Here is a 56,787-nt window from a genome sequence, read left to right on the forward strand (position 1 = left end):
AGCCTTACGAAACGCTTTTCAGACTCAACCCAAAAGCGCTTGCTTTGCAGGTTAGGCAGAAAGCGACGACGGGTGTGGTTCATCGCGTGAGAAACATTGTTACCGGAAACCGGACGCTTACCGGTTACCTGACAAACTCTGGACATACTTGCCTCCGACCTGAGCAATGGTCTTAATAAATACGAATTCGATTTTAATGCGTCTCTGGTTGCCGAGGAACGGTTACGTTCCTGTTTGCGCCCCTGAACTGAACGCTGCTCGCCAGACGCCGCCAGAAAGGGACGCTTTTATACCAGAACCAGCCCCCCAACGCAAAAAATTGTTGGGAATTTGGCCGGTTTTCCTGCATTCGCCTGCGACGGCTCACATCAACCCACGTTCTGCGAGAGATATTACCTCACCGTGGCCAACTACCATATGGTCAAGAACCCTGATATCCACCAGTCCGAGCGCTTCTTTCAGGCGTTTGGTCAGGGAGATGTCTGCTTGGCTGGGTTCGGCGACTCCGGAGGGGTGATTGTGGGCAAAAATAACGGCCGCCGCGTTATCTTCCAGTGCCTGCCGCACAACCTCCCGTGGATACACGGCGGCGCCGTCAATTGTCCCCCTAAACAGCTCCCGGTACTGAATAACCCGGTGTCGGTTGTCCAGAAACAGGCCGGCAAAGACTTCATGAGGGTAGGTGCCCAGCCGGCTGGTGAGAAAACGCCGGGTATCCTCCGGTGATCGCAGTGGATCACCCTGGCGCAGGGGTTCATCCATTACACGCCGTGCCATTTCCATGGCAGCCTGAACTTGTGAGTACTTTGCGGTACCCAGCCCTTTTATGCCACAGAACTGTCTGCGTGAGGCTGTAAGGAGCCCACGCAAGCCGGAAAACTCCTGCAGAAGAAAGCGTGAGAGTTCCATAACCGGCATGCCGGTGGTGCCAGTGCGTAAAAAAATAGCCAGTAGCTCGGCGTCAGACAGGCTTTCGGGGCCATGGGCGAGCAGCCGCTCACGAGGGCGTTCATCCACGGGCCAGGCTGTATCGGTCATTTCGGCTTCCTTGCATATCGTTTGGGGGGGCTTAGCGCTTCCTATGCGCTTTTGAGTTACAAAGGTTACTTCAAAAAGTAACAAATGGTAAACGTACCGAGAGTCTTGCAGGCTGTCGGTATTGTCAGGGCATGCTATCTTATAAGCCTTTCATTTTAAGCGGATACGGAGCCTTCATGGCCGTCAGAAAAATTCTGCTGGGTATAACCGGCGGCATTGCAGCCTATAAAAGTGCTGAGCTTGTGCGCTTGCTGAAAAAGGCCGGCTACGAGGTAAGGGTTGTCATGACTCGTGGCGCAGAAGCCTTTGTGACGCCCCTTACCTTTCAGGCCCTCAGCGGCGAGCCAGTGCGCACCTCTTTGCTTGATCCGGAAGCCGAAGCTGGCATGGGGCATATAGAGCTGGCCAAGTGGGCCGATCAGGTCGTCATTGCACCGGCTTCTGCGGATTTTGTCGCACGGCTTGCCCAGGGCATGGCCGATGACCTGCTGACCACCGTCTGTTGCGCAACCGAGGCTCCCATTGCCGTGGCGCCTGCGATGAATCAGGCAATGTGGAGTAACGGTCGCACCCAGCGCAATATCCACCTGCTGGAGGGCGATCCGCAAATTACGCTCTGGGGTCCGGCCCAGGGTGAGCAGGCCTGTGGCGACAATGGACCCGGGCGTATGCTTGAGGCCGCAGTGATCGCCGGGCTGATCATGAACAAACAGGCCGGCGCTGGCGAGCTTGCGGGCAAGCGTGTCGTAATCACCGCCGGCCCAACCCGTGAGCCGCTAGACCCGGTGCGGTATATCAGCAACCACAGTTCGGGCAAGATGGGCTACGCGTTGGCCACCGCCGCACGGGATGCAGGTGCCAATGTTGTTCTGGTCAGTGGGCCAGTCAATTTGCCGGCACCGGCGGGCATTGAAGTCCGTGACGTTGTGACCGCTGAGGATATGCTGCGGACCTCCACGGGTGCAGTCGATGAAGGCTGCGACCTGTTTATTGCAACGGCCGCGGTTGCGGATTACCGGCCCGAGAACTTTGCCAGCGACAAGATAAAGAAATCCAGTGAGTCCATGACGCTGCCATTGATACGCAACCCGGACACGCTGGCAACGATTGCCGGGCGCCCGGATGCGCCGTTCACCGTTGGCTTTGCCGCTGAAACCTCAGATGTTGCCCGCTATGCCAAAGGCAAAATGCAACGCAAAAAATTACGCATGGTTGTTGCCAATGATGTATCTGCCCCGGGGCTGGGGTTTAACAGTGACAATAATGCCGTGACAGTGTTCTGGCCGAACGGGCAGGAGACGATAGGGCCCGATACTAAAAAAGCTATTGCATCACGTCTTTTGGCGCTGATTGGCGAACACCTGAAGCAGGGATAATATGAGTAAAAAAAATTTACAGGTACGCATTCTTGACGGCCGGATAGGCAACCAGATCGCTTTTCCGGAATACGCCACCGAGGGTTCTGCCGGCCTGGACTTGCGGGCGTGTCTTGATGAGCCACTAACGTTGGCACCGGGCGATACAGCGTTAATCCGGACAGGGCTTTCCATCCACATTGCCGATCCGTCGCTGGCAGCCATGATTTTGCCCAGAAGCGGGCTTGGTCATAAACACGGTATCGTGCTGGGTAATTTGGTGGGGCTGATCGATTCCGACTATCAGGGCGAGTTGATGGTTTCCTGCTGGAACCGGGGCAATGCGGCCTTTACGGTTGATGTCGGTGAGCGGATAGCTCAGCTGGTTCTGGTCCCTGTGGTTCAGGCTGATTTTGAGGTGGTTTCCGAGTTTGATGCCAGTAGTCGGGGCGAGGGCGGGTTTGGCTCTACCGGTACCCGATAACCATTAAACCTTAGCGCAGAAACCTGTTGCCGTGTCTATACTTTGCCGTTAAGTGCTTGTCCAGGGCAAAAAAAATAATTGCAGGATGAACTATGAAACTGGGTAGGAAAAAAGCTCCCGAAGCGTCTGTTGATGAACATCCGGCTGACCAAACAGAACCAAAAACAAAAACAAAGACCCAGGCACACGCAGGGTCAAAGCTGAAACATCTTGGATCGACTGCCATTAGCCAGGCATTGGTGGTTTTACTGGCTGGTGTGGCGGTGATTGCTCTGATGCATTTTCTGGTGCTGCAGCCTGCCACGGAAAAACGCTTCAATGCCTGGAAAACCGCTGAAGCCGATGCAGCTTCCCAGCGTATAAACCAGTACCTTGAGCTGATGCAGCAGAGCGTGAACGGTCTGGCGACCCAGCCTCACGTGGTGGATACGTTGATGAAACGTGCCGATGCCGGGGCGGTTGAGCAGAGGTTGATGACGGCATTGCCAGGCGTCAAGGCGGCTTTTCTTTTTCCTTATCGCCAGATTCCGAGGACCGGAGGCGCAAACGTTTTGCTGGGCTTTGCCGGGCTTGAATTGGCTCGCCGGGCAGAAAATGGTCAGCCCCTCTATCCGGACGCCTTTCCCCGGGAAAACCAGTGGTACATGCAGATGGCTGCTCCTGTGCGGAACCCGGTCAGCAAAGCCGTTGTAGGCAGTCTTCTGGTGGTCTTCGATGCCTCTATGCTCCAGCCGCTGCTTTCCGTTGTAAATACCCGGCTCGGCGGGGAGCTTGCGCTGGTTCAGACGGTTTCCGGAGTCTCTCGCACCTTCGTTAGCAAGGGAGGTGGCGCGAGTGCCGGCACGAGCACCACGGAAGTCCGGGCGCTCGCCAACCCGGACTGGACTGTGAGCTATAAGCCAGGCGTCTTGCCGGAGGCTCCCGTTAATATACTGATGGTAGCTGTATTGGTGGGAGTGCCGGCGTTGCTGGCAGCGATACTGGTCTGGTGGTTGCTGATACGTGCTCAGAAAGGACTGCGTCACGAAGTGACCAACCTGATTCAATGGGCGCATAAAGTATTTGGTGGTGAACGTCAGAAGCTGCCGAGCTTCCAGTGGGATATGGTTTCCTCCGCTGGCGAGGTTCTGTATCGATTATCGCAAGTGGTGGACAAGCGCATGACCAAGGCGGCAGAGAATGCCCGGCCAAAGTCTGTGAAGGTCACAAAGACGGCTGAAGCGATGGACGCCGAGCCCCTGTTTCAGGACAAGGAGTTGCCGGATATAGATATGCTCGATGGTGATGAAGATGTTCTGGGCTTTGGCAGCGGCAATAATGACAGCTCGTTCTTTTCCGGCGGAGAGATGCCGGAAGTTGAAGAGACGGATGAGCCGGCAGTAGAGATGTCACCGGTTATTTTCCGGGCCTACGATATCCGCGGCATTGTCGGTGAGACCCTGTCGTCGTCCATTGTTGAACGGATTGGCATGGCTATAGGCTCGGAAGCGATCAGTCGCGGGCTGGCATCGCTTTGCATCGGTTACGATGGTCGTCATTCAAGCCCCGGGTTGGCGGATGCTCTGGCCCGTGGCGTTATGGCTGCGGGTTGTAACGTCATCCACGTGGGCGCTGTGCCCACGCCGGTACTCTATTTTGCCACCCATCACCTTGAAAATGGGTCGGGTGTTATGGTGACTGGCAGCCACAATCCGGCCAACTACAATGGCCTAAAAATCATGCTGGGCGGCGAAACGCTCTCTGGTGAGGCCATTCAGGCGCTCTACCGTCGGGTTCAGAGCGGTGATCTTGCTGCCGGACGCGGCACTCAGTCTACAGAAGATGTTCGCAGAGCTTATCTTGAGCGTATTCTGGGCGATATCGCCGTCGCAGCGCCGCTCAAGGTAGTGGTGGATGCTGGCAACGGTATTGCAGGCGAGCTTGGCCCCATGCTGATCGAAGAGCTTGGTTGCGAAGTGATCCCACTGTACTGCGAGGTTGATGGCGACTTCCCGAACCACCATCCGGATCCCGGTAAGCCTGCCAACCTTGCAGACCTGATCGATAGAGTTAAAGCTGAAGGTGCAGATCTTGGCATTGCATTCGACGGTGACGGCGACCGGATGGGCCTGGTGACCAATTCAGGCAAGATTATCTGGCCGGATCGTCTGTTGATGCTATTCGCTCGGGATGTGGTCTCACGGAACCCCGGCGCCGATGTGCTTTACGATGTGAAATGCACCCGACGGCTGGCGGGAGTGATTTCCGAAGCCGGCGGGCGCCCTATCATGTGGAAAACCGGTCACTCCCTGATGAAGGCAAAAATGAAGGAAACCGGCGCTTTGCTGGCAGGCGAGATGAGTGGCCATATTTTCTTCGCAGAACGCTGGTACGGTTTTGATGACGGGCTTTATGCCGCTGCCAGACTTCTTGAAATACTGGGCATCGAAGACCGCCACAGCGACGACGTGTTCGAAGACTTCCCTGAAGATATCAGCACGCCGGAGCTTAACGTCGAAGTAACCGAAAGCAGCAAGTTCAGGATTATCGAACAGTTGGGCAACGTGGGTGACTTTGGTGACGGTAATATCAGCACGATCGACGGCATCCGTGTGGATTACGCTGATGGCTGGGGTTTGTGCCGCGCGTCCAATACCACACCGGTTCTGGTGTTGCGCTTTGAAGCGGAAACCAAAGAGGCTCTGGAGCGTATAAAAGATATTTTCCGGGCCCAGCTTCGGAAAGCAGCGCCGGATCTGGTGGCGGACTTCTGAAGCCCGTCATGCAGGCGGCTCAGGCTCCCGATTTACATTTCTGATTTATTAAGGCAACAAGATGACGCTGGATCGTGAAACAGCAATGCAGGTGGCAACAGTTCTGAGCCGGGGTTTACCGTACATTCAGAGGTTTACCGGGAAAACGGTCGTTATCAAATATGGCGGTAACGCCATGGAAAACGAGGACCTCAAGAGCAGTTTCGCCCGTGACGTAGTGCTTATGAAGCTGGTTGGCATCAACCCGATTGTTGTCCATGGTGGCGGCCCCCAGATTGGTGAGTTGCTGCAGCGTCTCAATATCCAGTCCCGCTTTGTGAACGGCATGCGTGTTACCGATGCCGCCACCATGGATGTGGTGGAAATGGTGTTGGGTGGCCAGGTAAACAAGGAAATTGTGTCCCTGATCAACGCCCAGGGAGGCACCGCTATCGGCCTCACCGGGAAGGATGCCAACCTTATTCGTGCCCGGAAACTCGAAGTGGTGGACCGTTCGCCGGAGCTGGAACGCCCTGAGATTATTGATATCGGGCGCGTTGGCGAGGTGGCCAGTATCAATGTGGATGTGATCGACATGCTTACCCGCAGTAACGTGATCCCGGTGATTGCGCCAATTGGGGTAGGGCCTGATGGCGTATCCTACAATATCAACGCAGACCTGGTTGCCGGCAAGGTTGCAGAGGCCATGAAGGCTGAAAAACTGATGCTGTTGACCAACGTATCCGGGCTCAAGAGCAAGGAAGACAAGGTGCTCACCGGGCTGACCGCGCAGCAAGTAAATGATCTGATAGAAGACGGCACCATTCATGGCGGCATGCTGCCGAAGATCCGCTGCGCACTGAGCGCGGTAGAGAATGGTGTGCGAACGTCCCATATCATTGATGGCCGGGTAGCTCACGCGTGCCTGCTGGAAATCTTTACGGATGAGGGTGTCGGCACACTTATTTCCCGTAACTGACGGCATTTCTTGAGGATTTTCCGGATGAAACGTCTGTTCACAACTCTGATTCTGGCTGCATTGCTCGGCTTTGCCGCGTTTAAGGCAGGCGTTTGGTGGCTGGCGGATCAACGCATGTCAGAAGCGCGTCAGGCGCTTGGCGAAAGCGGGGTTCTGGAGCGTGGCAGGATCGGTTCCGGAGTCGAGGGCCGCTTGGTGCTGTCTGGCGCATCCTGGCAGGATTTTGAACTGACTCAGCCGCTGATTATCGGTCGGGCAGAGTTTGATGCTGGTTCGCCCCTTGCCTTGTTAGCGGCGCTAGCTAGTCCTTCAGATATGCCGTCCAGCTGGACTTTGCGGGCAGAAGCGCTGACATTGGTTCTTGAGGCAACCATGTTCCGGAACTGGGTAACTGCAGACGGAGCCAGCGGGCGCCAGAAGGCATCATTATTCGCGCTTCCCTGCGCACCCGATCCGCGTCAGCAGCTTGGCAGCGGTGATCTGTTACGCATGGGAATAACCCGTTTGTCCGGCGAGCTTATCCTGAATCAGACGCCTGATCGCGTTTACCTTGAGTTGAACTCTGCAAGCACCGCCAGCCTGGAGCTTAACTGGCCGGGTGCGCGCATTGATCTCGCATCGCGAGAAGCGACACTGACAAGCTCGTCCGAGCCCCTTGAAGTTACGTTGCGAGACGGCGGGCTTATGCGCCGGGTAGCAGCCTATTGCGCACGCGAAGCCGGCCTGGATCCGGTGCAGTGGGCCGGGCGCGCGCTGGGTGCTTTCGAGACCGGGTTGGAGGCGCGTGGCTGGCGAGCCAGCGATCAGTTGCTGGCGCTTTACCGGCAGTGGCTGCTTGAAGGTGGGGAAATAACGGCGTCGGTGCGGCCGGGTTCGGAAACACTGGGTATACCGGTGCGCCCGGAGGGTGAAAACGGCACCGTGGCTTGGGCACCGAAATACAATGGCGCCATGGTGCCAGATGTATTCCTTCGCAAAGCCGAGTCGGTTGCTCCCGAGGTACCGAAAGCCGCCTTTGAGCCGATAGTGCCCCGGGAGAATCCGGATATTACCCGCTGGTATACCGAAGATCTTGAACAGGCGGCCACGTGGGTCAATCGCAAAGTCCGGGTGTCACTCTCGAACGGTAATATAGTGGATGGCCGTCTTGCGAGTGTTACCGAGCGGCAGTTGGAAGTTGCCCGCGAGGTTGCAGGAGGTGAAGTAGCCTATCCTATAGCTGTCCGAGCTATTACAGCGTTTGAGGTCTGGCGGCGAGGCCAGGCGCAATAGCGCTCAAGCCGGACAAGGAGACACAATGCAGCAGTTCAGCGACGATACTGACAGCCGTAAAAATACCAGCAGGGCAGAAACCGTGCCGGGCGTGCGTGAGATGCTGACGCAGCTGATTTCGCTGCCGTCTATCAGCAGCGCCTCTGCAGAATGGGATCACAGCAACGAGCCTGTGGTGCGAACGCTTGGGGAGTGGCTGGAGGCCCTGGGTTTCTCTGTTGAGGTGCTGGCCGTGCCCGGGATGCCCGGCAAGTACAACCTGATTGGCACTCTGGGCAGCGGTTCTGGCGGCCTTGTGTTATCCGGCCACACGGACACGGTGCCTTTTGATGACAAGCGCTGGCAAAGCGACCCTTTTACCCTGACTGAACGTGACAACCGCTGGTACGGACTGGGCACCTGCGACATGAAAGGCTTTTTCCCTCTGGCAATCGAAGCTGCCAAAGCGTTTACAGCTGCCGAGCTGAAGCAGCCTCTGATCATTCTCGCGACTGCGGATGAGGAAACCTCCATGAACGGGGCCAGAGCGCTTGCAGAAGCAGGCAAGCCGAAAGCCCGTTATGCAGTCATTGGTGAGCCCACCAGCCTCCGGCCCGTGCGTATGCACAAAGGCATCATGATGGAGCGGTTAACGTTTGAGGGGCAGTCTGGTCACTCCTCTGATCCGGGGCTGGGACGCAATGCCCTGGAGGGTATGCACGAGGCCCTTGGTGAACTTCTGGCGCTGCGCGCAGACTGGCAGGCTCAGCATAGCAACCCGAATTTTGATGTGCAGGTGCCAACGCTCAACCTTGGTTGTATCCATGGCGGCGATAACCCGAACCGCATTTGCGCCCGGTGCGAACTGCACTTTGACCTGCGCCCGTTACCCGGGATGAGTATGGAAAATCTGCGTCAGGATATTCTGCACAAAATTCAGCCGGTGGCCGAGCGGCGCGAATTGATTATGGAATTCGAGCCGTTGTTTGATGGTGTGCCACCGTTTGAAACGCCGGCAGACGCCGCGCTGGTTAAAGCTTGCGAACAGCTTACCGGCCATACGGCGCAAGCAGTCGCCTTTGCGACCGAAGCCCCCTGGCTGCAGAAGCTTGGCATGGAGACCCTGATTCTGGGGCCAGGTTCTATCGATCAGGCCCACCAGCCAGACGAGTTCATAGAACTGTCGCAGCTTGAGCCTACGGTGAAGATTCTCAGGGGTCTTATCCGGCAGTTTTGTCTTTAAGTATCCTTGCGTGCCAGATTCCGGGCTGAGCGCTGCCGGGCGCCCACTCCAAAACACGCCCGTGAATACGTCCCTGTAGGGCTCGGTCGCGCCATCCCTGGCGCTCCACGGTTTTGGAGTGGGCGCCCGGCAGCGCTCTTGGAGTAAACTGGTATGCGCATCAAAAAATACGGACTGGGGAACAAAACTTGAAATCGAACGGCTGGCTGCATTCATTCCGTCATTCATCGCCTTATATCAATGCGCACCGTGGCCGTACGGTTGTGTTGACCATTCCGGGCGATGCGGTCGAGCATGAAAATTTCATCAACATCATTCACGACATCGCGCTACTGAGCAGTCTGGGCGTGCGCCTGGTTGTCGCCTTCGGGGCGCGGCCGCAAATTCAGCGCCGCCTGGATGGGGCCGGTTTGGAATCGACGTTTTCCCGCAGTCTGCGGATAACCCCCGAAGACCATTTGCCGCTGGTCATGGAAGCAACCGGTGGCTTGCGCGCATACCTCGAAAGCCAGTTGTCCATGGGGCTGGTGAATTCGCCCATGCACAATGCGCGCATTCGGGTGAGCAGCGGCAACTATGTGACTGCGAAACCTGTTGGCGTACTGGACGGCATCGATTTCGGTTATACCGGCAAGGTGCGGCGGGTTGACGTGGCCGGTATCGAGAAACTGCTGGAACAGGGGCATATCGTTTTACTTCCACCTATGGGTTATTCGCCCACCGGAGACACCTTCAATCTGTCGTACGAAGACGTAGGCAGCCAGGTAGCAGCGGCTCTTCAGGCGGAAAAGTTCATCGTATTTATTGATGATCAGGGCTTGCTCGAACAGGACGGTTCTCTGATTCGTGAGCTTTCAGCTCGGCAGGCGCCCGAGCGGCTGGCGGATGGAACGGTAACGGGGCATGACGCAGACCTGCTGCGGGCCGCCTGCGACGCCTGTGTGAAGGGTGTCAGGCGCGCACACTTTATCAGTTATGTGGACGACGGCGCCTTGCTGGAAGAGCTGTTCACCCGGGACGGAACAGGCACGCTGGTCAGTGGTGATCACTACGAACAGATCCGGCAAGCCCGGGCCGAGGATATCGGTGGAATTTTGGGGCTGATTGAGCCGCTGGAAGAGCAGGGCATTCTGGTGCGGCGGTCGCGGGAAATGCTGGAAACTGATATTGAACACTTTGTTGTCGCAGAGCGTGACGGCACCATTGTTGGCTGCGCCGCTTTGCATAACTACCCCGATGAGGGCGCCGGTGAACTATCCTGTTTTGCTGTGGATACGGCCTATCGCCGTGCCGGGCGGGGCGATGAGATTCTGCTAATGATCGAAAAGCACGCCCGCAGCCTGGGTATCCAGAAGCTGTTCGTGCTCACCACGCAAACAGAGCACTGGTTTCGTGAGCGGGGTTTCCAGCCCAGCACGGTTCAGGCTTTGCCCGGACCGAAGCTTGCCGCATACAACACTCAACGCAATTCAAAAGTCTTCTTCAAACCGCTGTGACAGATCTTGCAACACCTTCCAGCGCCGCTCATCAGGTTGCCGGGAAAGAGACTCCACAGCATGGTAAAACGCAAGGAAATCGTAGTCGGACTGTTTGTGTAGCTGTCGAAAGGCCGGCACATACTGATTGTATTGCGTAAACAGAGCGATACGAGCGTTGTTGAAGGCGACAGGAGGGGTTCCGAAGGGCCCTTTTATTTTTTCCCTGTGGCCTCCTGTTTCTGTTCTTTGGCTCTCGTCGGCAAGTAGCTCATCGTAAGCTGCATTGAGTTCCTCAAAAACGAGCCGTTTACGCTCGCGAAGACTGCTTTCGGAAAGCACGCCTTGTTGCCGATACAGATTTTTCAGATCAGCGCTGGCGGACTCTACCAGTGCATAGGTTTTGTTGCGTAACTCAAAACGCACAAGTGCCTGTTCGAATACTGATGGCTCCCCTTGGTGTGCCAACCAGAGCTTCAGCCCTTCCAGCTCCACAGCGGTGGCAAAGCTCTCGTTGAAGGCAGTGTCTTCTTTGATGTAGACAACCCGGTGGGCCAGCTCATGGAACATCAATGCCACCATGCGGTCATCAGACAGGCTGGTAAAGCCGGAATGCAGCGGGTCGTCAAACCACCCCAGTGTCGAGTACGCCGTTACACCGCCGATGAAGGTGTCGTAGCCTTTGGCCTTGAAGCGTTGCTCCTCACGTCGGGCATCTACAAGGTGAAAATACCCCCGGTATGCCTGGCAGCCAAGAGCCGGATAGCACCATTGGTGTGGTTGCAAGGAGAATTCAGGCACGGCCACCAGATTAACCACCACCCAGGAGTGTTCAAGAGCCACATAGTCTTTGAATGCATCGCCAGTTGGTAGTCCGAGACGCTCAGTTGCAAAACGGCGGGCCTGGCGGGACAGTATCAGCTTGTTACGGAGCTCGTCGGGGGTTTCTTTGTTGGCGATATAGCGGTCTACCGGTTCGCCCGCCATCGTCAGCGCCAGGTGGCCACGAATGGCCTGGGTGTAGTAACTGATGGTGGTGCAACCACTCAGGCATGTTATCAGTAGCAAAACCGTATAGATCTGACTAAGCTGCTTCATAGGTTACGACGTTAAGGCGGTGCGGTTTGAGTGCCCCCGGATAGCCGCTATAGTACACTCATATTAACGTTTAGAAGCACGGTCACGTTTTTCATAACAGAAAGTGGCAGCGACCACTATTTTTCAGGGACGTTAGTCGTTAGTGGGCAGAGTACCCGCCCCTTTCCGGCTTTGTGCAATATCAGGTAGTTCATGGATCCGAGAGAACGGCGCAACAGCCCCCGCAAACCTATCAAACTTGCTGCACAGATTGATCTGGGTACGGGTGAGTCGTGGCCATGCCAGATTGCGGATTTCTGCCCCGAGGGTCTGTTTGTACGCTATTCTGGCGAAACATCACGCAAGCTTGACCGGGTCTTTGCTTCCGCCACCCCATCTGAGCCGATAGTGCGCTTTCGCGGTCCGGATGGGAAAAAGCGCCATGAACTCCATGTCAGCATTGTCAGGCGTATCGACGGTGCCATGGGTGTTAATTTTACCCGTACGAATCCGGAAGCAGTTGCGGCTATGCTGCAGCAGTGCGGCGGCTCCCACGGCCAGGATCGCGCTTCATTGCGCGCCCCGAGCGAACGTGTCCAGTTTGTTCTGCACCAGTCTGCCCGAGCGGTTGTTCAGCACATAGAGCCACTCATGGATGTCTGCTTTGTGGAAATGGCCGTGGCCCTGAAAGAGGCGGCACAGAAAGCCACGAATGACCAGCAGGCTAACGAGTTGATGGATTTTTCGGGTCAGGTTCAGACCCGGCAGAGAGTTATATGGCACCAGATAGCTCGCAACCTTGAATCTCCGCTTAAACCGGCCCCCAAAGGCTTTCCCGGTTCCGAACTTTCGGTGGTGGACAAGGGCGAGTTTGAAGACTGGCTGACAATCCGGGTTATGGTTACCAAGGCCGACACCCAGTACCGCAAGGACCTGCTTCAACTCAAGCTACGCCTGGACAAACTGGGCATTGCCAATGCAACCGGGCACCATAACCCGCTTGGCCCGTCACTTGTGTGCGAGTCGTTTCACGCGGGGCTGAGCCAGCTCAAGGCCTCCAGAGAGGTTGAGAAAATCTGCCTTAAAGTGTTTGAACAGTCCGTTCTTTCCCACTTGGGGCCTCTCTATATAGAACTGAACAATATTTTGATTCGCCATGGCGTGTTGCCGGAGTTGGACCTCAGTAAGTATCTGAGTGAGCAGGCCGCTACTAATCCCCAGAGCACGCCGGTAGCAGAGCAGAATCCACCCGTTCAAAGCCATAGTGAACCAGCTCGGACCACCTCACAGCCAGTGGCCACGGGGCCAGATCAAAGCGATCGAACGGGCTCCGATGCCGGGGTGGCCACGCCAAAGAATCGCGATACCGAGCAGGGGAAGGGACGCTCAGGCAGCGAGTTCCGGAGTTATGCTCAGGCTGCACAAACAGCTTTTGCGACTGTACGTAATTTGCTTGGAACGCTCGCGGCCAGTCGCGCAACGAGGGGTGAAACTGAGCCCGCTCCCTTCCCGGTTAACGCCAAACCCATGTCTTCGGGCGAGTTGCAGCGCGAGCTTCAACAACTTCAGGCACAACCGGTTGAGGGTGCCAGCAACGTTACCCCGCTGCGGGAACGGGTGGTCGAAAAAGTCCGCGAGAGTGGCGCAAAAAAGCTGGATGACGAGCAGCAAAGTACACTGGATGTCGTAGATCGTTTCTTCCAGTCTGTTACTGAGAGCCTGAAACTTAGCGAATACGCCCAGGAGCGGATACGTCAGCTTGAAGTGCCGGTTCTGAAAGTTGTGATGCGCGACCCCGAATTTTTTGATGACAAGAACAGCCCCGTCAGAGGGGTGATGAACCGGTTGGCACAGCTTGGCGTTAAGGGTGGCCGACTCAATCCGGTGGTTCAACGCCGGGTTGATGAGCTTGTCCAGCGTATTACCACAGATTTTGAGCAGGATACCGGGGTTTTTGAGCAGACGGTTCAGGAGCTTGACGGGCTGATTGATCGCCAGAATCTGGTATACCGCCGTAACGTGGAACGGGTAACAGCTGCGGCGGAGGGCGCCCAGAAAGTTGCCGAGTCCAAGTCTGCAGTAGCCGATGTGCTGAACCGGAAACTGGCGGGACGCAAAGTACCAAAGGCCATACTCAGCCTGCTTGACGGTGGCTGGCGGGACTTGTTGTCGCTGACCTGGATACGCCAGGGACAGGATAGCCAGATCTGGCAGGATTATCTCTCGGTGGTTGATTCGTTACTGGCGTTCGGCGAAGACCGTGACAGCACAGTGAATCTGCCTGAACTGCTCAGGGTTATTCAGGATGGCTTGGCATCTATTTCCAGTAACCACATGCCGTCATCCCAGATACGTGGTGAGCTGAAGCAGTTTTTGGTGCGCAGTCCTGACAAGCCACTTGAAGTGGTGGAGGTGCCTGCGATACCGACTGAAAAAGACCTCAAACAGTCACTGTCGGAGCGTGAGCAGCGCAGCCTTCAGCGTTGGATAAACCGGGCTCAGAAGCTTCGGACGGGTGACTGGCTGCGAGATCAGGAAAAACCTGACGAACCGCAGTATATCCGGTTGGTTTGGGTAGCCCGAGGGTTCAGCCGGTTTGTTTTCGTGAATCACCAGGGCATGCGGGTTGTGGAGCTTGAGCTGGAGGCTCTTGCGCGCCAGATGCGCAAGGGCGTCATCGTGCCCGATGGCCAGTACGAGCGGCCGCTGGTGGATGAAAGTATCGACCGAATGGTTCGTAAGGTTTATGACCAGTTGTCCTGGGCCTCTACTCATGACGAACTGACAGGCCTTCTTGGGCGCCGAGAGTTTGAGCGCATGCTCGATCAACAACTGGCCCGGCGTGAAGACGAGCGCTCACTGTTGCGGCTGGATTTGCGCAAGTTCCGACTGTTGAACGACACCGCCGGTTATCAGGCCGGTGACGACACCCTGAAAAGTGTCGCGGACCTGCTGCGCGGTCATGTTGGTGACGGAATGCCTTTGGCACGGCTTGCAGGGAATGAATTTGGCATGCTGGTGCCGTCGGAGAACGCAGACGATGCGGCCCTTAATTTGATTACTGCCGTAGAGAATGCCGAGTTTGTGTACGGTGGCCGCCGCTACCAGTTGTCTGCCAGTGTTGGGGTTGTGCCTGAGTTGCCAGGGCTGGTCAGCGCTGAGCGCTGGCTGAGAGCGTCTGAGCAGGCCCTGGAGGCCTCCAGACAGAACGGGGTCGGCAAGATTGCTGTTTATTCCCTGGATGCGGATGATCAGGCCCGCCAGGAGCAGATCGCGGCCAAGGTTGCCAGCCTTGGTGATCTGGACGAAGAGCGGATGTTGTTGCGCTGCCAGAAGATAATTCCTTTACACGGCCGCACCAACATGGCAGCTCAGTATGAAGTGCTGATTAGCATGTACGACGATTTCGGGGTGCTGATTACCGGCAGGGATTTTGTGCGCATGGCAGAGCGGTATGACCGCATGCAGGCTGTCGATCGCTGGGTGGTGGGCCATATGCTGGACTGGTTGCGGGTAAAGGCGCCGGACCCCCGTCATCTTGGCGGCGTGTGCATCAATTTGTCCGGCTACTCACTAAACGACCAGTCGCTGCTTGAATACATTTATGAAAAGCTGAGTGAAAAGGACGCGCCTATCGAACGCCTCTGGTTCGAAATAACCGAAGCGTCCGCGATCACAGATGTGCAAGCGGTGGCCGATTTTATTATTGAGATGAAGGAACTGGGGTGCAGATTTTGCCTCGGAAACTTTGGCAGCGGCCCCAGCTCATTCGAGTTTATGCGCTCGCTACCGGTGGATCTGATCAAGATTGACAGCGCGTTCACTGGCCAGTTGAACACCAGTGAAACAGATCGCGCCATGGTGAAATCCATGGTGGATATGGCGCACTATATGAATCGGGAGGTGATTGCAGCCCAGGTTGAATCCCGCGATGTGCTGGATACACTGAGGCAAATGGGTGTGGATTACGCTCAGGGCTTTGTGATCGAGAAACCCTGTTCGCTCGATAGTCTTGCCTGACGTTTACCCGGCTCTCCTCGAACCCTTATCAACTTTCATTCAAACCACAGCGCGCCTCAGCCATGTCGAAACGTCACCCCATTATCGCGGTTACTGGCTCATCCGGTGCCGGCACAAGCACCACTGGTCAGATTTTCCGGCGCATGTTTGCCAGTGAGGAGTTGACCGCAGCAATGGTCAGCGGTGACAGTTTTCACCGTTATAACCGGGAGCAGATGGCTCGACTGGCCGCCAAGGGTCAGTTCGGTGAGCGTAACCATTTTGCCCTTGCTGCCAACCATATCGATAAGTTGGAGGCGCTGTTTTACGACTACGGCCAATCAGGCACCGGTCGATATCGACAGTATGTTCACGATGAAGATCGTGGTTTGCAAGCTGAAGGGAACAAACCGGGTACGTTCACGGCCTGGGGCTCGCTGGAACCCGACACCGACCTGCTATTCTACGAAGGTCTGCACGGGGCTGTTGTGAGCGAGGCGTTTAATATCGCGCAGTACGTGGATCTGCTCATTGGTGTGGTGCCCATTGTAAATCTGGAGTGGATTCAGAAAATCCACCGGGATACCTATCAGCGGGGTTACAGTCAGGAAGCGGTGGTTGCCACGATCATCAATCGAATGGACGATTATGTTCACGATATCGTGCCGCAGTTTTCACATACCCATATCAACTTTCAGCGTGTTCCCCTGGTGGACACGTCCAACCCGTTTGTGGTCCGGGATGTGCCGACGGAAGATGAAAGCATGCTGGTGATACGCTTTCGGGATGCCTCCGAGGTGGATTTTTCCTACCTGCTGCAAGCAATACCGAACAGTACCTTGTCACGCCACGACACTCTGGTCATTCCGGGGCCGAAAATGGCGCTGGCCATGGATTTGATCGTAAGGCCCATGGTGCAGCGCCTGATTGCCCGGAAATCGTTTGCCTGATTCCGCCGGAAGCTTTTATTCCACGTTGCGTGAGTAGAATATCTCCAGCTTCTCGCGCCGCAGGCGGTCTTCGATGGACTGTGCTATTTCCGGGTCCAGTTCGTCGGCATTTACTCCGAACACATGGTTATCCAGGTTGAACTCTTTCAGCATCATTTTGGTGTGAAAGAGATTTTCCTGATAAACGTTCACATCGATCATCTGATAGGCGTTCTGGGTATCTTCGGTCAGATAGTTCTGGATCGAATTGATGTCATGGTCAATGTAATGCTTGGTGCCGTCTATATCGCGAGTAAAACCACGTACACGGTAGTCGACGGTAACCACATCGGAATCGAAGCTGTGGATCAGGTAGTTCAGTACCTTCAACGGCGAGATCAGGCCGCAGGTAGATACGTCAATGTCTGCCCGGAAGGTGCTGATGCCCTCATGAGGATGGCTCTCCGGATAGGTGTGTACTGTGACGTGGCTCTTGTCCAGGTGGGCTACTATGGTGTCGGGAAGCGGGCCGGGTGATTCTTCGTTGTCGGGTTCTTCGCCGCTGGTCAGTTCATGCTCGGCAATGAGCATGGTAACCGATGCGCCGTGAGGCTCGTAATCCTGACGGGCGATGTTGAGAACATTGGCGCCGATAATCTTGACCACGTCGGTCAGGATCTGAGTCAGGCGCTCCGCGTTATACATCTCGTCAATGTAATCAATATAGGCTTCGCGTTGTTCTTCGGTCTGCGCGTAACAGATGTCGTAGATATTGAAGCTCAGGGATTTGGTCAGGTTGTTGAAACCGTGCAACTGAAGTTTTGATTCCATGCTCAGCCCCTCCGGATTATGGAGATGAATGACGGTAAAGCGGCAATTGCACGCTCTGCGTAGGCCGCCACCGATTACTGACCAGGTTGTTCACCTTTTGCGTAGACCGGCGGAGAAAGGGCGGTATTATGCACGCCCTGCCGGGTATTGAATAGTGTTGTGAGTATGGCTTATTCCGCGGCGTGAATTTCATGGCTGTGAGTGATTTCCACGCCTGCTTTTTCCAGCATGATTGAGGCGGAGCAGTACTTCTCGGCGGACAGGCTTACGGCGCGTTTTACCTGGCTTTCCTTGAGATTGTGGCCGGCCACCACAAAATGAAGATGGATTTTTGTGAACACCGACGGTATGGCCTCTGCTCGCTCGGCTTCCAGTTCGGCGTGGCAGGCGGTGACGTCCTGACGGCTTTTTTTCAGAATGCTCATCACATCAAATGATGAACAGCCCCCAAGACCCATGAGCAGCATTTCCATGGGGCGGGGGCCCAGGTTTTCGCCGCCGTGATCGGGTGGGCCATCCAGTTGCACGGAGTGCCCGGTGCCACTCGTTACCCGGAAGCTGGCGTTGCCTGTCCAGTCGACGGTTGCTTTCATGAAGGGTGCTCTCCTGTTGCGCAGGGGCGGGCATTGGCCCGCCCGGAAATAAACGGATGGGGCAGGATGCTAGCACAACCGGGGTTGCGTGACAGTTGGGGCATATATCCGAGATACATCCTGTATACTGTTTCCAGTTGCTCGAAGCAGGCCTTCTTGCTATAAATTGCTCTGTTTTGTAGCAAAAATAAACGAACCCGCAGGGAAAGCCGGGTGAACAACAAACATCGGAACCCGCCAGTATTTGAGGAGGCACGACTCGCACCATGGCCACTATCGTCAAGCCGGTTGAGCAAAAAACCAAGCATCTCGACTATTTTCTTTCGCAATGCCATCGTCGCCGGTACCCGGCCAAGAGCACCATTATTTACGCGGGTGACAAAAGCGACTCCCTCTTTTACATCGTCAAGGGTTCCGTCACGGTTATCATCGAAGACGATGATGGCCGTGAAATGATCATGGCCTATCTCAATGCCGGAGACTTTTTTGGCGAGATGGGACTGTTCGACAACATGGATTCCCGCAGTGCCTGGGTGAAAGCCAAAACCGAATGTGAGGTAGCTGAGATCAGCTACCCCAAGTTCCGGGAAATTGCCCAGCAGGATCTCGGGGTTCTCTATTTCATTGGCGAGCAGATGGCGTCGCGGCTGCGCCAGACTACCCGTAAAGTTGGCGATCTGGCATTTCTGGACGTAACCGGTCGGGTTGCCCGCACCCTGCTGGATTTGTGCAAGGAGCCGGATGCCATGACGCATCCCGACGGCATGCAGATCAAAATCACCCGTCAGGAAATCGGCCGTATTGTTGGGTGCTCGCGCGAGATGGTAGGTCGAGTTCTGAAAACTCTTGAAGATCAGGGGCTTGTGAGAGTTAAAGGCAAAACCATGGTGGTTTTCGGTACCCGCTGAGGTATAACGAGGGTTCCTGGGCCAGAAGCTCGGTCAGTCAACAATTGCAACGGATTTCACCTGCATCCAGACCTGCTGACCGGCTTCAATATCAAGAGTGTGCACGGCTCGACTGGTCAGGCGTGAGAGAAACGGAGTTTGCCCCGCGAGTAGGCGTACCATGGAGGTTCCCGGGCTTACGTCCGAGGCCACTTCGTCAACGGTCGCGGGGAGAATGTTCTGGATGCTCTGATCGGTCTGTTCGCTCCGGGCCAGGCTGATATCCCGGGCAAGCACCTGCAGACGTATCCGCTGCCCGATTGCCAGGCCTCCATCCGCCCTCACCCAAAGATGTCCTCCCACAAAATCCGCGCGGCACAGGTGCCATCGGTCGTCGCGCTCCGATATGACAGCCTCGAGAATAACCCCCGCATCTTCCTCAAGCCCAAAAGGCTGATCCGTACGCGCCATGATCTGCTGCAGCGGGCCTTCTGCAACCACCCGTCCCTTGTCCATCATCACAATGTGATCTGCCAAGCGTGCGACTTCGGCCGTGGAGTGGGAGACATAGAGCATGGGGATGGCGAGGTTGTCCCGAAGCGCCTCCAGGTAAGGCATGATTTCCTGCTTGCTGCTCTGGTCCAGAGCAGACAGGGGTTCGTCCATCAGCAAAAGCCTTGGGCTGGTAAGTAGCGCCCTTGCTATAGCGACGCGTTGGCGCTCGCCCCCCGACAGTTTTTCTGGCATTCGTCCAAGCATCCGAGAGAGCCCCAACCATTCAACAGCCTGATCGAAGGATATCTGGCGCTCGTTCTGCGGAATGCGCTTGTATCCGTACATCAGGTTGCGCTGTACCGACAGGTGAGGGAACAGGCTGGTTTCCTGAAACACATAAGCCAGCGGCCGCTGGTGAACGGGGCGGCTGCCACGTTCACCCTGCCATTCGTCACCATTAACACGCATGGTGCCTTCGGCAGCCTGCAGGCCTGCCATGCAGCGCAACAGCGTTGTTTTACCGCAGCCCGAGTGCCCGAACAGTGCGGTGAGCCCGCTCCCCGGCAGTTCCAGATCGACATTCAGTGCAAATACCCCAACGTGGCAGGCGAAGCGTGCCTGTATCCCTGTTGCCGCCATTATTTCACCAGCCCGGATTGCAGCCGGCCATTGAGGGAATAGAGCGTTACCAGCACCACGAAGGAGAAAACAACCATACCTGCGGCCAGCCAGTGGGCCTGAGTGTACTCCAGGGATTCTACATGGTCGTAGATAGCCACCGAGAGCACCTTGGTTTCACCGGGTATGTTGCCGCCGATCATCAGCACAACACCAAACTCGCCTATGGTGTGCGCAAAAGTGAGCACGCCGGCGGTAAGGAATCCCGGCCGGGCCAGGGGGAGCACAATGGAGAAAAAGCGATCCCGGGGTGACGCCCGAAGCGTAGATGCGACCTCAAGAAACTGTTGGTTAATGGATGCAAAAGCATTCTGCAAAGGCTGAACGGTAAACGGCAGTGAATAGATAACCGATGCAATCACCAGGCCTTCGAAAGTGAAGGGCAACAAACCCAGCCCCAACTGCTCGGTGATCTGGCCCACCATACCTTTCGGACCCATCAACACGAGAAGGTAAAACCCGAGAACCGTAGGCGGCAATACCAGGGGCAGCGCAACAATAGCTGCAATAGGCTGCCTTACCCAGTGGTTGCTACGGGCCAGCCACCAGGCGATGGGCGTTCCCACCATCAGGAGTATGGCGGTGGTAAAACCTGCAAGTTTCAGGGTGAGCCACACTGGCTCCCAGTATATATCCATGGTGTTGGCCGGATTACTTCTCAGTTTTCGGTTTCATACCCAAAGGATTCAATAATCCTTGTGGCTTTGTCGCTGCGCAGAAACTCAAGCCATTGGCGAGCTGCCTCGTTATTCGCGCTGTGGGTCAGGAGGATAGCCTGTTGGTTGATGGGGGAATAGTAGGTTTGCGGAACGATCCAGAGTGAACCGCCTTTTTCATCCCAGGTGCGCACCTGCGAGAGAGCGACAAAGCCGGACTGGGCGTTGCTGGTAGCCACAAACTGGAAGGTTTGGGCAATGGAGTCGCCGCGCACCAGGCGACCCTGCAAGGATTCCCAAAGCCCCAGTTCCGTGAGCACTTGCTGCGCCGCGAAGCCGTAAGGCGCTGTTTTCGGATTTGCAATCGCCAAGCGCGCAAATTCGCCGGATTCAAGCCAGGCCTTCGGGGCTTCAAATCTGCCGGGTACCGGGCTCCAGAGCACCAGCTTGCCCCGGGCATAGGTGAATCGGGTACCGGCTATGCCTTGGCCGCTTTGCTCGAAAAGCTCGGGCCGGCGGCTGTCGGCGGCGAGAAATACGTCAAACGGCGCGCCATTGTCTATCTGGGCGTACAGTTTTCCGGTTGAACCATAGCTTGCAACAGCTTCCAGCCCGGTTGCCTCACCATACGCCGCAATCAGATCACGAGTCGTGTCGGTAAAGTTGGCGGCTACAGCAAGACGAACATCGGCCCCGCGCGCAATACCGCTGAATGCCAGCAGCAGGCACAGACCCGCCAACTGGTGAGAGTGCTTTTTGAGCATGGATGTGAGCCCCTTCAGGCCTTTGTGATGTCAGATTCAAGATAAGCATACCCTGAATGAAATCGTGCCACAGCCCTGTGATGCATCCGAACCCACAGAGTGAGATCAACCTGGGCGGTATTCCGGCTCAGTCAGTCGCAAGATCCACGTATTCGTGAGTCCAGAGTACAAACAGGTTGTTGGACGGTTAGCGGTAATCGCTGTAAACCCTGCTGAGCACTTGCAGTTGTGGCTGCCACTGATTGAGCCAGGTCTGCATCTCCTTTGGTATTCGTGCCGGTTTTGGCCAGGGTACCGGGTAGGCTGGAGGCTGAAGCAGTGGGGCGAATAACGCAGCGGCTGTCAGGTCCGCGCGGGAGAAAGACTCACCGGCCAGAAATGGCTGCTGGCTGTAAGTTTCCGCCAGTTCGGTAAGTAGGTCTTCGATGACTCCCCGGGATTTTTCGGCAGTTCTTTCGTTGATTTTCATCCATTTTCGCATCGTTTCGCTTACCCGGCTGAACGCCAGGCTGAGCAGAATGCGATTATAAAAGGGCGTGCCCGCAGCCAGTAAGGGCACCACAATTTTCGGGCGTTGCAGGAAGTGGTGATAGGAGTAACAACGAACGGCGGGGCCAGCTTCATCGTCCAGGCGCTTTTCCCACGCCAGAGCCTGTGTTCTTGCGGGTTCGTCCACTGGGGTGAGCGGCTTGTCAGGAAAGACTCTGTCAAGGTAGTCGAGTATGTCGGATGAACCCTGAATCACCTCGCCATCATGCTCCAGCACAGGTACAGAGGCGCCTGCGCCTTTGGTGAGCTTCTGCACAGTTTTTATGTGCTGCCCTGGCAAGAGGTTTGTGGTTTCATAACTGAGCTTCTTGTAATCCAGCGCCCAACGGATTTTCTCGCAGTAGTGGGATATGGCGAACTGATAGAGCCTGAGAGCCATGCTGTGCCTCCTGAGTAATGGGCTTCAGCATAACCTTCAGCAAGAGCGATAAAAAGCAGCAGGGCTGTATGCGTTGCGCGATTTTCATGCTTGCAAGGCCTCTGCAATTGGTTTTCCTCAAGGCTTGCCTTTAAGATGCCGACATTCATTAACGTTACAATCCAGGGGTGTGTCCATGTACTTGAAACGGATCTTGGTGACGTCTGTCTTCGCAGCCAGCGGGCTTTTTCTCTCTGCCTGTGCCACCGGGCCGGATACGCCGATGAGTTCAGGCAGCTATCAGTGTGGCCAACTGAACGTCACTACGACCGGTGTTGGAGACGGCGACCAGCTTACCGTTGAGTTCCAGGGCCAGCGTCTTCTGCTGACGCAGGCTGTGAGCGCTTCAGGTGCGCGTTATGTAGCGCCGGAAGACGATAAGACCTACTTCTGGGGCAAAGGCGAGCGGGCGCTATTCAGCGTAAAAGGACAGAGATACCCGGAGTGCTTGCAGGACGGTGCGCTGGAGATGCCGTTTGAAGCCACTGGCAACGAGCCTTTCTGGCATGTCCGTGTAGCGCATCAGGAGTTGGTGTTGAACCGTCCTTATGATACCGGAGGGCCTGAGAAGGTTGCTCTGGAAACAACCGTCGTTAACCGCCATGGTCGCGAATTCCGTGGTGAGCTGGACGGGCAGGAACTGACGCTCAAGGTGGCCCGTCAACTGTGTGAGGACACTATGTCTGGCGCCCAGTTCCCGGCGCAGGTTCGCCTGCAACTGAACGGTGACGTTTTCCAGGGCTGTGGTGGTGATCCCGAACGCCTGTTCCGCGGTGCCGAATGGGTTATTGAAGATCTGGCTGGCGCCGGCATTATCGATAGTTCCCGGATGACCATAGAGTTTTTTGATGGGAATCGTCTTGCCGGTCACGCTTCCTGTAATCGCTATGGGGGCCAGTACGAGCTTACCGCTGAAGGGGTGAGCTTCGACTATATGTTCGCAACCAAAATGGCTTGCGCGCCAGCCCTGATGAATCAGGAAGACCGCTTTCTGGCGCTCATGTCGAAGGTAAAGCGGGCATCGATTGGCCGCAACGGGCAGCTGATTCTGACAACCTCGACAGGTGAGGAGATCACCGCGTTTCAGTCGGCGGAGAACAAGAGCAGCCTGTAACGGGCCAGGACCTCACTGAGTCGTCCTGATCGCCGTAGCTCGCGGGTGCCATCCGACAGCACTTTGGCGAACTCTGCGGCAATAATAACTGTAAATGCATTAGTAAAACCGGAGTACTGCGAAGGCGAGTGTGCACTGAGACAATAGCTCACGCTCGGTTCTTTGTATTGGCTGCTGCCAATTAATCCTTAAGGGCGTTGCTCGAGGTTGACGCGTCTGTTGGAACAAGGGCGCGAGTCAGATCCCTCATGCTGAGGCTGCCTACCGCCTCACCGTTGCGAACCACCCTGAATATCAGTTCCGTGTCGCCACCTGAGCGGGAAAGAACCGTCTCGAGATTGTCTTTCTCGGAAAGGTCACCTGCATATTCTATATCGTTATCGACATCACGACTCATGATGGAGCGCACCCTGAGTACTCGTGCGCGATTGATATCGTTTATAAAGGCGACAATGTAAGGGTCGTTGGGGTTGAGCAGGATGTCCTGGGGGTCACCTTGCTGAACCACTTCGCCATCTTTGAGAATGACCAGATGATCCGAGAGCTTCAGTGCTTCGTCCAGATCGTGGGTGATGAACACAATCGTTTTCTGCAGCTCGCCCTGAAGTTCCAGCAACAGATCCTGCATATCTGACCGGATCAGCGGGTCCAGTGCGGAGAAGGCTTCGTCCATCAGCATGACCGGAGAATTGGAAACCAGCGCACGGGCTATGCCCACCCGTTGCTGCATGCCACCGGACAACTGATGAGGGTATTGGTTTTCGTTACCCTCAAGACCCACCCGGGCCAGCCACTTTACGGCTTCGTTTTCGAAGTCTGCAACGTTAGAACCACGAATGTTGAGGGCCATGCCGGCGTTCTCAAGCACGGTCTTATGGGGTAATAACGCAAACTTCTGGAACACCATGGACATTTGTTCCCGCCGGAGCTGGCGGAGCTGTTCTTCGTTCAGATCCAGAACATCTGCGCCATCAAGCCGGATTTCTCCGGCGGTGGGTTCAATCAGGCGGTTGAGATGGCGGATCAGCGTTGACTTGCCAGAGCCCGAAAGCCCCATGATCACGGTGATCTTGCCATCGAGGATATCCACGTTGATATCTCTCAGCCCCAGAACGTGGTTTTGCTGATCCAGCAGATCGGCCTTGTTCATGCCCCGCTTTACGTACTCGAGAGCCACATCCGGCGTTGGCCCGAAAATCTTGTAGAGGTTTTTAATGGAAATCTTTATTTCATTTGCCACGTGCTGTCCTCACTGATTTTGGCTGGCATTGATGCGCGCCAGGGAAGCTTTGGTCACACGGTCTAGAATGACGGCCAGGATCACAATGCCAAGTCCGGCAACCAGGCCAACGCCGAGCTCCAGATTCCGGATGCCGCGAAGTACCAGAACACCGAGGCCAGGGGCCGAAACAAGCGATGCGATAACAACCATGGCGAGACTCATCATGATGGTCTGATTTACGCCGGCCATGATGTTGGGGAGAGCCAGGGGTATCTGAACCTTGAACAGTTTCTGGCTGGGCGTCATGCCGAACGCATCCGCCGCCTCGATCACATCCTTGTCTACCAGCCGGATACCAAGGTTCGTCAGCCGCACCACGGGCACGATGGCGTACAGAATGATGGCGATACCGTAAAGCTTGGATTCGGTCACACTGAACAGGAAAATCAGCGGAATCAGATAAACGAATGGCGGCAACGTCTGGAGCATGTCGAGCACCGGAATCGTCAGCCGCTGCATGGTATTACTTCGGGACATGGCGATGCCTATGGGTACACCAAGCAGAACACAGAGGAAGGCGCAGACAAAAATAATGGCAAGCGTCTGCATGGCGTATTCGTAGTAGTCGATGAACGCCAACAGGCAAATGCTGGCAGCCACAAACAGCACCAGTTTCCAGGATTTAGTGACCAGAAAAACGACGGCTAACATAATCGGGATTATGATCCACCAGGGTGTGGTGAGCATGCCGTACAGGGCGCCATCAAGGGCCCAGCTCAGCGGCTGAGTCAGTGGATCGAGTACCAGGCTGAGATTGTCTTTTACGGCAAGAAAGCCCTGTTCCAGGCCTTTAGTGAGTTCTCTGGATTGCGGAAATGCAGCGCAGGAGTCGTTGAGAGCATCCATTGATGGGAATGGAAAGTCCCACAAGGATTCCGGCTCTGCATTATCGCCTTTGGCTTTGGCGAGCAGATCGGCCATCGACATGGGGCCGTCTTCTTTGCCTTCCGCACACCACTCTTTTAACCCAAGTGCCGAAAACAGTGAGTCGTAGGTTGCCATTTGCGTTTAGCCTCTTCTGCGCATGGGGAGCCATACGCCACAGAATTCGGTTGCTGTCACTATCAGATGTGCCCGGGACATATCCTTGCAGATGCTGCTCCCGGGCCAGGGCGGGTCAATCAGTTTTCAAGAATGGCAGCAAGTTTATTCTTGGCGTCATCGTTCAGCCAGCCAGACCATTCATCACGGTTGTTGCTCAGAAAATAAACCGCTGCTTCTTCGCCGGATGCGTTACTGGAATCCATCCAGGCCAGAAGCGCGCTCATGGTGTCTGTTTTAAATGTCATTTTGCTGAGCATCTCTGTCACTTCCGGTTCGCGGTCCTTGAAGCTGGTGGTAACAGAGGTAAGAACGGTTGCTGCCGGGAACTCGGATACACCGGGGTTGTCCGCGTTGGCAGTCTGATTTTTCTGGTGAACCTCCGGCTTGTATTCGCCAAGCTCTACCCGGGTCATGTCATACTTACCCAGTGGCACAGTCGGGCCCCAGTAGTAGCCGAACCATGGCTCTTCTTTCTGAACAGCAGACGCCATTGAAGAGGCAAGGGTCTCACCGGAACCGTGGTTGAACACCTTGATACCGGCGTCTTCCAGATCCAGAGCGCGAATCAGGTTGTCACTGACAATCCTGCAGCCCCAGCCGTCCGGACAGTTGTTGAAGCGTGAGCCCACCAGTTCGGGGTTGGCCATCACACCTTCGATCGTTTTCAGCTCGGGGTGTTTCTCCACCAGGTAAGTGGGAATCCACCATCCTTCCACGCCGCCGGGATCAAGTACTTTTGCGAGCCTTTCGATTTTGCCTTCTTTTTCAAGGCGCAGGTAAGCCTCACCCGCTGAGTTCAGCCACAGTTCGGTGACGATATCCGGCTCACCGTTTTCAGCAACAGACGTTACCGCCGGTACGGTGTCGGAGGGTATAACCGACACGTCGCAGCCATAGCCCTGCTCCATGATGAATTTGGCGACGTTGGTGACCACTGTATTGGAAGCCCAGTTCATTTCTGTGATGGATACTTCACCACAGTTGGCCTGTGCCATGGCGGGCACTGATAGTGCACATAGCAGTGCAGCAGACATAAGCTTTCGCATAGTCACTTCTCCGTTTTTGGGTTGGTGAATTCTGGTATCAGTTGTTTTGCTAATTGTTTTATGACTGATGTGAGGTAACCGGGAAAGGCTCTCTGGTTTGCGGTTTTCTGGCAATACTGGGAGTAGGGCAAAACGACTCGTCTCGGTTACCACGTAGCCATAAGCATAAGGATCCTGAGCTCAGTTACAAGGTTTTAACGAAAATGGGCCATTTTTGAAGACGTATCGAATAAGCTTGCGAGGCTTCTCGTCAGTTGCTTGACGCAACCCTTTTTTCGAGCCAATCTCTCGGTTGTCTGTCACCTTGACTCATTCTGCTTTTTCCGGAACGGAGCTGATAACAATGAAGATTTTCGAAACGAAAACTGCACCGAATCCTCGCCGCGTACGCATGTTTATGGCGGAGAAGGGTTTGCTTGATAAGGCTGAGTTCATTGAGATTGATCTGCAGAAAGGTGAAAACCTGACGCCGGAATACGTGGCGCGTAACCCGATGAAGAAAGTGCCGGTAATGGAGCTGGATGACGGAACCTGCATATCCGAGACCATGGCCATTTGCCGTTACTTTGAGGAAAGCTATCCGGAGGCGCCGACCCTCTTGGGCGACACTCCGCTTGAGAAAGCAACAATTGAGCAATGGGTCAGATGGATCGAGTTCTACTTCTTTACGCCGACAGGCATGTGTTTCCAGCACACCAGCGGCTATTTCAAAGACAGGATGAATCCCATCAAGGAATGGGGCGAGGATTGCGGGAAGAGCGTCAGCAAGTTTATGGCATTTCTCAACGATCATCTTGCTGATCAGGAATACATCTGCTGCGATCGGTTTACCGCTGCTGACATTAATGCCTTTACGACGGTGGCGTTCGCCCGTGTGGTGAGTATCCGCATCCAACCCGAACACACCAACCTTCAGGCATGGTATGACCGCATCAAGTCGCGCCCGTCTGCGCAGGCCTGATGTTTGGCAAAACCTGCTCAGAGCTGTCTCAGTCTCTGGGCGACAAGCGCGAGAGTTGTTAAAGGAGACAGTATGGAGCGAGCATCCCTCAAGCGTGCTCTGAATGCGATTGACAGTGCAAACCGCGCAGATCCCAATAAGGAGACTGTGGCAGACGAGCTCTTGCCCAGAGAGTATGTGTATAGCCTGCATATGACTCGTTGGCTGCACGAATTGGAGCCTGCGCCCTCAGAGCGAATGCAGATTGCCTGTCGCGCCCAGCATATCGAACGCTGGAAAATGCCCCGCAGCGATTATCCCGAAGGTCGGAAACCCTATTACGAATGGCGCCAGGCGTGCGGGCGTATGCACGGCAGAAGGGCCGCTGAGATTATGGCAGGCTGCGGTTATCCCGACGGTGAGTGTGAGCGGGTTGAGGTGATTCTGACCAAGCGGGAGCTGCGCAAAGACGCAGACACCCAGTTGCTGGAAGACGTCGCGTGTATGGTCTTTCTGGAAAAATACTTCGCGCAGTTTTATGCGGATAACGCAGAATATGAGCGGGAGAAGTGGCTGAGGATTGTGCGCCGCACCTGGGGCAAAATGTCGCCGCGCGCCCATGAGCGGGCTTTAGCGTTATCGACGAAGCTGCCCGAACATTTGCAACTGCTGATGCAGGAAGCCCTGGCGGATCCTGAATGATCCGGCCAGGCTCAGGTTTCTCACCTGTTCTTGCTTGCGACTATCATTAGTTGGGAAAGAACAGCTCTTGCAGCTTCGCGCCGGGGTTGGCAGCGCGCATGAAGGATTCGCCCACCAGAAACCCGTAAATGCCGCGGCCAGTCATGGCTTCGACGTCGGCTCGGGTCATGATGCCGCTTTCGGTGATCGCCAGCCGGTTTTTGCCTATGCGCTGGTGCAGGTTGAAGGTGGTTTCCAGTGACACTTCGAAGCTGTGCAGGTCGCGGTTGTTGATACCGATCAGCGGTGTGGTCAGCGTCAGTGCGTCGTCCATTTCTTCGCTGTTGTGCACTTCTACCAGCACGTCCATGCCAATTTCGTGGGCTATGCCTTCCAGCTCCTGCATCTGGTCTTTGGTAAGGCAGGCGGCGATCAGGAGTATGCAGTCAGCACCGATAGTGCGGGCTTCGTAGACCTGATAGGGCGCGACCATGAAGTCTTTGCGGATAACCGGCAGGCTACAGGCGTTGCGGGCGGCAATCAGGTAGTCTTCGTGGCCTTGGAAGAAGTCGTGGTCAGTAAGTACTGACAAGCAGGCGGCGCCGCCTTGTTCGTAGCTTTCGGCGATTTCGGCTGGCTCAAATGGATCCCGGAGTATGCCTTTGCTGGGTGAGGCTTTTTTAATTTCGGCGATGACGGCGGGTCTGCTGCCTTCTATGCGCTGGCGCAGGGCGTTGGTAAAGCCGCGGGTGCCGGGCTGGTCGCCGGATTTAGCCTTGAGATCTTCCAGGCTTGTTGTGCGTTTGCGAGAGTCTATTTCTTCCCACTTCCTTTCTACGATTTTTCGCAGGATGGTGGGGATTTTGTCGTTTTGCTCGGTCATTTCTTTGAGGTTCCGTGCTTGAGCCTGTCGGTCGCCGCCTCTCAAAACACGCCCGTGAATACGTCCATGTAGGGCTTGGCTGCAGCCATCCTTGGCTACAGACAGTTTTGAGAGGCGGCGACCGACAGGCTCTCAGAATTTGGGTGCTGGCTTCTCCAGCAGTTTCACTGTTTGCTCGTCCTGTCTTGCTACTAACTCAGAAACAGTGGGAGAAATCTGCCAGTTCTGCCAGTTTGCCGGCGGCCAGGCCGGAGCCCATGGCGTCCAGAGCCATTTCGACGCCTGTTTTAGCGGTTGGCGCCAGGCCGGCAATGTAGATGGCGGCGCCGGCGTTGAGGGCGATCAGGTCCCGGGCTTTTTCGGCCATTTCGTCGTGGCCGCGGCCGAAGGCGGCTTTGATCAGGTTCAGGGAGTCTTCGGCAGTATCAACAGTCAGGCCTACCAGACTCTGGCTTTTGATGCCCAGATCTTCCGGCGTGATGTCGTATTCTGTGATTTCGCCGTTTTTCAGTTCAGCCACGTGGGTGGCACTGGCCAGGCTGATCTCGTCGAGGCCGTCTTTGGAGGCCACTACCATTATGTGTTCGGAGCCCAGCTTTTGCAGCACTTCGGCCATGGGGCGGCACAGAGCTTTGCTGAATACGCCGACTAGCTGGCGCTTTACGCCTGCCGGGTTGGTCATGGGGCCGAGGATGTTGAACAGGGTGCGGCAGCCCATTTCCCTGCGCGGGCCAACGGCGTGTTTCATGGCGCCATGATGGGACGGCGCGAACATGAAGCCTACGCCGATCTGCTCTACGCAGCGGGCGACTTGTTCCGGTGTGAGGTTGAGGTTGATACCGGCTTGTTCGATCAGGTCGGCGCTGCCGCTTTTGGAGGAAACAGCACGGTTGCCATGTTTGGCGACAAAGCCGCCGGCGGCGGCAACCACGAACGCTGAGGCAGAGGATACGTTGAACAGGTTGGCGCCGTCGCCGCCTGTGCCTACGATGTCGACCAGGGGCTCGGCTTTGATGGTTACGCCCGAGACCAGCTCACGCATGACTTCCACCGCGCCGGTAATCTCGTCGACGGTTTCGCTTTTGATGCGCAGGCCCATCAGCAGGGCGCCGATCTGGGCGTCGGTGGCCTCGCCGTTCATCACGATGCTCATTACCTGCTTCATTTCTTCCCGGGACATATCGAGGTTTTCGGCCACCCGGTTCAGTGCGTCTTTCATGTTCATTGGCTTTGCCTTTTTATTGGGTTCGCAGGAAGTTGCGCAGCAGCTCGTGGCCCTGTTCACTCATTATTGATTCCGGGTGAAACTGTACCCCTTCGATGGCCAGGGTCTTGTGGCGCACGCCCATGATTTCTTCCACGCTGCCGTCGCTGTTGCGCGTCCAGGCGGTCATTTCCAGGCATTCCGGCAGGCTGGCCTGCTCAATCACCAGGCTGTGGTAACGGGTGGCTTGCAACGGGTTGTTGAGGCCGCGGAACACACCGGCGCCCTGGTGATATACCGGTGACACTTTGCCGTGCATCACTCGTCCCGCTCGGATGATGTTGCCGCCGAATACCTGGCCGATGGCCTGGTGGCCCAGGCAGATGCCGAGAATGGGGATCTTGCCGGCAAAATGCCGGATAACGTCCATGGACACTCCGGCTTCATTCGGTGTGCAGGGGCCGGGCGAGATCACCAACCGTTCGGGGTTCAGCGCCTTAATCTGTTCCACAGTGATTTCGTCGTTGCGGTGCACCTGTACATCGGCACCCAGCTCGGCGAGATACTGCACCACGTTGTAGGTGAAGGAATCGTAGTTGTCGATCATCAATAGCATGATATTTCCCTCGCCTCAGTGGTCAAAATCGTTGTAGGTCATGGCCACCGCGCGGAAGATGGCGCGGCCCTTGTTCATGGTTTCTTTCCACTCAAGGCGAGGTACCGAGTCGGCGACAATGCCGGCGCCGGCCTGTATGTGCAGTGTCTTGTCCTTGATAACGGCGGTGCGGATGGCAATGGCCGTATCCATGTTGCCGTTGAACGAGAGATAGCCAACGGCACCACCGTAGACCCCACGCTTTACCGGTTCCAGTTCGTCAATGATCTCCATGGCCCGGGTTTTCGGGGCGCCGCTCAGAGTGCCGGCGGGCAGGGTGGCCTTGAGCACGTCGAGGCAACTGGTGCCGTCTTTTACCTGACCGGTTACGTTGGACACTATGTGCATCACGTGGGAGTAACGTTCTACCGCCATTTTCTCGGTCAGCCGAACGGTGCCGGTTTCCGACACGCGGCCCGCATCGTTGCGACCCAGATCAATCAGCATCAGGTGTTCGGCGATTTCTTTCGGGTCGGCCAGCAGTTCGGCTTCCAGAGCCCGATCTTCTGCATCAGTGGCGCCACGTTTGCGGGTGCCTGCGATGGGGCGAACCGTTACTTCCCGGTCTTCCATGCGTGCCAGGATCTCGGGCGACGAACCGACAATGTGGAAGTCGTCCAGATCCAGGAAGTACATGTACGGGGAGGGGTTAAGTACCCGCAATGCGCGATACAGGTTCAGCGGCGGGGCTTCGAACGGAATCGACATGCGCTGGGAAATGACGGTTTGCATCACATCGCCATCCAGCACGTAGTCTTTGATTTTATCGACCGCCGCTTCGAATTTTTCCTGGCTGAAGCCGGAAACAAACTCGCTTTCATCCACGGTTTTTCCACGCAGGTGTGCGGGTGTTTTCGGGGTGTTGGCGGTTTGCCGGTGCAGTTGTTGTTCGAGTTCGTCGAGTCTCAGTTGGGCCTGCTCGTAACCGCCTTCATCGGCCGGGTCTACGTGCACAATCAGGTGCAGTTTGCCGCGCAGGTTGTCGAACACCACCAGTTCGTTGGACACCATTAACAGTATGTCGGGCGTACCAATGCGGTCCGGAGGACAGCTGGTTGCAAGGCGCTTCTCGATGTAGCGTACTGTGTCATAGCCGAAATAGCCGACCAGGCCGCCGTTGAAACGAGGTAATTCTTCCAGGTCAGGCGCATTAAAGCGTCCCTGATAGCTGGCAACAAACGCTAGTGGGTCGTCTACTTCAGCAGTTTCTAACAGCTCGCCGTGCAGGCGAATCTCTATGCGGTGGTCATATATTTTGAGCACTTCCTGGCTTGGCAGGCCGATGATGGAATAGCGGCCCCATTTTTCGCCGCCCTGTACCGATTCAAACAGGTAAGAATAAGGCCCGCTGGCCAGCTTGAGGTACGTGCTTAACGGGGTGTCCATGTCCGCAAGCACTTCGCGGTACACGGGGATACGATTGAAGCCGGCTTGTGCCAGCTTGCGGAATTGTTCGGAGTTCATGGTCGGGCTTCCTGGAATCTGATCTGCGTTCGAGCAGGCGCTCGCTTGATGCCTGGCTGAGTGTTTTCAGCCGGTACGCCATCGCCACCATCGTGTTGCGCGGGTTGTCAGGATGCCTCGCGCTGCAGTCAGATTCAGTCCCTGCACGGCAGGAATCTCCCGAATTGAAAAGAATTAAAGTTCAAGACCACAGAGGTTACAAAAGCTCGCTCAGGGAATCAACCACAGCGTCTGCCCCCAGTGCCTGTACTGAACGGCCAAAGTTGTAGCCGTAGGTGACCGCTATACAGGGAACGCCCGCTGCCTGGGCAGCGCTTACGTCTGCCGCCGAGTCGCCCACCATCACCGTGGTGCCACGACTACCCTGAAGTGCCTCCATGGCATGGAGGAGGGGTGCGGGATCGGGTTTTTTCGCGCTCAGCGTATCGCCACCAACCACCAGTTCGAAATGATGTTCCAAGCCCATCTGTTCAAGCAGAGGGCTCACAAACTGTTCAGGTTTGTTTGTCACAACGGCCATGCGGCAGCCACGTTCACTCAATGTTTCAAGGCAGGCCTCAACGCCGGCGTAGACCGTTGAATGCTGGCCGTTGAGTTGTTGGTAATTTTGGTAAAAGAGCTCTAATGCGTCATTAAACAGAGCTTCATCGCTGCCACTGGCAGGCTCCCAATCGGCCTTGCCGGCCAGGGCCCGTCGCATCAGGATAGGGGAGCCGTGACCCACCCATTGGCGTACCTGTTCAATCCCGGCTGGCTTGCGCCCCAACTGCTCAAGGGTCAGATCAACGGCAGCTGCGAGATCCGGCGCGCTGTCTACCAGGGTGCCGTCGAGATCAAACAGGGCGACACCTGGCCAGCGGGCGTTAAACAGGCCTGCCAGGCTCATTGGCCCGAAACCGTTTGGACCAATGCCATACGGGCATGCTCAAGCTCCACGCGCATGGTATCGATGGTGGCTTTGTAGTCATCGGTATTGAAAATAGCCGAACCCGCGACAAAGGTATCTGCTCCGGCTTCAGCAATTTCACGGATGTTGTCGGTTTTTACACCGCCATCGATTTCCAGCCGGATGTTGTAGTTGCTGGCATCAATGCGTTTGCGGGCTTCCCGCAGCTTGTCCAGGGTGCCGGGAATAAACTTCTGGCCACCGAAGCCGGGGTTCACCGACATCATCAACACCATGTCGAGTTTATCCATCACATGGTCCATGTGATGCAGCGGTGTGGCCGGGTTGAACACCAGGCCGGCTTTGCAGCCACCCTCGCGAATCAGCTGCAGGGAGCGATCAATGTGTTTGGACGCCTCCGGGTGGAAGGTGATGTAGCTGGCACCGGCGTCAATGAACATACGAATCAGGTCGTCGACCGGCGACACCATCAGGTGCACGTCGATGGGAGCGGTAACGCCGTGCTTGCGCAGCGCTTCACACACCATCGGCCCGATGGTCAGGTTGGGCACATAATGGTTGTCCATCACGTCGAAATGCACCACGTCTGCGCCGGCGGACAGAACGTTATCCACTTCTTCGCCCAGGCGGGCAAAATCGGCAGACAGAATGGATGGGGCAATCAGATAAGGATTCATCACGGTTCTCGCAAACAATTGGCAGCCATTGATAATAATGACAGTCTAACAGCACAAGAGCGTGTTTTCGTAGCCAGAGGAGCAGGAACTGTGCGCCGATTCAGAACAATATGCAGAAGCAGCTACCGCAAGCGTCTGGCTGGCTGGTTGCTGGCTTTGGCTTTGGCTTTGGCTTTGGCTGGCACCGTTGCGGCAGCGTCTGCCGAGAAAGAGACGGCGCCGGGGGTGCCCGCTCAGTCGCCTGCGACTTACTTGCGCGGCGTCGTGTCGTCCGGGCTGGGTGAGTGGGGGCTGAGCCAGAGATTTCCCGATGCCGCACTCTGGCTTGATCTTGAAGACGGCGCGCGCACATTGGCGCTGCTCTGGCCCGAGACGAAAACCCCCGCGAGAGGTGCGCTGATCATTCTGGCCGACGAAGGTGAGAATGCAGAGTCGGGGCTGGCAGGAGCTCTGGCCAGGGAGCTGACGCATCGGAAGTTTGCCGTGCTTACCCTTGGTCTGGAGCCACCATCGGCCGCGGTCGAGCGCATTCTGGAGCGTCCCGGCCCGGTGTCTGAAGCAGGGCCTGAAGAGCAAAGCCAGGAGGCCGCCATCCCAGCCACGATCGATGTAATGGCATCAGAAACTGTGGATGAGCCGGGAACCGCTTACAGGACGCGTATCCGCGAGGAACTCGTGGCTGGCGCCGCCGAACTTGAAAAACGTGAATATGAGCTTATCGGGGTGATCGGTATAGGGCGAGGCAGCAACCATGTTGTTACCTATGCGGTGGAGCTGGGAACATTGCCAGCCCTGATCTGGGTAGACCCGAAATTCTATCCTTATGATTCCAGCCGGTTGGCCGCAACACTACAGAAGGCTTCTGTGCCACGCATTCTGGAACTTTCGTCATCCGATGAAGAAGAACAACGCAAGGCCGGGCTGAGGCGAGCCAAGGTGGTGGGCTTCAGTGTTCAATCTGTGGGGTCTGGTACGTCGTTTGCGTCGCGAAACGGGAAGGCTCTTGCGGGCAGAATTTCCGCATGGCTCAATTCAGAGTAGCGGTTGTCGGGAGCTATTATTGGCGTCGCCTGATCAGCTCCCATGCCTGCTGATAACGCAGTAGGCGCTCTTTGGCTAACGCGTGTTCCGCAGCGTTCAGTTGCCGTTGTGCCAGCTTGTCCGGGTGGCACTCGGAGACTTTCTTTCGGTAGGCGCGTTTGATCGTTGTCAGAGGGTCTCGTCGCGTGACCCCAAGCAGGGTGCATGCCTGCTCGAGCGTTTCGGGCTTTGAAGGCGCATCGCTGAGGTCGCCCCACACGCGGCTGGCGTAGCTTTCAAAAATGTCTTCGCTGATGGTGACCGGCAGGCCAATCTGGTCAATGGTATCTTCACAACGGTAACGACGGGGTTTGATCGGCCGACCTTTGAGCTGCGCAGCGTGACACAGGCAGATGGCCACTTTCAGGGCTGGCGCAGGCCAGATGCGTTGGCTGAGCTTTAATGTAAGTCCAGTGAACGATGGAAGTTCTTCTGATGCTTTGCCTTTTTGAAAACTGCTGATGGCTTTGCGTCTTTGCCGTTTGGATAGCGCCAGCGCCGTGATAAGGCTTTCAGCGAAACCGATGTCCTGCTCTGACACGCGGCCATCCGCTTTCGCGATATAGCCCAGAAAGAAAAACAGGGGACGCCGGCACCAGCGGGGCAGGCGGACCTGGCCGATCAGTTTTTGTGCCTGGTGGTCAGCGGCCGAGAGCCTTTTCAACAGACCGGAGAATGCGGCTTCCATTCGCGGCGACAGGGCTGGGTGCGCAGAATGGGTTGGCATTGGGTTACAGGTCCTGAACGGCCAGTTGCTGATCCAGCGCCCGCAACCGCTCTGGCGTCCCTACATCAACCCAGAGGCCGGGATGGTGTAGCCCGGCTACCCGGCCTTCGGCCATTGCTGCCTGCAGAACAGGCGCGAGCTTGCCGGCCTGGTTACTCAGGCCGTCAAACAGCTTGCGATTGAGAAGGCTGATGCCTGTAAAGGTCAGTTTTTCACCTTCCTTCCCGGCACACTCTTCATACAATGTACCATTGTCGTTCAGGCAGAAATCACCCTGGCGGTGGTGCACGGGGTTGTCGGTCATCACCAGAATGGCATCGATGGCAGACGGCTCGCCGGGTGGCGGTGGCTGGAGTCGGACCAGGTCAAAGTCGGTCCAGATATCTCCGTTTATAACCATAAACCAGTCGGTATCAGCGGAGCTCAGCAGTGGCAGGGCGTGGACTATGCCGCCAGCGGTCTCCAGCGGTTCGCCTTCACGTGAATAATGAAGGGAAAGTCCGAACCGCTCTCCGTTGCCCAGAGTGTATTCAATCTGCTCTCCCAGCCACGCGTGGTTGATGACTACATCCCGGAAGCCTGCGCGATGGAGGCGTTCCAGATGATATTCAATGAGCGGTTTACCGCCGGCGCTAAGCAGAGGTTTGGGGGTAGTAAGGGTAAGTGGGCGCATACGCTCGCCCTTGCCGGCCGCAAGAATCATCGCCTTCACGGTGCCAAGTGCTCCTGGCCCGGAACAGGGCCAATCAGGTTTTCGATCCGTGGTACGGCGACCATTGTCAGCCAGTCGTGAAAATGCCTCAAGGCTGGCTGCCGTTTGCTGGCGGAAAGCAGATAGCTCACGGTGCGGGGGATGTCCGCCAGGTAGCGCGGCTTGTCGTCACGCATGGCCAGTCTGGCAAAGATGCCGGCGGCCTTGAGGTGGCGCTGCATGCCCATAAGCTCAAACCACTGACGGAAGGTGTCACTGTCGGCTCGGTGCAGGCCGGCCCCCAGGGTTTTTTCACGGAATGTTTCCAACCATTGGCAAACCTGCTCTTCGGGCCATTGAATGTAGCAGTCCTTGAGCAATGAAACCACGTCGTAGGTGACCGGCCCGGTTACCGCATCCTGAAAATCGATAACGCCCGGGCGGTTGCTTTGCTCCCGCACCAACAGGTTCCGGGAATGGTAATCCCGGTGCACGGTAACTTGAGGCTGGGCCAGCGCGCTCTCCCGGAGCAGTGCAAAGGTGGTATCAAGCATGGATTGCTCAGTGTTACTCAGTACCAGGCCAAGATAGCCTTCCAATAGCCAGTCCCGGAACAGCGCCATTTCACGATTCAGTAGGGCTGTGTTGTAGGTTGGCATTGGATAGTCAGTTGGTGCGGACAGCCGCTGAATAAGAACGAGTTCGTCCAGTGCGCTTCGGTAGAGCGTGTTTGCGGTTTTGGGGTTGAGTTGGTCCAGCATCAGTTGGTCACCGAAATCTTCCAGTAACAGAAAACCGCGCTCAGAATCGGCTTCGAATATCTTCGGAACAGCGATTCCTGCCTCGCACCAATGCCTGTCAAGCTGGATAAAGGGTTCGCAATTCTCCTGCTCCGGGGGCGAATCCATAACAATGAACGGAACACTGCTTCCATCGGTGGCGGTTTTCCAGACACGGAAATAGCGCCGGAAACTGGCGTCACCGGAAACGGGTCGGACATCGGTATTCCCGAATCCGGGAAACTGTCTGATCCAGGTGGTCAGCATCTGCAGGCGGTTGTCCATAGCTCTGGCGTTTATCCTGAAAAAGTGAGTGAGCTTAGAGCAAAAGTTAGCAGACGAGTATAAAGAGGGTAAAACGGTTTTGCAGCGGAGTTTCGTTTATCAGTCGTCGTTTCCGTTAACAAGCTTCAGAGGCATGTGTAAACTAGGTCGCTGTTGTTTGCGTATTCGTGCCTCGTTGCGCTATCCACAGTCCTTCATGCACCCGGAACAGGAATCTTGCTACCGTGCCAATGTCCGATAGCTGTCTGCAGCCGCAGAAAGGCACATTGCAGTGCCGGTTTGCGAGTCTGCTTGCCGGCTTTGCCCTGATGTCGGGTGCCGGTTTTTCTGCCGGTGAGGAAGCGCCGTCGGCTGCCGATCTGGACTGGCGCCCGAGAAGCCAGCTTCCGGATGCGGTCAGAAATTCATTGCCGGCGTTTTGCGAGGGAGGCTATTTGCCATCTGGCGCCGGAGATAACGGTTCCGGTGTTTTTGGCGAGGGCGCTGACGGCGCAGTTCCGGTGCAGGCCAGCGGCCTGAATGCCCGTTACGAAATTGATCACGAATTATACCTTGAGGGCGATGTCCGTCTGCGCCAGGGTAGCTTTCAGGTGACCGGGTCCGAAGCCCGTTACGATCAAAACATCGGTCAGGTATCGATCCAGGGCCCTCTGGTCAGCCGTGGTGACGGATTTCTGTTAACCGGGGAGCACGCCGAATACAGCGTGGATACAGGGCGCTTTGATATAAATACCGCCACCTTCCTGCTGCATGGCCCGGAAATGCGGGGCATAGCCGGAAGCCTCTCCCGAGTGGACGATGCCAGGGTAGAAATCCGTGACGGCATGCTTACCACTTGCGGCCCGCAACAGAACGACTGGGCTATTGTCGCGTCCGAGATTGAGCTGAATCAGGCCGAAGGCGTTGGTACCGCAAAGCATGTTCGCCTGGAGGTTCTGGATGTTCCGGTGTTTTACTGGCCTTATGCCAGCTTCCCCATTGATGACCGCCGCAAGTCTGGCTTCCTGTATCCGCAGTTTGGTTCGTCCAACGCCGGAAGCGGAGGGTTTCTGGCCGTACCCTATTACCTGAACCTGGCTCCTCATTACGACGCCACGCTCACCCCCCAGTATATTCATGGCCGTGGCTTGTTTAACGAGGCTGAAGGCCGGTATCTCAGTCCTTTCGGTCAGACGACGCTGCAGCTAGGCTATATCAACAACGATTCCGCTTTCGCAGACGAGAACCCCGGTGAATCCGGTCAGCGCTGGGCCCTGAATGCCTCCACCCGCGCAGCGCTCGGCAAAGGCTGGAATGCCTACGGTGATTTCTCGGTAGTCAGTGACGATGACTACCTTAGTGATCTGAACCGTAGCCTGGAAATCAATCAGGCTACACACCTGCAGCGCCGTGGCGGAATACGTTACCAAACAGCTAACCAGTATTTCGATGCCTACCTCAATGATTATCAAACGATTAGCGACAGTATTGCTGAGGTAGACAAGCCTTACGCACAATTACCGGAAGTCGTTTATGCAGGAACGGCTGAGGCGGGCTGGCTGGAGGCAGGGTTGGAAAGCGAGTACTCCTGGTTCTACCGTGAAAACGACTCGTTGACCGGTCTTGATAAAGCCAATGGCCAGCGTTTCCGTGCACGCCCCGAGCTGGCATTGCCGATGCGCGCGCTTTGGGGTTTCAGCCGTCCGTCGTTCAGCCTGGATTACACGCGCTACGATCTGGAGGACTATAGCGCCGGGGACGGTGAGTTTGATCGGACGGTTCCTATCGTAGAATGGGACAATGGTTTGTATTTTGATCGCCAGTCGAGTCTGTTTGATGTTCCCTACAACCAGACACTGGAACCCCGGCTTTATTACGCCTGGGTAGATGCAGAGGCAGACCAGAATGATATTCCGGCATTTGACACAGCCTTTGAGAGCTTCAGTTTTGACCAGCTGTTCCAGCCCGACCGCTTTGTTGGGGGCGACCGGATCGGTAATACCAACCAGTTGACGGTGGCCCTGACCAGTCGATTCAATGATCTGGTTACCGGTGCCGAGAGAGCCCGTTTCAGTATTGGCCAGGTTCAGTATTTCGAGGATCGCGAGGTAACGCTGTTCGGTGAAGGCGCGAGCAATCGCAGTCGATCACCACTGGCTGGTGACGTAGTGCTTAATCCGTTACAGAATCTGCAAATCCGGTCTTCCGGACTCTGGGATCCGGACACCGGCGACACCGAAGAGGGCAGGAGTCAATTGATTTTCCACTCACAGGACTACCGGTATCTGGCAAGTATTGGTCATACTTACAGCAAGGACGAGCTGGAACAGTCGGATATTGCGGCGGTTATTCCTGCAACAGACCGTGTTAGTCTGATCGGCCGCTGGGTATACGATTCGGACCTGGACCGTACTGTAGGCTCCCTTGCCGGAATCGAGTACAACAACTGCTGCTGGAGCGTTCAGGTGGTTCACCAGAATTATCTGACCGACGATGAGGAGCTGGACAGCCGTATACTGTTCCAGATTCAACTAAAAGGCCTGGGCGGCAGCGGAGGCTCTTCAACGTCGATCTCCGAAGCCATTTACGGTTTCGATGAGCGCGAGCGGCGCCGTTTTGGAAGCCCCTGATGGGTTCTCTTGATCAGTGCGCTTTGTTGACACTCTTTATTTGCACCCACTGACGGCAACCGTGCCATTCCGGTACTCTATCCGCAGGCTTTTTTCTTCATTAAGAGGTGATTATGAAGGCGACGATTCGCCAAGGTTTACAGACACTGCTGATGCTATTGGCAGTGGCGCTTTCTTTTACGGCTCAGGCCGAGCGCAAACTGCTCGATCAGGTCGTGGCGATTGTTGATGATGACGTGGTCCTCCAGACCGAACTGGAAGCAAGGATCAACACCATCACCGGACGTCTCAGTGCTCAGGGTACCGGCCTGCCGCCGCGCCGCCTTCTTGAAGAGCGTGTTCTGGAGCAACTGATCACTGAATCGGTTCAGCTACAGATGGCGGAAAAAATGGGCATGCGCATCAGCGATAACGAGCTGAACGAAACCCTGGCTAACATTGCCGAGCGCAACGGCATGAGCCTGTCCGAGTTTGAAGACCAACTTGTTTCTGAAGGCGTAAGCTATCGCCAGGCCAGGGAGCAAATCCGCCAGGAAATGCTCACCAGCCGGGTGCAGCAGCGCTTGGTCGGCAACCGTGTTCGTGTGACGGAGCGCGAGGTAGAAAACTACCTGCAGGCGCTGGAGTCTGGCGGTGGCTCCGATGCGGAATACCGGCTTGCCTACATTTTTATCGAGCTGGATGACCCTGCTGACGATGCCGCTGTAGAGGCAACCCGCGAGAAGGCGGAAAAACTCCGTACTGCTATTGTGAACGGCCGCGATTTCCGGGAAGTGGCAGTTGCTGAGTCCGATGCCAGTAACGCGCTCGAAGGCGGGGATATGGGTTGGCGCAGTGAGCGCCAGTTACCGTCATTGGTTGCGCCGGTTGTGCCGGCGCTGGCGGTTGGCCAACCTTCGGAGGTTCTGGAGAACAACAGCGGTTTCCACATGGTTATGGTGATGGACAAGCGTGGAGGCTCGCAGAAGCAGGTCATCCAGCAGAACCGCGTGCGCCATATTCTGATCCGGCCTTCTGAAGCCGTGACGGACACAGAAGCAGAGGCCGCCATCCGGGAGCTCTCTCAGCAGCTTCAGGACGGCGCTGATTTTGCCGTGCTGGCTCGCGAGTTTTCGGACGACCCTGTGTCTGGCTCTGACGGCGGCAATCTTGGCTGGGTAAGCCCCGGGCAAATGGTGCCGGCGTTTGAACAGGCCATGCAGGAGGCAGAAGTGGGCGAGAGGAAAGGGCCATTTCGCTCACAGTTTGGTTGGCACATTCTTCAGGTTGAAGAGCGCCGCCAGAAAGACATAAGCAGCGACGTGAAGGAGGCGGAGGCCCGCCAGGCAATCTATCGTCGCAAGTTTGAAACCGAACTGCAGAACTGGCTCCGGGAAATCCGTGATGAAGCCTTTATCGAGTTCAAGGGCGAGTATGAACAGAACGCCGATGAAGACGAACCCGGCGACGCGCAGGAAGCTGCAGAATAATGAGTGACGGGATTGTTCTGGCTCTGACTGCTGGTGAACCCGCAGGCATAGGCCCCGAGCTTTGCCTGCAGTTGGCTACCGGCCAGCGTGATGCTGGCGTGGTGGTCGTTGCCAGCCAGCCACTGCTGGAGGAACGGGCCCGGGTGCTGGGTCTCGACGTAAGCCTGCACTCCTGGAAACCGGGCATGAAGCCTGAAAAGCGCGCAGGCGAGCTTTCTGTCTTGCACGTTGAGGGCTGTGTGTCTCTTCAGGCGGGCAAACTGGATACTGCGAACAGTCGCTATGTGCTGGAAACCCTCACCGTTGCCGCCAAAGGCTGCCTTGAGGGCGACTTTGACGGCATGGTCACGGCACCGGTTCATAAAGGCGTTATCAACGATGCGGGCATAGGGTTCAGCGGTCACACAGAGTTCCTTCAGGAACTTTGTTCCGTGGAGCGGGTGGTCATGATGTTGGCCACAGAAGAGCTGCGGGTGGCGTTGGTAACAACTCACTTACCCCTCAAGGACGTCTCCGCGGCAATTACGCCAGAACGGCTGACCCAGGTTGCCACCATTCTGAACGCCGACCTGAAGACGTTTTTTGGCATTGCGCGGCCAAGAATTCTGGTCGCTGGCCTGAACCCCCATGCAGGTGAGGGAGGCCATCTTGGCCGGGAAGAAATTGACGTGATTGAGCCGACGCTTGAGGAGCTTCGCGGGCAGGGTATAGAGCTGATAGGCCCCTTGCCGGCAGATACGCTGTTTACGCCGCACTGGCTGGACAACGCCGATGCCGCCTTGGCCATGTACCACGATCAGGGCCTGCCGGTTCTCAAGTTTCAGGGCTTTGGTCGAGCGGTAAACATCACTCTGGGTTTGCCCATTGTGCGTACATCGGTGGACCACGGCACCGCCCTGGATCTTGCCGGTACAGGCAAGGCAGACGCAGGCAGCCTGCACACTGCTATCCGGGTGGGCGAGCAGATGGCACGTTCTCTCAAATCTGCTAATCGCCTTGCCATTGATAATTGCAAAGCCATGAATAGAGAGAAATCTGAGTGAGTAAAAAAGCCGGCCACCAGGCCAGGAAGCGGTTTGGCCAGAACTTCCTTCACGATCCGGGCATAATCGAGCGCATTATTCGCGCCATTCACCCGAAGCCGGATGATGCCATTGTGGAAATCGGCCCCGGCCTCGGGGCAATAACCGAGGAGATTCTGGCGGTTAATACGAAGCTTCAGGTGGTGGAGCTGGATCGCGACCTCATCCCCGTGCTGCGCACCAAGTTTTTCAACTATCCCGACTTCCGTATCCACGAAGCCGATGCGTTGAAGTTTGATTTCAGCCAGCTTGTCGACGAGAAGCCTCTGCGTATTATTGGCAACCTGCCCTATAACATCTCCACACCGCTGATTTTTCATTTGGTGGCCCAGTCGGGCGTGGTGCAGGACATGCACTTCATGCTGCAAAAAGAGGTAGTGCAACGGATGGCAGCTGTACCCGGCGATAACAACTATGGCCGGTTGGGTATCATGACCCAGTATTTCTGCAAAGTTCAGCCCCTGTTTGAAGTGGGCCCCGGCGCATTCCGGCCGGCTCCAAAAGTGGATTCCGCCATTGTGCGCCTGGTTCCCCATACAGAGCTTCCCTATCCGGCAAAGGATCTCGGCACGCTGCAGGCCGTGGTCAGAACCGCGTTTAACGCTCGCAGAAAAACCCTGCGCAAGGCTCTGGGAGGGCTGGTAACGGTTGAGCAGTTACAAGCTTTGGGCATCAATGACGGCTTGCGACCTGAAAATCTCAGCTTGGCGGATTACGTAAGCATCGCGGACTTGCTGACAACCGAAAAAAGTAGTGAGCAATGCGGTGTTCAGGGCGCCGAAGGTATTGCAGGAGACGTAAGCGGAGACAGTCATGACTGATTACGCCATAGGCGATATTCAGGGCTGTTACGATCGCTTGAAAGATGTGCTTGCCAAAGTGGATTTTTCGCCTTCCCGTGATCGCCTCTGGGTGGCGGGTGATCTGATAAACCGGGGGCCGTCATCTCTGAAAACCCTGCGCTACATTGAAAGCCTGGGTGATTCGGCCGTGGTGGTTCTTGGGAATCACGACCTGCACCTGCTGGCTTTGGCGCTTGGTGGCCATGCGCCAAAGCGCAAGGATACTCTCACAGGAATACTGAACGCTCCCGATCGCGACAAACTGGTGAACTGGCTGCGACAGCAGAACCTGTGTGTGTACGACTCTGAACGCAATTACATGATGGCCCATGCCGGGGTGCCCCATATCTGGAGCATTCAGCAGGCTCTCGCCAGGGCCCGGGAAGTGGAAGACGTGATTCGTGGGGAGCACGCCCAGGAATACTTCGCGCTGATGTACGGTAACAAGCCGGAAGGCTGGAATGAAAAGCTCACTGGCATGGATCGCTGGCGGGTGATCACCAATTATTTCACCCGAATGCGCTTTATTGCCCGGGATGGCAGGCTGGAACTCACTACGAAAGAGCACGCTGGCAGTGCGCCCAAGGGCTTTGCACCCTGGTTTGAATTCCCCCGCCCTGACGACCTGCGCGTGATCTTCGGGCACTGGGCGGCTATCGAAGGTGAGACCGGGAAAGAGCGGTTTATTGGCCTGGATACTGGCTGCGTCTGGGGTGGTGCGCTCACGATGATGAATCTGGATACCGGAGAAAAGATCCACTGTGACTGCTGAATCCGAAAAACTTCGGGGCCAAGACCTCATGCGCCTGCCCATCGTTACCGGTGCTTTTTTTGCCCTTACGGCGGTTATGGCTGGAGCCTTTGGTGCTCATAGCCTGCGTAACCTGGTGAGCGACCGCAGTCTGGAAGTTTTCCAGACCGCGGTTACCTATCAGATGTATCACGCCATCACACTGTTGCTGGTTGCCCTGTTGACTGGTTTTGGCCTTTCACGACGTTTGCTGGGGCTGGCCGCCGGCTTCTTTCTTGCGGGCATCCTGCTGTTCAGTGGCAGCTTGTATACACTGGTGCTGACCGACATACGCTGGGTCGGCCCGATTACGCCCATAGGCGGCGTATGTTTTATGATTGGCTGGGCATTGTTGCTGGCAGCTGGTACTCGCCACCAAGTGAATCAAGACAGAGGTTAAGAACGCTATGCAGGTTCAGGTAAATGGTGAAGCCATGGATCTCCCCGCAGGAGCCACGGTTGGCTTACTGGTGGAAAAAATGGCCCTTGCGGGCAAACGGCTGGCGGTGGAGGTTAACGAAGACATAGTGCCCCGCAGCCAACACGCAGAATTCGCTCTCAATAACGGTGATCGCGTTGAAGTGGTACACGCGATCGGGGGTGGTTAACCCCGGCCCGGCGGTCGAAAGTCTGGCCGCGATGCGCGTCTTCAATAATTTACTTCATTACGTTTTACCAACCCGGAAACACTATGACCGACACGCCAGAGATCCAGTTGCCCGAAGACAAACCTCTTGAAATTGCTGGCCGTATTTACCAGTCACGGTTGCTGGTTGGCACCGGCAAATACCGCGACCTGACGGAAACCGGCCACGCTATCGAAACAAGCGGCGCTGAAATCGTGACCGTAGCCGTTCGCCGAACCAACCTCGGGCAGAACCCGGATGAGCCCAACCTTCTGGACGTAATCTCTCCGGATCGCTACACCATACTGCCCAATACAGCCGGCTGCTATACCGCCAAAGACGCTGTGCGCACCTGCAAACTGGCCCGCGAGCTGCTCGACGGTCGTGACCTGGTCAAACTGGAAGTGCTGGGTGAGCACAAAACCCTGTACCCGAACATGCCGGAAACCCTGGTGGCCGCAGAGGAGCTGATCAAAGACGGCTTCAAGGTCATGGTCTATTGTTCCGACGACCCCTTATTGGCCATGCGCCTTGAGGAAATGGGTTGCATCGCGATCATGCCACTGGGCGCACCCATTGGCTCCGGCCTGGGCATCCAGAACCGCTACAATATCCGGTTGATCGTCGAAAACGCCAAAGTGCCGGTACTGGTGGACGCCGGTGTTGGCACCGCTTCCGATGCTACCATCGCTATGGAACTGGGCTGTGATGGCGTGCTGATGAACACCGCCATCGCCCAGGCCAAAGACCCGATCAAAATGGCCAACGCCATGCGCCTGGCCATTGAAGCCGGGCGTGAAGCCTATCTCGCCGGACGGATGCCCAAAAAGCTTTACGCGAGTGCATCGTCGCCCCTCGATGGCACCTTCTTCTGATTCCGATTCTGATTAAGAGCGCTGCAGTATGGCCATAACCGATCAGAAACCCAGTCGCCGGGAGGCCATTCTCCATGCACTTCTGGAACTCCTGGAAAACGATCCGGGAGCCAGAATCACCACCTCGGTTCTCGCCAAATCCGTTGGCGTGACAGAGGCGGCGCTGTACCGCCACTTTCCCAGCAAGCGGAAAATGTTTGAAGCACTTCTGGAGTTTGCGGAAGAGGCTGTGTTCTCCCGCTGTCAGGTGATCCTTCAGGAACAAGGTGATGTGCGCGTTCGTTTGCAGCAACTGATGCACCTGGTTCTGGTCTTCGCCGAGCGCAATCCGGGTTTGTGTTGCGTTCTCACCGGCGATGCTCTGGTCGGAGAAAACGAGGCGCTACGCAAGCGTGCTTCCCAGTTCTTCGAGCGCCTGGAAACCCAGCTGCGGCAAACACTGAAAGAAGGCGAAATCCGCCAGGGTTTGCGGCCACGCACCAGTGCTACCCGGGGTGCTGACTTTGTTCTGGTGCTCATGGAAGGCCGGATTCAGCGGTTTATCCGCTCATCGTTTATCAGGCTGCCTTCGGCTGACTTCGACGAGAGTTGGGCGTTGGTTTCTGAGGCTGTTTGGGGCTGACTCGGAGCTTTCCTTCTTGGTAGCCTTTTGGTTTTGGTGCTGGAGGTTGGTGGGATTGGTCTGCACAGAACCGCTACGAGCACGTCCGTGTGCGCTTGTTTCCGGCCGTCCTTGGCCTCCAACATTCTGTGCAGACCAATCCCACCAACCTCTTTCAGACAGCTGAGATATATCCGACTTCTTTTCGTCTTTCCCTACCTTGCCTTTTGTTACCGTAATCAGAAGAGGGTCAAGCTGTTCTCTTGATGAGATTCCACTTTAGTTAGATGGCGCGTTCAGGAAGGCCCTGTCCCGGAATGTCGGAGGCCATGGATGGCCGGAGTCAAGCGCACACGGACGTGCTTGTACCGGTTCCGGGACAGGGCCTTCCTGAACGTGCCCACCCCGAAACCATCAGGCTAAAAAGAAGAAAACTCCCTAAGCCAAAGCCTCACTCATACCCAGAGGCAGAACGAAGAATCTGACGAACAGGCTCCCAGATCGCAGGTGCCGATATCAGAATGTCGCGACCCCAGAGGTCGGCAGGGTAATCCTCGGGAACTTCGCTGAAGTGACCGGCTGTGGCGCCGGCTTCCAGGGCGATCAGGCGGGCGGCGGCGAAATCCCAGGGGCTGACGTTTTCGTAGTAGATGTCCAACCGACCGCAGGCTACCCAGCAGATATCCAATGCCGCAGAGCCGATGCGTCGCAGGTCACGGCATTGGTGAATCATGGCGTCCAGGCGGCTGACCAGCGGGGCGAGGTTGTCTTTGGTGTAGGGGAAGCCGGTTGCGAAGAGCGAATCCCTTGGAACGGTCGCATCGCTGTGATGGATTGGAGCGCCGTTGAGTGTGGCACCATCGCCACGGGTGGCGCGGAAGGTTTCGCCAGGGAAGGGCGCATGTACCACGCCAGCCTGCACGCGGCCGTTTTCTGCGTAGGCAATGGACACCGCGACCTGCGGGTGGCCATAGGCATAGTTTACCGTGCCATCAATGGGGTCAACGATCCAAAGAGGTGTTTCGAGGTTCTCGGCCTGGCTGAGATCCGGTGTGTTTTCTTCAGACAGGATGCGATGATCCGGGAAACGCTTCTGGATGGCGCTGGTGATGAATTCATCAGCCATGATGTCAGCGTGAGTGACCAGCTCGGCCTGGTATTTGTAGTCAGTACGGAGGGTGCTGTGATCACGCTCCCGGCGAATCAGTTTTCCGGCCTCCCGGGCCAGATCTTCTGCGAAATCGGTAATGTCCCGAAGGAAAACAGAATCAGACATGGTGCCCCCCGTTCGAATCTTTCCAAGAGTGAGGGCACCAGTCTAGCATGGCAATATCAAAGGTTGTTCAACCAGGCCTCCATCTTGTCCATTGCTTCCACCAGGCGCGGGCATGCCTTGCCGACAAAATCGTCAGACAGTTCCTGATCGGCATAGTCTCCGCCGGCCAGTTGCAGGGACTCAGCGCCGTTGAAGTCTACGAACGCCAGGCGCGCGCCCAGGTGGTCAGGCACGAAGCCGAAGTCGCTGGCGGGCAGGATGGCTACGCCGGTGTTTTCCAGCAACGACTGACAAAAAGCCTGGCTGGTTTTGATGTCTTTTTTTGCAAGCTGGTCGCGGAAACTGTCGAAGTTCGGGAACAGGTAGAACGCGCCTTCGGGCTTCTGCACAACCGCGCCCATCTCGCTCAGGCGCCGGTGCATATACTCACCAACCACCTTCAAAACACGGCGAGACTGTTTTAAGTACTCATCTATGTCATCGCCGCCGTTAAAGGCAGTGATAGCCGCGTGCTGTATTGGCGCGCTGGTGGCCGTGTAGGTTTCGCTGGCGATGATCGCCATAGCGTCCTGCAGGGGGCGCAGTTCCTTCGGGAAGATGAAGGTACCCAAGCGCCAGCCACCGGCACCTGCCCATTTGCTAAGCCCGGTGCTGATGATGGTGCCTTCCGGGTAGTAGCGTGCGATCGATTTATGCTTCCCTTCAAAGTGTACTTCCCCATAGATCTCGTCGGAAAGCAGGATGATCCGGTATTTGCGGGCAACGTTGGCAATGGCCAGCAGTTGGTCGTCCGTATAGGTGCAACCGGTCGGGTTGGATGGATAGTTGAGAATCAGGATGCGAGGGCGTGAAACATCATCCCGGCAAATGATGTCCAGTTCTTCTGCGGTGAGCTGCCAGTTGTTCTCTGCGTGCGTGGGTAGCCAGTGCACCGAGCGCCCGATTATGCGGGCCTGGGGGGCGTAGGAAACCCAGCTTGGGCGCGGAATCAGCAAGTCGCCGTAGTAAGCCAGCTGCAGAATAAACAGCAGCTCCTTGGAGCCGGGGCCAATCAGTACGTCTTCCCAGGTACACCGCATGCGCTCGCTGCGGTTGATGTAACCGGCAATGGATTCACGCAGGCTTTTGAGGCCTTTGACGGGCAGGTAGTCTTTTTCGTGGGCGTGCTGCCTGAGCGCATCCACTACGCGCTCAGGAACGGGGAAGGGTGACTGCCCCAGCCCGAGCTTGATGATGTCCTTGCCTTCGGATTTAAGCTGATTGCTCAGCTCGTTGATGCGCAGGGTGGCGGAGGGCTGAATGCCTCGAACGTTCAGGTTTATCGCAAAGCGTTGGTCGTTGTGGATATCCATTGTCCCGGTCTGTTTGTTGAGAGTGGCCCGGACAGTATAGGAAACCGAAACATATCTGTGTGGGCTATGCGGATAGGTGATTGCCGAAGCGTGCAGTTAGTGCGGGGCACAGAGCGCGTCAGGAATTCAGGGGATGCGGTGTGGGTCCAGCTCCATATGCAGTATCCGGGAGCCGAGCATGATGACCCGGCCGCTGTATCGCTCCTCGCCGGTGGAGGTAAAATCAAACATGAAACGACGCCACACGCGGATCTGGCCCTGATCATCCCGTCTGAACCAGATGCCTCGCAGATAGATGGCATCATCAAGCAGCATGACGTCCATGGTTTTACAGTAGCGGTGAGTGGCCTGGAGCACCGAGTCCTTGATGGCCTTGGCGCGCCACCAGTACCAGATGAAAAAGGCTGCAACAAAGAGCCAGAACAGCGTTCCCAGAGTCATGATAACAACACGATAGCGGCGATATTCCGGAATGAATAACAGGACAGAGCACCAGACTACCTTATTGTGAGAGTTCGGGGAATCGCTATGCTTTTCCTGTGCTCAGGCCCGATTTGGCAATGGTAGCCGGGTAGAAAGCATTTTCAGGAAGGGGCTGGTGAGCCGTTGGGCCGGATCCACGCTGTCACCGAGATCTTCTGATTCCTGGCGGTATAACCGGAAACCTCCGGGAATGCTTCATTCGCGGCGGTAATTTTGCCCTGTAAATCTGTCGGTTTTTGTACGCACATCAATGAAGCTGATGCTGGTCAGTTTGCGATGGAAGAGCGTTGAATGATATCCATATAATGCAAAAGGTGAACTGGAGTTCATTTTTATTTATTATTCCGTTTCGGAAGCCAAGTTTTGCGCGATATGGATAGATGAGTGCTGGCTTCCTTGTATGCTGGTAGAGCGTAGACCATGGGCGCGGGCTGAGACAACGGGAGCAGGCCATTCATGCAGTTTGAGCAACAGCAAGATTTCAGAGCTTTGGTGGATCAGTACCCACGCGCCATCATGATCGCTACCAAAGAGCCCAGAATTACCTATGTAAACCGCATGTTCTGCTCTGCTACCGGTTACCAGCCCGATAATGTGGTGGGTGCGCCGCCTTCGATTCTGAGCGCGGGGCTGCATGCACCGGAATACTATCAGGCCATGTGGCAATCTCTGGCCAGCGAAGGGCGTTGGGAAGGGTTGGTCTGGAACCGGAAAAAAAGCGGTGAAATCTACCCACAGTGGCTCAGCATCTATCCCATGGAGTATGAAGGGCGGCAGGCCTACGTCGGCATTTTTATGGACATGGGTGAGCGAGGCGGTGCGGATGAGCGCCTGGCCTCACTTGCCTACTATGACCCCCTTACCGACCTGCCCAACCGGTCGTTGTTTCAGGAGTTTCTGAAGGCTCGTGTAAGCCAGTATTCAAGGGGTAATAATCGCTTCGGGATTTTGTTTATTAATCTGGATTTTTTCAAGACGATCAATGATCTGCACGGGCACGACTGCGGTGACGGGGTATTAAAACAAGCAGCGATGTGTATTGAAAGTGTGGTACGCGAGGGTGATATCGTGGCCAGGTTGTCCGGTGACGAGTTTGCCGTCATTGTCGAGCTTTCCGGGCGTGATGAGCTGAATGAGGTCTGTCGGCGCACGGTCCAGGCCTTTCAGGCCCCGGTTATTGTCGGTCAACGTGAGTATTTTCTTTCTGCGTCCATAGGAGCGGTGGTTTACCCCGTACATGGGAAAAGCGGTGTGGAGCTCTTACAGAAGGCAGATCGTGCCATGTATGCGGCAAAGCTGGCAGGCCGGGCCTGCTATCGCATATATAGCGAGGCAGATGACGAACAGGGGCGTCGCGAGCAGCAGCTATCAGAGGCCTTGACCGCATCTCTTAAAACCTCGCCGGGTGAATTTCATGTCGTGTATCAGCCCCAGTATGGCCTCGGCTCAGGGCGGGCAGTGGGCATGGAGGCTTTGTTGCGCTGGGACCATCCGGAGTTCGGATCGGTATCGCCTGCTGACTTTGTGCCGCTTGCAGAGCGCCGTGGCGAGATTCATGAACTGACGCAGCAACTGGTACGCGGGATACTGGCGGACTTGCAAAACGGTCCGCCGAGCATGCCCGGCAAGTTCCGGTTAGCGATTAACATATCTGCCCGTCAGATCACGGATGCCCGCCTGGGCCTCGCCATCGGCCCGCTGTTTGACCGTATTCGCGAGATAGGCTGGTTGCCAGAAATCGAAATCACCGAAACTCACATTATGCATCTGTCCAGCCAGTGCCTGGAAACCCTCAGGGAATTCCGCGATCAGGGCGTGGCAATAGCCATTGATGACTTTGGAACCGGCTACTCATCCCTGGCTTATGTGCAGAACCTGCCGGTACAGGTACTCAAAATAGATCGACAGTTTATCGGCGGCCTGGGTACGAAGAATCGTGACTCACGGATTGTGTCAGCCATTCTGGGGATTGCGGAGGCGCTGGAGCTGGAGGTCGTGGCTGAGGGTATTGAAACCCAAGCCCAGTATCGGGAGCTTTGCCAATTGGGGTGCCAGCGTGGCCAGGGATTCCTGATGGCCAAGCCTCAGCCTTGGCAACGGGTAAAGGCGGTCTTGGTTGATCCATATCAATACGTGATGAAGTGAGGGCTTGCCGTTCGAGTGATTTGCAAAATCTGGCCATGAGCTCGCGACCGATTGCACTAGATTGACATGAACAATGTGCATCAGGAAACGTGCGCCAAGTCATTAATGTGCTGAATTTATGCGAGATACACAATTAAAATCCGAGATGCACAATTAAAATCCGAGATGGAAGCTTATCTTCGTCTCGACCGGGCGCGCTGTAATCCTTGGCTCCGGGCTATTGGGTTGGTATCCGGCCTTTCAATTACCCAGTGCAGACCACACCAGAATCTCGGGCCAGTGGGGGGAGTGGCCGAGCTGACCACAAACGCAGGAGGAGTTATCTGCCTGCATGCCATCCAAGGGGTGGACATAAGCCATTGCAGTGCATCTGCCCTCCTGCTGCTATTTGCTTCAGGCGGAGACGTGTCAATGTCATCGGCTGGCATCGGGTGGCAGTTACTGGATGTGCCGACCTGGGTTCGCCCGAATGACGCCTTTGATCTCAGGCTCGCAGAAAATAGCCAGCTGGTAATCATGAAGCCGGCCCACGAGCCGTTCGCTGTGAGCCCGTCGCCCGGGGTTCATCAGTTGCCGGCCATGGCGCCCTTGATCAAACGTTACCTCGAAAACATCAGATTCTACGTCGACGACACCCATGCCAAGGCACTTACACGCGAGCTTTTTGGTCAGTTGGCAAAGTTGGAGTCTGGCGGTCAGATACCCGTTATCCGGGATGTGGCGCCTCCGGATCGGCGCCTGCTGCGGGCTATAGACAAAATTGAAGAGAACCCGTCATGGGAGTTTAATCTGCAGGAGCTTGCCAGTTACTCCGGTGTCAGCGAACGAAATCTTTATTATCTGCTGAAAGAGGGGATAGGGATGACACCCTATCGGTTTTACCAGCGTCAGCGTCTTATACGAGTGCGGCAACGGCTGGTGGATTACCAGGCCGGTGAGCCTCATATCTCCCGGTATGCAGCGGACGAAGGATTTTCCCACCTGGGACGGTTCGCTGCGCTGTATCGGGAGCATTTCGGCGAGCTGCCCAGCAAGACGATCCGATGTCGTCAGCTTTTGTGCGGGGCTGAGGCTAATGCTGATGAGGCGTCTTGTGAATAGTCGGTACAGGACTGAAGCATAAAAAAGGGCCCGACTAGCCAAAAAGCTAGCCGGGCCCTTACGTCTGACGGTGACAAGTTATGAGTTGGTCGGCACCGTTTCGGGGAGGGCGTCCTGTTCCTGTTGTTCCTGGTTGTGATCGCGAGCCAGCAAAATATAGAACGCTGGCAATACGAACACGGTGAACAGGGTGCCAATGCCCAGACCGGCACTGATGGTCAGGCCGATGGCAAAGCGGCTTTCTGCGCCGGGGCCGGAGGCGATCAGCAGTGGCACCATAGCGAAGATCAAGGCCAGGGAGGTCATGAGAATTGGTCGTAGACGAATCGCCGCTGCCTCAATAACGGCATCCACTTTATTCAGCCCCCGGTCTTTCTGCAGCTGGTTGGCAAACTCCACGATCAGTATGCCGTTCTTGGATACAACCCCGATCAGTGTGATCAGGCCTACCTGCGTGTAGATGTTCATGGTGGCGAAGCCGAGCACAATAAACGCCATCGCGCCGGCCACCGACATGGGGACTGAGATCAGAATGATAAACGGGTCGCGCCAGCTTTCGAACTGCGCCGCGAGCACCAGATAGATAACCAACAGCGACAGGAAGAAGGTTACCACCAGAGCGCTGCCCTGGTTGGCCAGCTGCCGGCTCTGGCCGGTGTAATCGTAGGTGAAACCTTGGGGGAACACCTCGTCTGCGGTCTGCTCCACAAAGTCCATGGCGGTCCCCGCCGCTACACCCGGCATTATGACCCCTTGCAGGGTAAGAGAGTTTTGCTGGTTGAACTGTGTACGGCTTGAAGGCTCTACATCGTGGCTGAAGCTCACTACGCTGCCCAGCGGTACCAGTGTGCCGTTGCCTGCGCGGATGTAGTAATCGTTCAGCGCTTGTTCATCCAGCCGAAACTTCTGGTCTACCTGCGGGATTACCTGATAAGACCGGCCTTCCATGCTGAAGCGGTTAATGTATCCACCGCCAAGCATGCTGGAGAGCGCCTGCCCTACGTCCTGCATGGAAAGCCCCAGATCGGCGACCCTGTCGCGATCCACGTTGATGCGTGTCACCGGGCGGTCGAAGTTAATGGATTTTTGCAAAAACATGAAGTTGCCGCTGGCCATAGCTTTACCCAGCAATTCATCCGCTACCTGATCAAGTTGTTCATAGCTGCTACCTGTAGTGATCACAAACTGGAACGGCAGACCGCCTCCTGACCCGGGTAAGGATGGCCGTGGGAAAACGGCTGTCTGCAGGCCCGTTACTTTCTTGAGCTCGGCGTCGAACTGGGGTTGGACGTCAAACTGGGTCACCTCCCGCTCGCTCCACGGCTCCATCTTGAAACCACCGAATACGGCGTTGGGTGCGGTGATGCCAACAATCATGAAATCTTCGGCGTAGCCGGGTACAGAAGCCATACGCTGCTGAACTTCGTCGCCATGCTCAAGCAGATAATCCAGGGTGGATGTTTGCGGCCCGAGGCCTTGGTAGAACAGGATACCCTGGTCCTCTGTGGGTGCCAGTTCGTTCTGGCTCATCATTGCCATGAAGTAGATGGAGCTCAGTACAACCAGCGCAAAAAATACCACCACGGACTTGGTTTGCATCAGTGAGCCGAGCGCGGCCTTGTAGCCCGAAGCAAGGCCGGCGAACGCGCGCTCTACCAGGGCCTCGAATTTGCCCGGGTTACCGTGGGGCTTGAGAACCTTGGCGGCCAACATGGGAGAAAGCGTAAGTGCAACGATGCCTGAGATTACCACCGTGCCGGCAAGCGTAAATGCAAACTCGGTAAACAGAGAGCCAACAAGGCCACCCATAAAACCGATAGGTGCATAGACCGCCACCAGCGTTGTGGTCATGGCAATAATGGGCACGGCCATTTCCCGTGCGCCGTGCAAGGCAGCGTCAAACCGCGATTTGCCTTGTTCGATATGTCGGTGCACGTTCTCCACCATGATGATGGCATCGTCTACCACCAGCCCGATGGCCAGCACCATGGATAGCAGCGTAAGCAGGTTCAGGGAGAACCCGAACATCAGCATGAAAAAGGCACCGCCAATCAGCGACAGCGGAACCGCAACGGAGGGTACGATGGAAGCACGGATCGAGCCGAGACTGAGGAATACCACCACGAGTACGATGCCCATGGCTTCGAGGAGAGTGCGAATAACCTCGTTTATAGAATCGTCAATAAAGTCAGATGCGTCGTAGGCCAGGCGCACGTTCAGATCGCCCGGCAGCTGGCTTTCGATATCCGGAAGATCACCTTTTACCAGGGCTGCCACCGTCAGTGGGTTAGCGCCGGGTGCCAGTTCGATTGCAACGTAAGTCGCCGGCTGGCCCTTGTAGAGGGCCAGCGCGCTGTAAGTTTCCGATCCCAGTTCTACCCGGGCAATGTCCTGGAGCCGGATCTGGGTTTCGTTCGCCTGCTTGACCACCAGATTGCGGAACTCATCCGGGTCCGCCACATCGGTATCGCTGGTCATGCTGATTTCTGTGTAGGCACCTTTGGTATTGCCAACGGCGGCCTGATAGTTGTTGGCGCGCAGCTTGGCAACCACTTCCTGAGGCGTCATGTCCACGGCTGCCAGGCGTTCCGGGTCGAGCCAGACCCGCAAGGCAAATTTGCGGCCAAGCAGTTCTGCCTTACCAACGCCGGAGAGGGCCTGCAGTCTGGGCTGCACCACGCGGGTCAGGTAGTCGGTGATTTGTGGAACAGCCATCTCCGAACTGTAAAATGCGATGTACATCAGCGCCGTTGAATCACCGGTAGTAGAGGTTATAACCGGATCCTGCGCCTCCGTTGGGAGAACGTTGCGCTGGCTCGCTACCTTTGCCTGGATTTCGGCTAACGCAGCGTTAGCGTCGTAGTTCAGGACCATCTTGGCTTCAATGGTCGACGTGCCCTGAGAGCTGGTGGATGTCAGGTAGTCGATGCCGCTGGCTTCAGCAATAGCCTGTTGCAGGGGCGTGGTGATAAAGCCTTTTATCAAGTCTGAACTGGCTCCAGGGTAGGCCGTTGTGACCGTAACCGTGGTGCTCTCAAGCTCCGGGTATTGCCGGATTTCCATTTCCATGGCGGCCCGGGCACCGAGCAACAGGATAAGAAGGCTGACCACCGTCGCCAGTACGGGACGATGGATGAAAATGTCGGTGAATCGCATTACTCAGATGCCTCCTGCGGCTGCTTTTCTTCGCCCTTGTCCCCATCCTGAATGGTGACCTTCTGTCCGGCACGAAGTCTCAGCAATCCTTTGGAAACGACTTTCTCGCCTGCTTCAAGACCGGAGAGAATAGCAACCCGCTTATCCCGCGTTTGGCCTGCGGTAATGGTGCGGCGATTGACAATCAGATCGCCTTCTTCATTTTCCTCGATGGCAAACACGAAATCCCCGTAGGTGTTGTAGGAAATGGCGGTGCGGGGAATGGTAACAACTTCGTTATCGTCTGGCTGTTTGGTCAGTATGGTTGCAAACATACCCGGTCGCAGCAGGTTCTCCGGGTTGTCCAGCGTAGCGCGAATGCGCACGGTGCGCGTTTCCGGGTTCACCGAGGTGTTGATGGCGCTGACCTTGCCCTTGAACTCCTGCTCGGGAACAGCGGCAACGGTCGTGACGACAGAATAGCCACGGTCAACGTCTTGCAGGTTCTT

At 56.2% G+C, this 56,787-nt stretch carries 51 protein-coding genes (1 of these 51 only partly in view); 25 read left to right on the forward strand and 26 right to left on the reverse strand.

Going from position 1 to position 56,787, the window contains the following annotated elements; all coding sequences use genetic code 11:
• Positions 1 to 146 (reverse strand): 50S ribosomal protein L28 (gene rpmB / locus ACN0V1_RS12350; protein WP_417545430.1); only part of this gene is annotated, 146 nt, incomplete at its 3' end.
• A gap of 217 nt (positions 147 to 363) precedes the next feature.
• On the reverse strand, positions 364 to 1,038 hold the full coding sequence (radC, locus tag ACN0V1_RS12355) for a RadC family protein (RefSeq protein ID WP_417545282.1): 675 nt from the start codon (positions 1,036 to 1,038) through the stop codon (positions 364 to 366).
• A gap of 176 nt (positions 1,039 to 1,214) precedes the next feature.
• Between radC and coaBC the strand changes: the two genes are divergently transcribed.
• From coaBC to argA, 7 genes are all read left to right on the forward strand, one after another.
• Positions 1,215 to 2,414, forward strand: coding sequence for a bifunctional phosphopantothenoylcysteine decarboxylase/phosphopantothenate--cysteine ligase CoaBC (gene coaBC / locus ACN0V1_RS12360; protein WP_417545283.1), 1,200 nt, complete (start codon positions 1,215 to 1,217; stop codon positions 2,412 to 2,414).
• A 1-nt stretch (position 2,415) separates the two neighbouring features.
• On the forward strand, positions 2,416 to 2,877 hold the full coding sequence (gene dut / locus ACN0V1_RS12365) for a dUTP diphosphatase (RefSeq protein WP_291946981.1): 462 nt from the start codon (positions 2,416 to 2,418) through the stop codon (positions 2,875 to 2,877).
• A 92-nt stretch (positions 2,878 to 2,969) separates the two neighbouring features.
• Positions 2,970 to 5,630 (forward strand): phosphomannomutase/phosphoglucomutase, encoded by a 2,661-nt coding sequence (locus ACN0V1_RS12370; RefSeq protein ID WP_417545284.1) that lies wholly within the window; start codon positions 2,970 to 2,972, stop codon positions 5,628 to 5,630.
• Positions 5,631 to 5,691: 61 nt separating this feature from the next.
• On the forward strand, positions 5,692 to 6,588 hold the full coding sequence (argB, locus tag ACN0V1_RS12375) for an acetylglutamate kinase (RefSeq protein ID WP_417545285.1): 897 nt from the start codon (positions 5,692 to 5,694) through the stop codon (positions 6,586 to 6,588).
• A 24-nt stretch (positions 6,589 to 6,612) separates the two neighbouring features.
• On the forward strand, positions 6,613 to 7,860 hold the full coding sequence (locus ACN0V1_RS12380) for an acetylornithine deacetylase (protein ID WP_417545286.1): 1,248 nt from the start codon (positions 6,613 to 6,615) through the stop codon (positions 7,858 to 7,860).
• A 25-nt stretch (positions 7,861 to 7,885) separates the two neighbouring features.
• Positions 7,886 to 9,082 carry an acetylornithine deacetylase gene (gene argE / locus ACN0V1_RS12385; RefSeq protein ID WP_417545287.1) on the forward strand — a complete coding sequence of 399 codons (1,197 nt, stop codon included), beginning with the start codon at positions 7,886 to 7,888 and terminating at the stop codon, positions 9,080 to 9,082.
• Positions 9,083 to 9,270: 188 nt separating this feature from the next.
• The gene (argA, locus tag ACN0V1_RS12390; protein WP_417545288.1) at positions 9,271 to 10,578 is read left to right on the forward strand and encodes an amino-acid N-acetyltransferase; all 1,308 of its coding nucleotides are present in this window, start codon (positions 9,271 to 9,273) and stop codon (positions 10,576 to 10,578) included.
• On the opposite strand, the gene ACN0V1_RS12395 is transcribed toward argA, so the two are convergent.
• Positions 10,552 to 11,655: an aminopeptidase gene (locus ACN0V1_RS12395; RefSeq protein ID WP_417545289.1), complete on the reverse strand. Its 1,104-nt coding sequence runs from the start codon at positions 11,653 to 11,655 to the stop codon at positions 10,552 to 10,554. The genes argA and ACN0V1_RS12395 overlap by 27 nt on opposite strands.
• Before the next feature lie 192 nt (positions 11,656 to 11,847).
• On the opposite strand from ACN0V1_RS12395, the gene ACN0V1_RS12400 reads away from it, so the two are divergent.
• Positions 11,848 to 15,654, forward strand: a complete 3,807-nt coding sequence (locus tag ACN0V1_RS12400; protein ID WP_417545290.1) for a DUF1631 family protein — start codon at positions 11,848 to 11,850, stop codon at positions 15,652 to 15,654.
• Positions 15,655 to 15,716: 62 nt separating this feature from the next.
• Complete coding sequence (locus ACN0V1_RS12405) at positions 15,717 to 16,583, forward strand: phosphoribulokinase (RefSeq protein ID WP_417545291.1); 867 nt, start codon at positions 15,717 to 15,719, stop codon at positions 16,581 to 16,583.
• A 15-nt stretch (positions 16,584 to 16,598) separates the two neighbouring features.
• Here the strand turns inward: ACN0V1_RS12405 and speD are convergent, their stop codons facing one another.
• Positions 16,599 to 17,393 carry an adenosylmethionine decarboxylase gene (gene speD / locus ACN0V1_RS12410; RefSeq protein ID WP_417545292.1) on the reverse strand — a complete coding sequence of 265 codons (795 nt, stop codon included), beginning with the start codon at positions 17,391 to 17,393 and terminating at the stop codon, positions 16,599 to 16,601.
• A 170-nt stretch (positions 17,394 to 17,563) separates the two neighbouring features.
• Complete coding sequence (locus ACN0V1_RS12415) at positions 17,564 to 17,986, reverse strand: OsmC family protein (RefSeq protein WP_417545293.1); 423 nt, start codon at positions 17,984 to 17,986, stop codon at positions 17,564 to 17,566.
• A 266-nt stretch (positions 17,987 to 18,252) separates the two neighbouring features.
• Between ACN0V1_RS12415 and crp the strand changes: the two genes are divergently transcribed.
• A complete protein-coding gene (gene crp / locus ACN0V1_RS12420; protein ID WP_096783948.1) occupies positions 18,253 to 18,894 on the forward strand; it encodes a cAMP-activated global transcriptional regulator CRP in 642 nt (213 codons plus the stop codon).
• Between the two features lie 33 nt (positions 18,895 to 18,927).
• Here the strand turns inward: crp and modC are convergent, their stop codons facing one another.
• The 4 genes from modC to ACN0V1_RS12440 form a co-directional block, all read right to left on the reverse strand.
• Positions 18,928 to 20,007: a molybdenum ABC transporter ATP-binding protein gene (gene modC / locus ACN0V1_RS12425; protein ID WP_417545294.1), complete on the reverse strand. Its 1,080-nt coding sequence runs from the start codon at positions 20,005 to 20,007 to the stop codon at positions 18,928 to 18,930.
• The gene (gene modB / locus ACN0V1_RS12430; RefSeq protein ID WP_417545295.1) at positions 20,007 to 20,684 is read right to left on the reverse strand and encodes a molybdate ABC transporter permease subunit; all 678 of its coding nucleotides are present in this window, start codon (positions 20,682 to 20,684) and stop codon (positions 20,007 to 20,009) included. The genes modC and modB overlap by 1 nt, the downstream gene beginning before the upstream one ends.
• 20 nt (positions 20,685 to 20,704) lie before the next feature.
• Positions 20,705 to 21,466, reverse strand: coding sequence for a molybdate ABC transporter substrate-binding protein (modA, locus tag ACN0V1_RS12435; protein WP_417545296.1), 762 nt, complete (start codon positions 21,464 to 21,466; stop codon positions 20,705 to 20,707).
• Between the two features lie 187 nt (positions 21,467 to 21,653).
• Positions 21,654 to 22,394 carry a glutathione S-transferase family protein gene (locus ACN0V1_RS12440; protein ID WP_417545297.1) on the reverse strand — a complete coding sequence of 247 codons (741 nt, stop codon included), beginning with the start codon at positions 22,392 to 22,394 and terminating at the stop codon, positions 21,654 to 21,656.
• Between the two features lie 175 nt (positions 22,395 to 22,569).
• Here ACN0V1_RS12440 and ACN0V1_RS12445 point away from each other — a divergent pair, with 175 nt between their 5' ends.
• Positions 22,570 to 23,547 carry an META domain-containing protein gene (locus ACN0V1_RS12445; protein WP_417545298.1) on the forward strand — a complete coding sequence of 326 codons (978 nt, stop codon included), beginning with the start codon at positions 22,570 to 22,572 and terminating at the stop codon, positions 23,545 to 23,547.
• 181 nt (positions 23,548 to 23,728) lie between these two features.
• Here ACN0V1_RS12445 and ACN0V1_RS12450 read toward each other — a convergent pair whose 3' ends face one another.
• From ACN0V1_RS12450 to ACN0V1_RS12460, 3 genes are all read right to left on the reverse strand, one after another.
• A complete protein-coding gene (locus tag ACN0V1_RS12450) occupies positions 23,729 to 24,787 on the reverse strand; it encodes a betaine/proline/choline family ABC transporter ATP-binding protein (RefSeq protein WP_417545299.1) in 1,059 nt (352 codons plus the stop codon).
• 9 nt (positions 24,788 to 24,796) lie between these two features.
• Positions 24,797 to 25,831, reverse strand: a complete 1,035-nt coding sequence (locus ACN0V1_RS12455) for an ABC transporter permease (protein WP_417545300.1) — start codon at positions 25,829 to 25,831, stop codon at positions 24,797 to 24,799.
• A gap of 119 nt (positions 25,832 to 25,950) precedes the next feature.
• Positions 25,951 to 26,919 (reverse strand): ABC transporter substrate-binding protein, encoded by a 969-nt coding sequence (locus ACN0V1_RS12460; protein ID WP_417545301.1) that lies wholly within the window; start codon positions 26,917 to 26,919, stop codon positions 25,951 to 25,953.
• 343 nt (positions 26,920 to 27,262) lie between these two features.
• On the opposite strand from ACN0V1_RS12460, the gene ACN0V1_RS12465 reads away from it, so the two are divergent.
• Both ACN0V1_RS12465 and ACN0V1_RS12470 read left to right on the forward strand, forming a co-directional pair.
• A complete protein-coding gene (locus ACN0V1_RS12465) occupies positions 27,263 to 27,880 on the forward strand; it encodes a glutathione S-transferase family protein (protein WP_417545302.1) in 618 nt (205 codons plus the stop codon).
• 72 nt (positions 27,881 to 27,952) lie between these two features.
• Positions 27,953 to 28,561, forward strand: a complete 609-nt coding sequence (locus ACN0V1_RS12470) for a DUF4202 domain-containing protein (protein WP_417545303.1) — start codon at positions 27,953 to 27,955, stop codon at positions 28,559 to 28,561.
• Positions 28,562 to 28,607: 46 nt separating this feature from the next.
• Here the strand turns inward: ACN0V1_RS12470 and trpC are convergent, their stop codons facing one another.
• The 6 genes from trpC to rpe all read right to left on the reverse strand — a co-directional run bounded on the left by trpC (position 28,608) and on the right by rpe (position 34,330).
• Entirely contained in the window at positions 28,608 to 29,423 is an 816-nt protein-coding gene (trpC, locus tag ACN0V1_RS12475; RefSeq protein ID WP_417545304.1) for an indole-3-glycerol phosphate synthase TrpC, read from the reverse strand.
• A 196-nt stretch (positions 29,424 to 29,619) separates the two neighbouring features.
• On the reverse strand, positions 29,620 to 30,648 hold the full coding sequence (trpD, locus tag ACN0V1_RS12480; protein ID WP_417545305.1) for an anthranilate phosphoribosyltransferase: 1,029 nt from the start codon (positions 30,646 to 30,648) through the stop codon (positions 29,620 to 29,622).
• A 13-nt stretch (positions 30,649 to 30,661) separates the two neighbouring features.
• Entirely contained in the window at positions 30,662 to 31,243 is a 582-nt protein-coding gene (locus ACN0V1_RS12485; RefSeq protein WP_417545306.1) for an anthranilate synthase component II, read from the reverse strand.
• 15 nt (positions 31,244 to 31,258) lie between these two features.
• The gene (trpE, locus tag ACN0V1_RS12490; RefSeq protein WP_417545307.1) at positions 31,259 to 32,746 is read right to left on the reverse strand and encodes an anthranilate synthase component I; all 1,488 of its coding nucleotides are present in this window, start codon (positions 32,744 to 32,746) and stop codon (positions 31,259 to 31,261) included.
• A gap of 196 nt (positions 32,747 to 32,942) precedes the next feature.
• Entirely contained in the window at positions 32,943 to 33,632 is a 690-nt protein-coding gene (locus ACN0V1_RS12495; RefSeq protein ID WP_417545308.1) for a phosphoglycolate phosphatase, read from the reverse strand.
• Positions 33,629 to 34,330, reverse strand: a complete 702-nt coding sequence (gene rpe / locus ACN0V1_RS12500; RefSeq protein WP_417545309.1) for a ribulose-phosphate 3-epimerase — start codon at positions 34,328 to 34,330, stop codon at positions 33,629 to 33,631. Before rpe ends, ACN0V1_RS12495 begins: the two co-directional genes overlap by 4 nt.
• Positions 34,331 to 34,420: 90 nt before the next feature.
• Here rpe and ACN0V1_RS12505 point away from each other — a divergent pair, with 90 nt between their 5' ends.
• On the forward strand, positions 34,421 to 35,371 hold the full coding sequence (locus ACN0V1_RS12505) for a DUF3530 family protein (RefSeq protein ID WP_417545310.1): 951 nt from the start codon (positions 34,421 to 34,423) through the stop codon (positions 35,369 to 35,371).
• A gap of 16 nt (positions 35,372 to 35,387) precedes the next feature.
• On the opposite strand, the gene ACN0V1_RS12510 is transcribed toward ACN0V1_RS12505, so the two are convergent.
• Genes ACN0V1_RS12510 through ACN0V1_RS12520 form a run of 3 tightly spaced genes read right to left on the reverse strand, consistent with a single transcriptional unit; the run spans position 35,388 to position 37,892 of the window.
• Positions 35,388 to 36,137 carry a molecular chaperone DjlA gene (locus tag ACN0V1_RS12510; protein WP_417545311.1) on the reverse strand — a complete coding sequence of 250 codons (750 nt, stop codon included), beginning with the start codon at positions 36,135 to 36,137 and terminating at the stop codon, positions 35,388 to 35,390.
• A 4-nt stretch (positions 36,138 to 36,141) separates the two neighbouring features.
• Positions 36,142 to 36,849 (reverse strand): N-acetylmuramate alpha-1-phosphate uridylyltransferase MurU, encoded by a 708-nt coding sequence (gene murU, locus ACN0V1_RS12515; protein ID WP_417545312.1) that lies wholly within the window; start codon positions 36,847 to 36,849, stop codon positions 36,142 to 36,144.
• Complete coding sequence (locus tag ACN0V1_RS12520; protein ID WP_417545313.1) at positions 36,846 to 37,892, reverse strand: aminoglycoside phosphotransferase family protein; 1,047 nt, start codon at positions 37,890 to 37,892, stop codon at positions 36,846 to 36,848. Before ACN0V1_RS12520 ends, murU begins: the two co-directional genes overlap by 4 nt.
• A 308-nt stretch (positions 37,893 to 38,200) precedes the next feature.
• Between ACN0V1_RS12520 and ACN0V1_RS12525 the strand changes: the two genes are divergently transcribed.
• The 9 genes from ACN0V1_RS12525 (at position 38,201) to slmA (ending at position 46,807) form a co-directional block, all read left to right on the forward strand.
• The gene (locus ACN0V1_RS12525) at positions 38,201 to 40,501 is read left to right on the forward strand and encodes an LPS-assembly protein LptD (protein ID WP_417545431.1); all 2,301 of its coding nucleotides are present in this window, start codon (positions 38,201 to 38,203) and stop codon (positions 40,499 to 40,501) included.
• Between the two features lie 113 nt (positions 40,502 to 40,614).
• Positions 40,615 to 41,970 (forward strand): peptidylprolyl isomerase, encoded by a 1,356-nt coding sequence (locus ACN0V1_RS12530; RefSeq protein WP_417545314.1) that lies wholly within the window; start codon positions 40,615 to 40,617, stop codon positions 41,968 to 41,970.
• Positions 41,970 to 43,013, forward strand: a complete 1,044-nt coding sequence (pdxA, locus tag ACN0V1_RS12535) for a 4-hydroxythreonine-4-phosphate dehydrogenase PdxA (RefSeq protein ID WP_417545315.1) — start codon at positions 41,970 to 41,972, stop codon at positions 43,011 to 43,013. Before ACN0V1_RS12530 ends, pdxA begins: the two co-directional genes overlap by 1 nt.
• Positions 43,010 to 43,873 (forward strand): 16S rRNA (adenine(1518)-N(6)/adenine(1519)-N(6))-dimethyltransferase RsmA, encoded by an 864-nt coding sequence (rsmA, locus tag ACN0V1_RS12540; RefSeq protein ID WP_417545316.1) that lies wholly within the window; start codon positions 43,010 to 43,012, stop codon positions 43,871 to 43,873. The genes pdxA and rsmA overlap by 4 nt, the downstream gene beginning before the upstream one ends.
• Positions 43,866 to 44,666, forward strand: a complete 801-nt coding sequence (locus tag ACN0V1_RS12545) for a symmetrical bis(5'-nucleosyl)-tetraphosphatase (RefSeq protein WP_417545317.1) — start codon at positions 43,866 to 43,868, stop codon at positions 44,664 to 44,666. The genes rsmA and ACN0V1_RS12545 overlap by 8 nt, the downstream gene beginning before the upstream one ends.
• A 28-nt stretch (positions 44,667 to 44,694) precedes the next feature.
• Complete coding sequence (locus tag ACN0V1_RS12550) at positions 44,695 to 45,084, forward strand: DUF423 domain-containing protein (protein ID WP_417545432.1); 390 nt, start codon at positions 44,695 to 44,697, stop codon at positions 45,082 to 45,084.
• 7 nt (positions 45,085 to 45,091) lie between these two features.
• On the forward strand, positions 45,092 to 45,292 hold the full coding sequence (gene thiS / locus ACN0V1_RS12555; RefSeq protein ID WP_417545318.1) for a sulfur carrier protein ThiS: 201 nt from the start codon (positions 45,092 to 45,094) through the stop codon (positions 45,290 to 45,292).
• 83 nt (positions 45,293 to 45,375) lie between these two features.
• Positions 45,376 to 46,185 carry a thiazole synthase gene (locus ACN0V1_RS12560; protein WP_417545319.1) on the forward strand — a complete coding sequence of 270 codons (810 nt, stop codon included), beginning with the start codon at positions 45,376 to 45,378 and terminating at the stop codon, positions 46,183 to 46,185.
• A gap of 34 nt (positions 46,186 to 46,219) precedes the next feature.
• A complete protein-coding gene (slmA, locus tag ACN0V1_RS12565) occupies positions 46,220 to 46,807 on the forward strand; it encodes a nucleoid occlusion factor SlmA (RefSeq protein WP_417545433.1) in 588 nt (195 codons plus the stop codon).
• Between the two features lie 430 nt (positions 46,808 to 47,237).
• Here the strand turns inward: slmA and ACN0V1_RS12570 are convergent, their stop codons facing one another.
• The 3 genes from ACN0V1_RS12570 to ACN0V1_RS12580 form a co-directional block, all read right to left on the reverse strand.
• The gene (locus ACN0V1_RS12570) at positions 47,238 to 48,062 is read right to left on the reverse strand and encodes an inositol monophosphatase family protein (RefSeq protein WP_417545320.1); all 825 of its coding nucleotides are present in this window, start codon (positions 48,060 to 48,062) and stop codon (positions 47,238 to 47,240) included.
• Positions 48,063 to 48,118: 56 nt separating this feature from the next.
• Positions 48,119 to 49,414 carry a pyridoxal phosphate-dependent aminotransferase gene (locus ACN0V1_RS12575; protein ID WP_417545321.1) on the reverse strand — a complete coding sequence of 432 codons (1,296 nt, stop codon included), beginning with the start codon at positions 49,412 to 49,414 and terminating at the stop codon, positions 48,119 to 48,121.
• A 126-nt stretch (positions 49,415 to 49,540) separates the two neighbouring features.
• The gene (locus ACN0V1_RS12580; protein WP_417545322.1) at positions 49,541 to 49,855 is read right to left on the reverse strand and encodes a DUF3301 domain-containing protein; all 315 of its coding nucleotides are present in this window, start codon (positions 49,853 to 49,855) and stop codon (positions 49,541 to 49,543) included.
• A gap of 498 nt (positions 49,856 to 50,353) precedes the next feature.
• On the opposite strand from ACN0V1_RS12580, the gene ACN0V1_RS12585 reads away from it, so the two are divergent.
• Together ACN0V1_RS12585 and ACN0V1_RS12590 are read left to right on the forward strand one after the other, a co-directional pair.
• Positions 50,354 to 52,042 carry a putative bifunctional diguanylate cyclase/phosphodiesterase gene (locus tag ACN0V1_RS12585; protein WP_417545323.1) on the forward strand — a complete coding sequence of 563 codons (1,689 nt, stop codon included), beginning with the start codon at positions 50,354 to 50,356 and terminating at the stop codon, positions 52,040 to 52,042.
• Positions 52,043 to 52,453: 411 nt separating this feature from the next.
• Entirely contained in the window at positions 52,454 to 53,143 is a 690-nt protein-coding gene (locus tag ACN0V1_RS12590) for a helix-turn-helix domain-containing protein (protein WP_417545324.1), read from the forward strand.
• Positions 53,144 to 53,221: 78 nt separating this feature from the next.
• On the opposite strand, the gene ACN0V1_RS12595 is transcribed toward ACN0V1_RS12590, so the two are convergent.
• The gene (locus tag ACN0V1_RS12595; RefSeq protein WP_417545325.1) at positions 53,222 to 56,299 is read right to left on the reverse strand and encodes an efflux RND transporter permease subunit; all 3,078 of its coding nucleotides are present in this window, start codon (positions 56,297 to 56,299) and stop codon (positions 53,222 to 53,224) included.
• Positions 56,299 to 56,787, reverse strand: partial view of an efflux RND transporter periplasmic adaptor subunit gene (locus ACN0V1_RS12600; protein ID WP_417545326.1) — the end only. Its footprint extends 627 nt past the window's final position; the window shows 489 of its 1,116 coding nt (coding positions 628-1,116); its start codon lies beyond the right edge, outside the window; it ends in the stop codon at positions 56,299 to 56,301. The genes ACN0V1_RS12595 and ACN0V1_RS12600 overlap by 1 nt, the downstream gene beginning before the upstream one ends.

The sequence above is a fragment of the Marinobacter sp. genome, assembly GCF_048266785.1.
Lineage (GTDB): Bacteria > Pseudomonadota > Gammaproteobacteria > Pseudomonadales > Oleiphilaceae > Marinobacter.

Bases quoted from the DNA above. Each gene is read 5' to 3' on its own strand.
- radC (WP_417545282.1), bottom strand. From the start codon at position 1,038: ATGACCGATACAGCCTGGCCCGTGGATGAACGCCCTCGTGAGCGGCTG.
- coaBC (WP_417545283.1), top strand. From the start codon at position 1,215: ATGGCCGTCAGAAAAATTCTGCTGGGTATAACCGGCGGCATTGCAGCC.
- dut (WP_291946981.1), top strand. From the start codon at position 2,416: ATGAGTAAAAAAAATTTACAGGTACGCATTCTTGACGGCCGGATAGGC.
- ACN0V1_RS12370 (WP_417545284.1), top strand. From the start codon at position 2,970: ATGAAACTGGGTAGGAAAAAAGCTCCCGAAGCGTCTGTTGATGAACAT.
- argB (WP_417545285.1), top strand. From the start codon at position 5,692: ATGACGCTGGATCGTGAAACAGCAATGCAGGTGGCAACAGTTCTGAGC.
- ACN0V1_RS12380 (WP_417545286.1), top strand. From the start codon at position 6,613: ATGAAACGTCTGTTCACAACTCTGATTCTGGCTGCATTGCTCGGCTTT.
- argE (WP_417545287.1), top strand. From the start codon at position 7,886: ATGCAGCAGTTCAGCGACGATACTGACAGCCGTAAAAATACCAGCAGG.
- ACN0V1_RS12395 (WP_417545289.1), bottom strand. From the start codon at position 11,655: ATGAAGCAGCTTAGTCAGATCTATACGGTTTTGCTACTGATAACATGC.
- ACN0V1_RS12400 (WP_417545290.1), top strand. From the start codon at position 11,848: ATGGATCCGAGAGAACGGCGCAACAGCCCCCGCAAACCTATCAAACTT.
- ACN0V1_RS12405 (WP_417545291.1), top strand. From the start codon at position 15,717: ATGTCGAAACGTCACCCCATTATCGCGGTTACTGGCTCATCCGGTGCC.
- speD (WP_417545292.1), bottom strand. From the start codon at position 17,393: ATGGAATCAAAACTTCAGTTGCACGGTTTCAACAACCTGACCAAATCC.
- ACN0V1_RS12415 (WP_417545293.1), bottom strand. From the start codon at position 17,986: ATGAAAGCAACCGTCGACTGGACAGGCAACGCCAGCTTCCGGGTAACG.
- crp (WP_096783948.1), top strand. From the start codon at position 18,253: ATGGCCACTATCGTCAAGCCGGTTGAGCAAAAAACCAAGCATCTCGAC.
- modC (WP_417545294.1), bottom strand. From the start codon at position 20,007: ATGGCGGCAACAGGGATACAGGCACGCTTCGCCTGCCACGTTGGGGTA.
- modB (WP_417545295.1), bottom strand. From the start codon at position 20,684: ATGGATATATACTGGGAGCCAGTGTGGCTCACCCTGAAACTTGCAGGT.
- modA (WP_417545296.1), bottom strand. From the start codon at position 21,466: ATGCTCAAAAAGCACTCTCACCAGTTGGCGGGTCTGTGCCTGCTGCTG.
- ACN0V1_RS12440 (WP_417545297.1), bottom strand. From the start codon at position 22,394: ATGGCTCTCAGGCTCTATCAGTTCGCCATATCCCACTACTGCGAGAAA.
- ACN0V1_RS12445 (WP_417545298.1), top strand. From the start codon at position 22,570: ATGTACTTGAAACGGATCTTGGTGACGTCTGTCTTCGCAGCCAGCGGG.
- ACN0V1_RS12455 (WP_417545300.1), bottom strand. From the start codon at position 25,831: ATGGCAACCTACGACTCACTGTTTTCGGCACTTGGGTTAAAAGAGTGG.
- ACN0V1_RS12460 (WP_417545301.1), bottom strand. From the start codon at position 26,919: ATGCGAAAGCTTATGTCTGCTGCACTGCTATGTGCACTATCAGTGCCC.
- ACN0V1_RS12465 (WP_417545302.1), top strand. From the start codon at position 27,263: ATGAAGATTTTCGAAACGAAAACTGCACCGAATCCTCGCCGCGTACGC.
- ACN0V1_RS12470 (WP_417545303.1), top strand. From the start codon at position 27,953: ATGGAGCGAGCATCCCTCAAGCGTGCTCTGAATGCGATTGACAGTGCA.
- trpC (WP_417545304.1), bottom strand. From the start codon at position 29,423: ATGACCGAGCAAAACGACAAAATCCCCACCATCCTGCGAAAAATCGTA.
- trpD (WP_417545305.1), bottom strand. From the start codon at position 30,648: ATGAACATGAAAGACGCACTGAACCGGGTGGCCGAAAACCTCGATATG.
- ACN0V1_RS12485 (WP_417545306.1), bottom strand. From the start codon at position 31,243: ATGCTATTGATGATCGACAACTACGATTCCTTCACCTACAACGTGGTG.
- trpE (WP_417545307.1), bottom strand. From the start codon at position 32,746: ATGAACTCCGAACAATTCCGCAAGCTGGCACAAGCCGGCTTCAATCGT.
- ACN0V1_RS12495 (WP_417545308.1), bottom strand. From the start codon at position 33,632: ATGAGCCTGGCAGGCCTGTTTAACGCCCGCTGGCCAGGTGTCGCCCTG.
- rpe (WP_417545309.1), bottom strand. From the start codon at position 34,330: ATGAATCCTTATCTGATTGCCCCATCCATTCTGTCTGCCGATTTTGCC.
- ACN0V1_RS12510 (WP_417545311.1), bottom strand. From the start codon at position 36,137: ATGCCAACCCATTCTGCGCACCCAGCCCTGTCGCCGCGAATGGAAGCC.
- ACN0V1_RS12520 (WP_417545313.1), bottom strand. From the start codon at position 37,892: ATGGACAACCGCCTGCAGATGCTGACCACCTGGATCAGACAGTTTCCC.
- ACN0V1_RS12525 (WP_417545431.1), top strand. From the start codon at position 38,201: ATGTCGGGTGCCGGTTTTTCTGCCGGTGAGGAAGCGCCGTCGGCTGCC.
- ACN0V1_RS12530 (WP_417545314.1), top strand. From the start codon at position 40,615: ATGAAGGCGACGATTCGCCAAGGTTTACAGACACTGCTGATGCTATTG.
- pdxA (WP_417545315.1), top strand. From the start codon at position 41,970: ATGAGTGACGGGATTGTTCTGGCTCTGACTGCTGGTGAACCCGCAGGC.
- ACN0V1_RS12545 (WP_417545317.1), top strand. From the start codon at position 43,866: ATGACTGATTACGCCATAGGCGATATTCAGGGCTGTTACGATCGCTTG.
- ACN0V1_RS12550 (WP_417545432.1), top strand. From the start codon at position 44,695: ATGCGCCTGCCCATCGTTACCGGTGCTTTTTTTGCCCTTACGGCGGTT.
- thiS (WP_417545318.1), top strand. From the start codon at position 45,092: ATGCAGGTTCAGGTAAATGGTGAAGCCATGGATCTCCCCGCAGGAGCC.
- ACN0V1_RS12560 (WP_417545319.1), top strand. From the start codon at position 45,376: ATGACCGACACGCCAGAGATCCAGTTGCCCGAAGACAAACCTCTTGAA.
- ACN0V1_RS12570 (WP_417545320.1), bottom strand. From the start codon at position 48,062: ATGTCTGATTCTGTTTTCCTTCGGGACATTACCGATTTCGCAGAAGAT.
- ACN0V1_RS12575 (WP_417545321.1), bottom strand. From the start codon at position 49,414: ATGGATATCCACAACGACCAACGCTTTGCGATAAACCTGAACGTTCGA.
- ACN0V1_RS12580 (WP_417545322.1), bottom strand. From the start codon at position 49,855: ATGACTCTGGGAACGCTGTTCTGGCTCTTTGTTGCAGCCTTTTTCATC.
- ACN0V1_RS12585 (WP_417545323.1), top strand. From the start codon at position 50,354: ATGCAGTTTGAGCAACAGCAAGATTTCAGAGCTTTGGTGGATCAGTAC.
- ACN0V1_RS12590 (WP_417545324.1), top strand. From the start codon at position 52,454: ATGTCATCGGCTGGCATCGGGTGGCAGTTACTGGATGTGCCGACCTGG.
- ACN0V1_RS12595 (WP_417545325.1), bottom strand. From the start codon at position 56,299: ATGCGATTCACCGACATTTTCATCCATCGTCCCGTACTGGCGACGGTG.